General features: G+C 71.6%; 54 protein-coding genes (1 of these 54 running past the window's edge). 34 read left to right on the forward strand and 20 right to left on the reverse strand.

The features are described from left to right. Positions 1–270: 270 nt before the first annotated feature. The gene (gene ileS, locus ACFWXC_RS21795) at positions 271–3,408 is read right to left on the reverse strand and encodes an isoleucine--tRNA ligase (RefSeq protein ID WP_384480984.1); all 3,138 of its coding nucleotides are present in this window, start codon (positions 3,406–3,408) and stop codon (positions 271–273) included. A gap of 590 nt (positions 3,409–3,998) precedes the next feature. Between ileS and ACFWXC_RS21800 the strand changes: the two genes are divergently transcribed. From ACFWXC_RS21800 to ACFWXC_RS21825, 6 genes are all read left to right on the forward strand, one after another. Next, complete coding sequence (locus tag ACFWXC_RS21800) at positions 3,999–4,904, forward strand: TraR/DksA family transcriptional regulator (RefSeq protein WP_384480986.1); 906 nt, start codon at positions 3,999–4,001, stop codon at positions 4,902–4,904. A gap of 67 nt (positions 4,905–4,971) precedes the next feature. Continuing rightward, positions 4,972–5,580, forward strand: a complete 609-nt coding sequence (gene lspA, locus ACFWXC_RS21805) for a signal peptidase II (RefSeq protein ID WP_384480988.1) — start codon at positions 4,972–4,974, stop codon at positions 5,578–5,580. Positions 5,581–5,661: 81 nt separating this feature from the next. Beyond that, a complete protein-coding gene (locus tag ACFWXC_RS21810) occupies positions 5,662–6,606 on the forward strand; it encodes an RluA family pseudouridine synthase (RefSeq protein ID WP_384480990.1) in 945 nt (314 codons plus the stop codon). Further along, on the forward strand, positions 6,603–7,073 hold the full coding sequence (locus ACFWXC_RS21815; RefSeq protein ID WP_384480992.1) for a GNAT family N-acetyltransferase: 471 nt from the start codon (positions 6,603–6,605) through the stop codon (positions 7,071–7,073). Before ACFWXC_RS21810 ends, ACFWXC_RS21815 begins: the two co-directional genes overlap by 4 nt. A 71-nt stretch (positions 7,074–7,144) precedes the next feature. Next, the gene (locus ACFWXC_RS21820) at positions 7,145–8,731 is read left to right on the forward strand and encodes a Na+/H+ antiporter (RefSeq protein WP_384480994.1); all 1,587 of its coding nucleotides are present in this window, start codon (positions 7,145–7,147) and stop codon (positions 8,729–8,731) included. A gap of 122 nt (positions 8,732–8,853) precedes the next feature. After that, on the forward strand, positions 8,854–9,594 hold the full coding sequence (locus ACFWXC_RS21825) for an SDR family NAD(P)-dependent oxidoreductase (protein ID WP_384480995.1): 741 nt from the start codon (positions 8,854–8,856) through the stop codon (positions 9,592–9,594). Positions 9,595–9,609: 15 nt separating this feature from the next. Here ACFWXC_RS21825 and ACFWXC_RS21830 read toward each other — a convergent pair whose 3' ends face one another. Continuing rightward, positions 9,610–10,725 (reverse strand): mechanosensitive ion channel family protein, encoded by a 1,116-nt coding sequence (locus ACFWXC_RS21830; RefSeq protein WP_384481241.1) that lies wholly within the window; start codon positions 10,723–10,725, stop codon positions 9,610–9,612. Positions 10,726–10,827: 102 nt separating this feature from the next. On the opposite strand from ACFWXC_RS21830, the gene ACFWXC_RS21835 reads away from it, so the two are divergent. Beyond that, a complete protein-coding gene (locus ACFWXC_RS21835; protein ID WP_384480997.1) occupies positions 10,828–11,397 on the forward strand; it encodes a dienelactone hydrolase family protein in 570 nt (189 codons plus the stop codon). Positions 11,398–11,404: 7 nt separating this feature from the next. Here ACFWXC_RS21835 and ACFWXC_RS21840 read toward each other — a convergent pair whose 3' ends face one another. From ACFWXC_RS21840 to ACFWXC_RS21855, 4 genes are all read right to left on the reverse strand, one after another. After that, positions 11,405–13,075 (reverse strand): alkaline phosphatase D family protein, encoded by a 1,671-nt coding sequence (locus ACFWXC_RS21840; RefSeq protein WP_384480999.1) that lies wholly within the window; start codon positions 13,073–13,075, stop codon positions 11,405–11,407. Positions 13,076–13,179: 104 nt separating this feature from the next. Next, the gene (locus tag ACFWXC_RS21845; protein ID WP_384481001.1) at positions 13,180–14,022 is read right to left on the reverse strand and encodes a thioredoxin domain-containing protein; all 843 of its coding nucleotides are present in this window, start codon (positions 14,020–14,022) and stop codon (positions 13,180–13,182) included. 100 nt (positions 14,023–14,122) lie between these two features. Beyond that, complete coding sequence (locus ACFWXC_RS21850; RefSeq protein ID WP_384481003.1) at positions 14,123–14,815, reverse strand: hypothetical protein; 693 nt, start codon at positions 14,813–14,815, stop codon at positions 14,123–14,125. A gap of 67 nt (positions 14,816–14,882) precedes the next feature. Beyond that, positions 14,883–16,208 carry a DUF2252 domain-containing protein gene (locus ACFWXC_RS21855; RefSeq protein WP_384481005.1) on the reverse strand — a complete coding sequence of 442 codons (1,326 nt, stop codon included), beginning with the start codon at positions 16,206–16,208 and terminating at the stop codon, positions 14,883–14,885. Positions 16,209–16,441: 233 nt separating this feature from the next. Between ACFWXC_RS21855 and dnaE the strand changes: the two genes are divergently transcribed. Next, complete coding sequence (dnaE, locus tag ACFWXC_RS21860) at positions 16,442–19,981, forward strand: DNA polymerase III subunit alpha (protein ID WP_384481007.1); 3,540 nt, start codon at positions 16,442–16,444, stop codon at positions 19,979–19,981. Positions 19,982–20,119: 138 nt separating this feature from the next. On the opposite strand, the gene ACFWXC_RS21865 is transcribed toward dnaE, so the two are convergent. Further along, positions 20,120–20,296, reverse strand: a complete 177-nt coding sequence (locus ACFWXC_RS21865; RefSeq protein WP_384481009.1) for a hypothetical protein — start codon at positions 20,294–20,296, stop codon at positions 20,120–20,122. 220 nt (positions 20,297–20,516) lie between these two features. Between ACFWXC_RS21865 and ACFWXC_RS21870 the strand changes: the two genes are divergently transcribed. The 4 genes from ACFWXC_RS21870 to ACFWXC_RS21885 all read left to right on the forward strand — a co-directional run bounded on the left by ACFWXC_RS21870 (position 20,517) and on the right by ACFWXC_RS21885 (position 24,436). Beyond that, entirely contained in the window at positions 20,517–21,740 is a 1,224-nt protein-coding gene (locus ACFWXC_RS21870; RefSeq protein WP_384481010.1) for an NYN domain-containing protein, read from the forward strand. Between the two features lie 117 nt (positions 21,741–21,857). Next, positions 21,858–22,832 (forward strand): ABC transporter ATP-binding protein, encoded by a 975-nt coding sequence (locus ACFWXC_RS21875; RefSeq protein WP_384481012.1) that lies wholly within the window; start codon positions 21,858–21,860, stop codon positions 22,830–22,832. A gap of 88 nt (positions 22,833–22,920) precedes the next feature. After that, positions 22,921–23,745, forward strand: coding sequence for an ABC transporter permease (locus ACFWXC_RS21880; protein ID WP_384481014.1), 825 nt, complete (start codon positions 22,921–22,923; stop codon positions 23,743–23,745). Between the two features lie 34 nt (positions 23,746–23,779). Beyond that, entirely contained in the window at positions 23,780–24,436 is a 657-nt protein-coding gene (locus ACFWXC_RS21885; protein WP_384481016.1) for an AAA family ATPase, read from the forward strand. A 253-nt stretch (positions 24,437–24,689) separates the two neighbouring features. Here the strand turns inward: ACFWXC_RS21885 and ybaK are convergent, their stop codons facing one another. The 4 genes from ybaK to ACFWXC_RS21905 all read right to left on the reverse strand — a co-directional run bounded on the left by ybaK (position 24,690) and on the right by ACFWXC_RS21905 (position 28,778). Further along, positions 24,690–25,193, reverse strand: a complete 504-nt coding sequence (gene ybaK, locus ACFWXC_RS21890; protein ID WP_384481018.1) for a Cys-tRNA(Pro) deacylase — start codon at positions 25,191–25,193, stop codon at positions 24,690–24,692. A gap of 15 nt (positions 25,194–25,208) precedes the next feature. After that, positions 25,209–25,949 (reverse strand): LON peptidase substrate-binding domain-containing protein, encoded by a 741-nt coding sequence (locus ACFWXC_RS21895; RefSeq protein ID WP_384481020.1) that lies wholly within the window; start codon positions 25,947–25,949, stop codon positions 25,209–25,211. 11 nt (positions 25,950–25,960) lie between these two features. Next, a complete protein-coding gene (locus ACFWXC_RS21900) occupies positions 25,961–27,013 on the reverse strand; it encodes a hypothetical protein (protein WP_384481022.1) in 1,053 nt (350 codons plus the stop codon). Between the two features lie 193 nt (positions 27,014–27,206). Beyond that, positions 27,207–28,778: an oxidoreductase gene (locus ACFWXC_RS21905; protein ID WP_384481024.1), complete on the reverse strand. Its 1,572-nt coding sequence runs from the start codon at positions 28,776–28,778 to the stop codon at positions 27,207–27,209. A gap of 218 nt (positions 28,779–28,996) precedes the next feature. Between ACFWXC_RS21905 and hisD the strand changes: the two genes are divergently transcribed. From hisD to ACFWXC_RS21955, 10 genes are all read left to right on the forward strand, one after another. After that, complete coding sequence (hisD, locus tag ACFWXC_RS21910) at positions 28,997–30,319, forward strand: histidinol dehydrogenase (RefSeq protein ID WP_384481026.1); 1,323 nt, start codon at positions 28,997–28,999, stop codon at positions 30,317–30,319. After that, positions 30,316–31,425, forward strand: coding sequence for a histidinol-phosphate transaminase (locus ACFWXC_RS21915; protein WP_384481028.1), 1,110 nt, complete (start codon positions 30,316–30,318; stop codon positions 31,423–31,425). The genes hisD and ACFWXC_RS21915 overlap by 4 nt, the downstream gene beginning before the upstream one ends. After that, on the forward strand, positions 31,422–32,015 hold the full coding sequence (gene hisB / locus ACFWXC_RS21920; RefSeq protein WP_365283146.1) for an imidazoleglycerol-phosphate dehydratase HisB: 594 nt from the start codon (positions 31,422–31,424) through the stop codon (positions 32,013–32,015). Before ACFWXC_RS21915 ends, hisB begins: the two co-directional genes overlap by 4 nt. A 3-nt stretch (positions 32,016–32,018) precedes the next feature. After that, positions 32,019–32,183, forward strand: a complete 165-nt coding sequence (locus tag ACFWXC_RS21925) for a hypothetical protein (protein WP_384481030.1) — start codon at positions 32,019–32,021, stop codon at positions 32,181–32,183. After that, positions 32,174–32,824, forward strand: coding sequence for an imidazole glycerol phosphate synthase subunit HisH (gene hisH, locus ACFWXC_RS21930; protein ID WP_384481032.1), 651 nt, complete (start codon positions 32,174–32,176; stop codon positions 32,822–32,824). The genes ACFWXC_RS21925 and hisH overlap by 10 nt, the downstream gene beginning before the upstream one ends. Further along, entirely contained in the window at positions 32,821–33,546 is a 726-nt protein-coding gene (priA, locus tag ACFWXC_RS21935; RefSeq protein WP_384481033.1) for a bifunctional 1-(5-phosphoribosyl)-5-((5-phosphoribosylamino)methylideneamino)imidazole-4-carboxamide isomerase/phosphoribosylanthranilate isomerase PriA, read from the forward strand. The genes hisH and priA overlap by 4 nt, the downstream gene beginning before the upstream one ends. After that, positions 33,543–33,941 carry a RidA family protein gene (locus ACFWXC_RS21940; RefSeq protein WP_384481035.1) on the forward strand — a complete coding sequence of 133 codons (399 nt, stop codon included), beginning with the start codon at positions 33,543–33,545 and terminating at the stop codon, positions 33,939–33,941. Before priA ends, ACFWXC_RS21940 begins: the two co-directional genes overlap by 4 nt. Next, the gene (gene hisF, locus ACFWXC_RS21945) at positions 33,938–34,693 is read left to right on the forward strand and encodes an imidazole glycerol phosphate synthase subunit HisF (protein ID WP_384481037.1); all 756 of its coding nucleotides are present in this window, start codon (positions 33,938–33,940) and stop codon (positions 34,691–34,693) included. Before ACFWXC_RS21940 ends, hisF begins: the two co-directional genes overlap by 4 nt. A 138-nt stretch (positions 34,694–34,831) precedes the next feature. Beyond that, positions 34,832–35,422, forward strand: coding sequence for an ArsR/SmtB family transcription factor (locus tag ACFWXC_RS21950; RefSeq protein WP_384481039.1), 591 nt, complete (start codon positions 34,832–34,834; stop codon positions 35,420–35,422). 16 nt (positions 35,423–35,438) lie between these two features. After that, the gene (locus ACFWXC_RS21955; RefSeq protein WP_384481041.1) at positions 35,439–36,683 is read left to right on the forward strand and encodes an MFS transporter; all 1,245 of its coding nucleotides are present in this window, start codon (positions 35,439–35,441) and stop codon (positions 36,681–36,683) included. 6 nt (positions 36,684–36,689) lie between these two features. Here the strand turns inward: ACFWXC_RS21955 and ACFWXC_RS21960 are convergent, their stop codons facing one another. Next, positions 36,690–37,088, reverse strand: coding sequence for a VOC family protein (locus tag ACFWXC_RS21960; RefSeq protein WP_384481042.1), 399 nt, complete (start codon positions 37,086–37,088; stop codon positions 36,690–36,692). A 9-nt stretch (positions 37,089–37,097) separates the two neighbouring features. Next, positions 37,098–37,733, reverse strand: a complete 636-nt coding sequence (locus ACFWXC_RS21965; RefSeq protein ID WP_384481043.1) for a TIGR03085 family metal-binding protein — start codon at positions 37,731–37,733, stop codon at positions 37,098–37,100. Between the two features lie 82 nt (positions 37,734–37,815). Between ACFWXC_RS21965 and hisI the strand changes: the two genes are divergently transcribed. From hisI to lgt, 11 genes are all read left to right on the forward strand, one after another. Further along, positions 37,816–38,220, forward strand: a complete 405-nt coding sequence (hisI, locus tag ACFWXC_RS21970; RefSeq protein WP_384481044.1) for a phosphoribosyl-AMP cyclohydrolase — start codon at positions 37,816–37,818, stop codon at positions 38,218–38,220. Between the two features lie 11 nt (positions 38,221–38,231). Continuing rightward, positions 38,232–39,719: an anthranilate synthase component I gene (locus ACFWXC_RS21975; protein ID WP_384481046.1), complete on the forward strand. Its 1,488-nt coding sequence runs from the start codon at positions 38,232–38,234 to the stop codon at positions 39,717–39,719. A gap of 51 nt (positions 39,720–39,770) precedes the next feature. Next, the gene (locus ACFWXC_RS21980) at positions 39,771–40,415 is read left to right on the forward strand and encodes a TIGR02234 family membrane protein (protein ID WP_384481047.1); all 645 of its coding nucleotides are present in this window, start codon (positions 39,771–39,773) and stop codon (positions 40,413–40,415) included. Positions 40,416–40,683: 268 nt separating this feature from the next. After that, the gene (locus ACFWXC_RS21985; protein WP_384481049.1) at positions 40,684–40,944 is read left to right on the forward strand and encodes an HGxxPAAW family protein; all 261 of its coding nucleotides are present in this window, start codon (positions 40,684–40,686) and stop codon (positions 40,942–40,944) included. A gap of 77 nt (positions 40,945–41,021) precedes the next feature. Next, positions 41,022–41,468, forward strand: coding sequence for a DUF2752 domain-containing protein (locus ACFWXC_RS21990; RefSeq protein ID WP_384481051.1), 447 nt, complete (start codon positions 41,022–41,024; stop codon positions 41,466–41,468). A 155-nt stretch (positions 41,469–41,623) separates the two neighbouring features. Then, positions 41,624–42,433 (forward strand): indole-3-glycerol phosphate synthase TrpC, encoded by an 810-nt coding sequence (gene trpC, locus ACFWXC_RS21995; protein WP_384481053.1) that lies wholly within the window; start codon positions 41,624–41,626, stop codon positions 42,431–42,433. Between the two features lie 21 nt (positions 42,434–42,454). After that, on the forward strand, positions 42,455–42,622 hold the full coding sequence (gene trpM / locus ACFWXC_RS22000) for a tryptophan biosynthesis modulator TrpM (protein WP_189947481.1): 168 nt from the start codon (positions 42,455–42,457) through the stop codon (positions 42,620–42,622). A 134-nt stretch (positions 42,623–42,756) separates the two neighbouring features. Beyond that, the gene (gene trpB, locus ACFWXC_RS22005; protein ID WP_384481056.1) at positions 42,757–44,040 is read left to right on the forward strand and encodes a tryptophan synthase subunit beta; all 1,284 of its coding nucleotides are present in this window, start codon (positions 42,757–42,759) and stop codon (positions 44,038–44,040) included. After that, complete coding sequence (trpA, locus tag ACFWXC_RS22010) at positions 44,037–44,855, forward strand: tryptophan synthase subunit alpha (RefSeq protein ID WP_384481058.1); 819 nt, start codon at positions 44,037–44,039, stop codon at positions 44,853–44,855. The genes trpB and trpA overlap by 4 nt, the downstream gene beginning before the upstream one ends. Positions 44,856–44,942: 87 nt before the next feature. After that, entirely contained in the window at positions 44,943–45,719 is a 777-nt protein-coding gene (locus tag ACFWXC_RS22015; RefSeq protein ID WP_384481060.1) for a DsbA family protein, read from the forward strand. Positions 45,720–45,810: 91 nt separating this feature from the next. After that, positions 45,811–46,836, forward strand: a complete 1,026-nt coding sequence (gene lgt, locus ACFWXC_RS22020; protein WP_384481062.1) for a prolipoprotein diacylglyceryl transferase — start codon at positions 45,811–45,813, stop codon at positions 46,834–46,836. 334 nt (positions 46,837–47,170) lie between these two features. On the opposite strand, the gene ACFWXC_RS22025 is transcribed toward lgt, so the two are convergent. Genes ACFWXC_RS22025 through ACFWXC_RS22055 form a run of 7 tightly spaced genes read right to left on the reverse strand, consistent with a single transcriptional unit; the run spans position 47,171 to position 55,120 of the window. Next, positions 47,171–47,992, reverse strand: coding sequence for an HpcH/HpaI aldolase/citrate lyase family protein (locus ACFWXC_RS22025; protein WP_384481064.1), 822 nt, complete (start codon positions 47,990–47,992; stop codon positions 47,171–47,173). Next, complete coding sequence (locus ACFWXC_RS22030; RefSeq protein ID WP_384481066.1) at positions 47,989–49,191, reverse strand: CaiB/BaiF CoA transferase family protein; 1,203 nt, start codon at positions 49,189–49,191, stop codon at positions 47,989–47,991. The genes ACFWXC_RS22025 and ACFWXC_RS22030 overlap by 4 nt, the downstream gene beginning before the upstream one ends. Further along, a complete protein-coding gene (gene rbsK, locus ACFWXC_RS22035) occupies positions 49,188–50,081 on the reverse strand; it encodes a ribokinase (RefSeq protein ID WP_384481068.1) in 894 nt (297 codons plus the stop codon). The genes ACFWXC_RS22030 and rbsK overlap by 4 nt, the downstream gene beginning before the upstream one ends. Then, positions 50,078–51,505, reverse strand: coding sequence for an ADP-ribosylglycohydrolase family protein (locus tag ACFWXC_RS22040; RefSeq protein ID WP_384481070.1), 1,428 nt, complete (start codon positions 51,503–51,505; stop codon positions 50,078–50,080). Before ACFWXC_RS22040 ends, rbsK begins: the two co-directional genes overlap by 4 nt. Next, positions 51,493–52,668 (reverse strand): ADP-ribosylglycohydrolase family protein, encoded by a 1,176-nt coding sequence (locus ACFWXC_RS22045; protein ID WP_384481072.1) that lies wholly within the window; start codon positions 52,666–52,668, stop codon positions 51,493–51,495. Before ACFWXC_RS22045 ends, ACFWXC_RS22040 begins: the two co-directional genes overlap by 13 nt. 8 nt (positions 52,669–52,676) lie before the next feature. After that, entirely contained in the window at positions 52,677–53,795 is a 1,119-nt protein-coding gene (locus ACFWXC_RS22050; protein ID WP_384481074.1) for an ADP-ribosylglycohydrolase family protein, read from the reverse strand. Beyond that, on the reverse strand, positions 53,792–55,120 hold the full coding sequence (locus ACFWXC_RS22055; RefSeq protein ID WP_384481076.1) for an ADP-ribosylglycohydrolase family protein: 1,329 nt from the start codon (positions 55,118–55,120) through the stop codon (positions 53,792–53,794). The genes ACFWXC_RS22050 and ACFWXC_RS22055 overlap by 4 nt, the downstream gene beginning before the upstream one ends. Positions 55,121–55,416: 296 nt before the next feature. Between ACFWXC_RS22055 and ACFWXC_RS22060 the strand changes: the two genes are divergently transcribed. After that, positions 55,417–55,992 carry the 5' portion of a VIT1/CCC1 transporter family protein gene (locus ACFWXC_RS22060; RefSeq protein ID WP_384481243.1) on the forward strand. The gene runs 156 nt beyond the window's last position, so only the first 576 of its 732 coding nucleotides appear in the window; the start codon lies at positions 55,417–55,419; its stop codon lies beyond the right edge, outside the window.

Genomic DNA, 55,992 nt, shown 5'->3' on the forward strand with positions numbered 1-55,992 from the left:
GCGGGCGTTTTCCGCCGGTGAGGATTATCATTCCCACCTGGGGGGGGGGCCGCGGAATTTTGGGCGGGGCCCCGCCCTGTTTATGCGCGTTGCGCGGCCTTACCCAGGGAGCGCGGGGAACCACGCACGCTCAGGGTGCCGACCCGCAGGAGCGCGGAGGGGGTTGGAAGGGGCGCGGGGAACCGCGCACAGCACTTGCTCCGACCCGTGCATACGAGAAGGGCCCGATCCCCACCGTGGAGACCGGGCCCTTCTCGCAGGGGGAGGCGCCTACGCCTTCCGCAGCCGGAACGTCAGAGACAGCCCCTCGTCCACGAACGGCTCGCCGAAGGCGCCGTCGGCCTCGCCCTGCGCGAAGTCCGTCGCCAGCACCTCGTCGGCGATCAGCGCCGCGTGCTCCGCGAGCGCCGCGATCACCGCGGGGTCGGTCGACACCCACCGCAGTGCGATCCGGTCGGCCACATCCAGCCCGCTGTTCTTGCGCGCCTCCTGGATCAGCCGGATCGCGTCCCGGGCGAGCCCCGCCTGGCGCAGCTCCTCGGTGATCTCCAGGTCGAGCGCGACGGTCGCACCGGAGTCCGACGCCACCGACCAGCCCTCACGCGGCGTCTCCGTGATGATCACCTCGTCCGGGGCCAGCGTCACGGTCTCGCCGTCGACCTCCACCGACGCCGTGCCCTCGCGCAGCGCCAGCGACAGCGCGGCCGCGTCCGCCGCGGCGACCGCCTTCGCCACGTCCTGCACCCGCTTGCCGAACCGCTTGCCCAGCGCCCGGAAATTGGCCTTGGCCGTGGTGTCCACCAGCGAGCCGCCCACCTCGGACAGCGACGCCAGCGACGAGACGTTCAGCTCGTCGGTGATCTGCGTGTGCAGCTCCGGGGCGAGCGCGTCGAAGCCCACGGCCGCGACCAGCGCCCGGGACAGCGGCTGTCGCGTCTTGACACCCGACTCCGCGCGCGTGGCCCGGCCGAGCTCCACGAGCCGTCGTACCAGAACCATCTGCCGGGACAGCTCCGGGTCGATCGCGGAGAGGTCCGCCTCCGGCCAGGCCGCCAGGTGCACCGACTCCGGGGCGCCCGGGGCGACCGGCACGACGAGGTCCTGCCAGACCCGCTCGGTGATGAACGGGGTCAGCGGGGCCATCAGCTTGGTGACGGTCTCCACGACCTCGTGCAGGGTGCGCAGCGCGGCCTTGTCGCCCTGCCAGAAGCGGCGGCGCGAGCGGCGGACGTACCAGTTGGACAGGTCGTCGACGAACGCGGACAGCAGCTTGCCGGCGCGCTGGGTGTCGTACGCCTCCAGCGCCTGGGTCACCTGGTCGGTGAGCGCGTGCAGTTCGGAGAGCAGCCACCGGTCGAGCAGCGGGCGGTCGGCCGGGGCCGGGTCCGCCGCGCTCGGCGCCCAGTTCGACGTACGGGCGTACAGCGCCTGGAAGGCGACCGTGTTCCAGTAGGTGAGGAGGGTCTTGCGCACGACCTCCTGGATGGTGCCGTGGCCGACCCGGCGGGCCGCCCACGGGGAGCCGCCGGCCGCCATGAACCAGCGCACCGCGTCCGCGCCGTGCTGGTCCATCAACGGGATCGGCTGCAGGATGTTGCCCAGGTGCTTGGACATCTTGCGGCCGTCCTCGGCGAGGATGTGGCCGAGGCACACCACGTTCTCGTACGACGACTTGTCGAAGACCAGCGTGCCGACCGCCATGAGGGTGTAGAACCACCCTCGGGTCTGGTCGATGGCCTCGGAGATGAACTGGGCCGGGTAGCGGCTCTCGAACAGCTCCTTGTTCTTGTACGGGTAGCCCCACTGCGCGAACGGCATCGACCCCGAGTCGTACCAGGCGTCGATGACCTCCGGCACGCGCGTGGCCGTCTTCTGGCACTGCGGGCACGCGAAGGTGACCTCGTCGATGAACGGGCGGTGCGGGTCAAGGGCCGACTGGTCGGTGCCGGTCAGTCCGGTCAGCTCCGCGCGGGAGCCGACGACGGTGAGGTGGTCGTCCTCACAGCGCCAGATCGGCAGCGGAGTGCCCCAGTAGCGGTTGCGGGACAGCGCCCAGTCGATGTTGTTGTTCAGCCAGTCCCCGTAGCGGCCGTGCTTGACGGTCTCCGGGAACCAGTTCGTCTTCTCGTTCTCCTCGAGGAGCCGGTCCTTGATCTGCGTGGTGCGGATGTACCAGGACGGCTGCGCGTAGTAGAGCAGCGCGGTGTGGCAGCGCCAGCAGTGCGGGTAGCTGTGCTCGTACGGCAGGTGCTTGAAGAGGCGGCCGCGCTGCAACAGATCCTCGGTGAGGCGTTCGTCGGCCTTCTTGAAGAAGACGCCGCCGACCAGCGGGACGTCCTCTTCGAAGGTGCCGTCCGGGCGGACCGGGTTCACCACCGGCAGGCCGTAGGCGCGGCAGACCTTGAGGTCTTCCTCACCGAAGGCGGGGGACTGGTGGACCAGACCCGTACCGTCCTCGGTCGTGACGTACTCCGCGTTCACGACGTAATGCGCCGGTTCCGGGAACTCTACGAGCTCGAACGGACGTTGATAGGTCCAGCGCTCCATCTCGGCGCCGGTGAAGGTCTGGCCCGTGGTCTCCCAGCCCTCGCCGAGCGCCTTGGCGAGAAGCGGCTCGGCGACGACGAGCTTCTCCTCGCCGTTCGTCGCGACGACGTAGGTGACTCCCGGGTGCGCGGCGACCGCCGTGTTGGACACCAGGGTCCACGGGGTCGTCGTCCACACCAGGAGCGCGGCCTGGCCGGCGAGCGGACCGGAGGTGAGCGGGAAACGGACGTACACGGAGGGGTCGACGATCGTCTCGTAGCCCTGCGCCAGCTCGTGGTCGGACAGGCCGGTGCCGCAGCGCGGGCACCAGGGGGCGACGCGGTGGTCCTGGACCAGCAGGCCCTTGTCGAAGATCTCCTTGAGCGACCACCAGACCGACTCGATGTACTCGGGGTCCATGGTCACGTACGCGTCGTCGAGGTCGACCCAGTACCCCATGCGGGTCGTCAGCTCGGTGAACGCGTCGGTGTGGCGGAGCACGGACTCACGGCACCTGGCGTTGAACTCGGCGACCCCGTACGCCTCGATGTCGGGCTTGCCGCTGAAGCCCAGCTCCTTCTCGACCGCCAGCTCCACGGGCAGGCCGTGGCAGTCCCAGCCGGCCTTGCGGGCCACGTGGTAGCCGCGCATGGTCCGGAAGCGGGGGAAGACGTCCTTGAAGACGCGCGCCTCGATGTGGTGGGCGCCGGGCATGCCGTTGGCGGTGGGCGGGCCCTCGTAGAACACCCACTCGGGGCGGCCCTCGGACTGCTCCAGGGTCTTGGCGAAGATCTTCTGCTCGCGCCAGAAGTCGAGCACGGCGTGCTCAAGGGCGGGCAGGTCGACCTGTGCGGGCACCTGGCGGTACGTCGGCGCTGTCATCTGCGAGCTTCCTCCAACGGACTTGCTGCCTTCCGTCGGAGGGACGAGAGCCTTGTCCTGCCTACGCCGTGTGCGGCGCGCTCCCGCGGTACCACCCTCCTTGGCTCCCCGGGCGCCGTACGCGCCGGTGAGCCCCCTCATTGGGGTCGCGAAACCGGTTCTACTCGCCCGGGGGCTTTCTTCCGGCGGCTCCGGGGTGATCTTCACGTCGCGCCGGCCCCCGGGCTCCCACCGTCCCCGGGTCGCTCTGGGCTGCGTACGCCGCTACTCGTCCCCATCCACGCTTCTCGCTCCGCCCAGTGTACGGCGCCGCACGGACAGCGGCCGACCCGTTTTCCCGGCAGGGGCGGCGCCGGGCCGTCCACCTGCCGAGATGACCCGAATGGCGCGGTACGCGTGTTCGCATCCTGGGATGTCCGGCTCGGCGGATTACCGCGCGGGGAGCTGGGCACAACGGATGCATACCTGCTGCGTGGGGGGTGCGGGGCAGGCGAATCGGGCGGCGTGCCCCGTTGCCGCGGGACTGAAGTCGATTTATCGTCCCAGCACGATTCGCGTGCAAGATCACAATATGTGAAGGGGCCGCGGCCATGGTGGCGAAGAAGACCGCCGTACAGCAGTCGGCGTCCGGCCGATCCAGGGGCGCGGCTGCCTCCGACGGTGACACCAAGGGGGACGGCGGAAAGCGGGGCACGCGCGCGGGGGAGACGGCCGTGGCGGATAAAAAGGCTGGTGAGAAGGGTTCCGCCGGGAAAACGGCCGCGGAGGAGACGCCGGTGAAGAAGGCGGACGGCAAGAGAGCCGCCGGGACGGAGACGGCCGAGAAGTCGGCCGCCGGGACGAAGGCGGCGGCGAAGAAGGCGACCGCGGCTGCCAAGGGCGCCGCGGGGAAGTCGGAGAACAGCGCGTCCAAGGCCGCGGCGACGAAGACCGCGGCGGCGAAGAGCACGGCCAAGAAGAGCACGGCCAAGAAAGCGGGCGCGGCGCGGGCCGCGAAGCAGACGGGAGCCACGACGGTGGTTGCGAAGAAGACCCCTGGTACGGCCACTGCGGCGGCGGAGACCGCCCTCCCCAAGGCGCGGGTCGCCATGGCGGCTCCGGGCGAACTCGCGGTGCGTCCCGGCGAGGACCCGTGGACGCCGGAGGAGGTCGAGGAGGCGCGCACCGAGCTGATGACCGAGGCGCTGCGGCTGCGCACCGAGCTCGACGCCTCCGGCAGCGCCCTGGCCGGCCTGATGCGGGACTCCGGGGACGGCGCGGGTGACGACCAGGCCGACACCGGCACCAAGAACATCACGCGCGAGCACGAGCTGGCGCTAGCCGCCAACGCGCGCGAGATGCTGGAACAGACCGAGCGGGCCCTGGAGAAGCTTGACGCGGGCACCTACGGACTCTGCGAGAACTGCGGGAACCCCATCGGCAAGGCCCGGATGCAGGCCTTCCCGAGGGCGACCCTGTGCGTCGAGTGCAAGCAGAAGCAGGAACGCCGCTACTGAGCATCGGGGTCGCATGGGGCGTGCCGTAGTCTCGTCCCCAGGCAGGCACCTAGGTTGAGGGACTCACGTGGCAGAGGCGGAGCGCATCATCGGTACGCCGGACACTCCGGACGACGGTGGTGAGGAGACGGCCGCGCCCGGCGTATCCGGCGCGGAGCAGCAGCGGACCGAGGACGAACGGCGGCCCGGGCGTGGACGCCGGATCGCCGTGCTGTTCGCGGTGGCAGCCTTCGCGTACGCCCTCGACCTGGTCAGCAAGACGATCGTGGTCGCGAAGCTGGAGCACCACGCGCCGATCGAGGTCATCGGCGACTGGCTGGAGTTCCACGCGATCCGCAACCCGGGCGCGGCCTTCGGGTTCGGCGGCGCTTTCACGATCATCTTCACGGTGATCGCGGCGGCCGTGATCGTCGTGATCTTCCGCCTGGCCCGCAAGCTCTACAGCTTCCCCTGGGCGGTCGCGCTCGGCCTGCTGCTGGGCGGCGCGCTCGGCAACCTCACCGACCGGATCTTCCGCTCGCCGGGGATCTTCGAGGGCCAGGTCGTCGACTTCATCGCGCCCAAGGGCTTCGCGGTGTTCAATCTGGCCGACTCGGCGATCGTCTGCGGCGGCATCCTGATCGTCCTGCTCTCCTTCCGCGGCCTGGACCCGGACGGCACCGTCCACAAGGACTGACCGGGGCCGGGGGCGACTCCGGAGCGCCGGCCGGACGGGCTTGCGTACGGCGCTGTCGGTGCGGTCCGGCATACTCGACGGGTGAGCACCGTTCCCGAGATCCGAACCCTGCCCGTGCCCGACGGCCTGGAGGGCGAGCGTGTCGACGCCGCCATCTCCCGGATGTTCGGCTTCTCCCGCACCAAGGCGGCCGAGCTGGCCGCGGCGGGCAAGGTCCAGGTCGACGGCGCGGTGGTCGGCAAGTCCGAGCGGGTGAGCGGCGGGTCCTGGCTGGAGGTCGAGATGCCGGGGGCGCCCGCGCCCGTGCAGATCGTCGCGGAGCCCGTCGAGGGCATGGAGATCGTGTACGACGACGATGACGTGGTCGTGATCGTCAAGCCGGTCGGCGTGGCCGCGCACCCCAGCCCCGGCTGGACCGGCCCGACCGTCATCGGCGGCCTCGCGGCCGCCGGCTACCGCATCTCCACCTCCGGCGCCGCCGAGCGCCAGGGCATCGTGCACCGCCTCGACGTCGGCACCTCCGGCCTGATGGTGGTGGCCAAGTCGGAGCGCGCGTACACCTCGCTCAAGCGCCAGTTCAAGGAGCGCACGGTCGACAAGCGCTACCACACGCTCGTCCAGGGCCACCCGGACCCGACCAGCGGCACCATCGACGCCCCCATCGGCCGCCACCCGCAGCACGACTACAAGTGGGCGGTCACGGCCGACGGCAAGCCCTCCGTGACCCACTACGACCTCGTCGAGGCGTTCCGCGCGGCCTCCCTGCTGGACGTGAAGCTGGAGACCGGCCGCACCCACCAGATCCGCGTCCACATGGCCGCTCACCGCCACCCCTGCGTCGGCGACCTCACCTACGGCGCCGACCCGACGCTCGCCAAGCGACTGCACCTGACGCGGCAGTGGCTGCACGCGGTCCGGCTCGGCTTCGAGCACCCCGGCAGCGGTGACTGGGTCGAGTTCGAGAGCGACTACCCGTCCGACCTGAGCACGGCGCTGGACCAGGTCCGCGAGGAGACATACGGATGAGCACGCGCGCGTACGAGGTGCGGGTCGCCGAGGACCCCGCGGACCTTGAGGCGTGCTTCGCCGTACGCAAGCAGGTCTTCGTCGTCGAACAGGGCGTCCCCGAGGACCTGGAGTACGACGAGTACGACACCACGGCCCTGCACGTGCTCGCGATCCGTGAGGACGGCGTACCGCTGGGCACCGGCCGGCTGCTGTACGGCGAGACGGCCGCCGAGAAGACCGACGGCGACCTGTCCCTCGGCTCCCTGGGCCGGCTCGCGGTCTCCCAGGAGGCCCGCGGCCTCGGTATAGGCGTGGCCCTGGTGCGGGCCATCGAGGACGCCGCACGCGCGCGTGGCCTGAGCGCGGTGGACCTGCACGCACAGACGCACGCGCTGGGCTTCTACGAGCGGCTGGGCTACGAGCCCTACGGGCCGCAGTACGAGGAGGCGGGCATCCCGCACCAGGGGATGCGGCGCGCGCTGTAGCGCGGCTGCCTGAGGACCGCATGGCAGGCTTGAGGCCCGCTGTGTGATCGTCGACTCCCGGAGCGCTGGCCGTGGATCAGTTGGCCCTGTTGTTCGTGCTGCTGCTCGGGGCTTTGGTGAGCGTCCCGGTGGGGGACCGGCTGGGGCTGCCGGCGCCCGTGCTGATGACCCTGTTCGGGATCGTCCTCGCGGTGGCCGACTTCGTGCCGAACGTGAACATCCCGCCCGAGCTGATCCTGCCCGGCCTGCTGCCGCCGCTGCTCTACGCCGCCGTACGGCGGACCTCCTGGCGCCAGTTCACGGCCAACAAGCGGCCGATCTTCCTGCTCGCGGTGGCCCTGGTCTTCGTCACCACGGTGTGCGTGGCCGTCGTCGCCAGCGCGATCGTGCCCGGGCTGCCGATCGCCGCCGCCGTCGCGCTGGGCGCGCTGGTCGCCCCGCCCGACCCGGTCGCCGCGACCGCCGTCGCCGGGCAGCTCGGGCTGCCGCGCCGGCTGGTGTCGATCCTGGAGGGCGAGGGCCTCTTCAACGACGTCACGGCCATCGTCCTGTACCACGTGGCGATCGCGGCCGTGGTCAGCGGCACGTTCTCGCCGTGGCGGGCCGGGCTGGACTTCCTGCTCTCCGCCGTGGTCGCGGTCGCGGTGGGGCTGGTGCTCGGGTGGGGCGCGAACAAGCTGATGGACGTGCTCGGCGACGCGACCCTCCAGATCGGCCTGACCCTGCTCGTCCCGTACGTCTCCTACGTCCTCGCCGAGGAACTGCACGGCTCCGGGGTGCTCGCCGTGCTCACCACCGCGCTGTTCATCGCCGAGTACGCCACCGACGCCGACGACGTGATGACCCGGCTCGCCGGATACACCTTCTGGGACATCGTCGACACGCTCGTCACCGGCGTCGCGTTCGGGCTGATCGGCCTGGAACTGCACAACGCGATCCGTACGGCGTCCGGCCGCTGGGGCGAGCTGCTCGGCTGGGCGGCCGCGATCGTGGGCGTGGTCGTCGTGGTCCGGCTGGTGTGGCTGCTGCCGGCGACCTGGCTGACCAAGCGGCTGCACGCCCGCCGGGACTACGACGAGGAGATCCCGACCAGCTGGCGGGAGACCGTCGTGATGTGGTGGTCCGGGATGCGCGGGGTGGCGTCGGTGGCGCTGGCCCTGGCCATTCCACTGAAGACCGACGACGGATCCGCCTTCCCGGACCGGGACGAGATCGTCTTCATCGCGTTCGGCGTGATCATGGCGACGCTGGTGCTCCAGGGGCTGACCCTGCCGTGGCTGGTGAAGCGGCTGGGGGTGCGGGCCGACACCGATCAGGAGAAGGAGTTCGAGAAGGAACTGGCGGTGCGGGCGGCGAAGGCGGCCCGGCGGCGGCTGAAGGAGATCGAGCAGGTCGAGGACCTGCCGGAGGAGGTGACGGAGCAGATGCTGCGGCGGGCCTTCGAGATCGGGTTCCGGATCAGTCCCGAGGTGGTGGAGGACGAGCGGCGGGAGGGGCACGACAAGCGGGCGAGGCGGTTGAAGCGGTTGCGGCGGATCCAGCAGGAGATGCTGAGCGCGGCGCGGCACGAGGTGCTGGCGGCGCGGAGCGAGCCGGGGGCGGATCCGGAGATCGTGGACCGGGTGCTGCGGCATCTGGACGTCCGCAGCCTGCGCTGAGTCCGCTCTCTCCAAGCCGCCGGTGCGTTGCAAGCCTCCGGCGCGTTGCGATCGTCATACAAACGTATGGCTGCTGTGGATAAGCGGAAGCGGGGTCGGTGGTGCGCTCGTAGTCTCGGATCATGGCTCGGAACATTGTGATCAGTGGTGGTGGGACAGGGATCGGGCTCGCCACGGCGCGGGTGTTCGCCGCGGACGGGGATCGGGTGCTGCTGCTCGGGCGGCGCAGGGAGGTGCTGGAGAAGGCCGGGGTGCCGGGTGCGGTGGCGTATGCCGCCGATCTGGCCGAACCGGCGGACGTGCGCGCGGTCGCACGGTACGTCGCCGACGAGATCGGGACCGTGGACGTGCTTGTGCACAGTGCCGGAGGGAACGCGGCGTTCGCGCCCGTCCCGGAGGCCGACGATCAGCTCGATGCCGTCGCCCGCACCTGGACGGACAACTTCGCGCAGAACACGCTGACCGCCGTCCTGCTCACGGAGGCGCTGAAGGACCGGCTCGCCGACCCCGGCGGGCGGGTGCTGTTCCTCAGCTCCATCGCCGCGTACCGGGGCTCGGGGACCGGTTCCTACGCCGCCGCCAAGGCGGCCCTGCATCCGTACGCCCACGATCTGGCCCGGCAGCTGGGGCCGCGCGGGGTCACCGTGAACGTGGTCGCGCCCGGGTACGTCGAGGACACCGAGTTCTTCGGCGGCCCGGTCGAGGAGGAGCGGCGGGCGCGGCTCGTCGCCGAGACGGCGACCGGGCGGGCCGGCATACCGGGTGACGTCGCCGCCACCCTGCACTGGCTGGCGTCCCCGGCCGCCGGGCATGTCACCTCGCAGATCGTCCAGGTCAACGGAGGCGCCGAGCGCGGCCACTGACGGGCACGGGAGCGGTCAGCCGCCGCGGCCGGTGCGGGGCGGCTCGTGCAGACGGCGGGCCGTCGCCGCCCCGTCCTGGGAGGGGATGATCCCGCCCGGCGGCAGGACCGCGTCGGCCGTGTTGACCCGGGGCAGGGCGTAGGGATGCTCGGCGGTCAGCCAGGTGATCATCTGCTCGCGGACGGTCACCCGGACCTTCCAGACGTCGTCCGAGTCCTTGGCGGTCACCAGCGCCCGCACCTGGATGGTGTTCGGCGTGGCGTCGGTGACGACCAGGCTGTAGTCCCGCCCGTCCCAGGCGGGGCAGTCGCGCACGATGTCCCGGAGCCTCTCGCGCATCGGCTCGATCGGCGCCGAGTGGTCGAGATGCCAGTAGACGACCCCGGTCATCTGCGGGGTGCCCCGGGACCAGTTCTCGAAGGGTTTGGAGGTGAAGTACGACACCGGCATGGTGATCCGGCGCTCGTCCCAGGTCCGTACCGTCAGAAAGGTCAGGGTGATCTCCTCGACCGTGCCCCACTCGCCGTCGACCACGACGGTGTCGCCGAGGCGCACCATGTCGCCGAAGGCGATCTGCAGACCCGCGAACATGTTCGCCAGCGTGGACTGGGCGGCGACACCGGCGACGATGCCGAGGATTCCGGCGGAGGCCAGCAGTGAGGCGCCGGCCGCGCGCATCGCCGGGAAGGTCAGCAGCATCGCCGCCACGGCCACCACGCCGACGATCGCCGTCACCACGCGCATGATCAGCGACACCTGGGTGCGCACCCGGCGGACCCGGGCCGCGTCGGTGTTGCCGCGGGCGTAACGGGTGTACGAGGTGTCGACGACGGCCGCCGCGATCCGCACCACCAGCCAGGCGGCCGACCCGATCAGCACCAGGGTCAGCATCTGGCCGACGGCGACCCGGTGCCCCAGGAGCAGCTCGGCCTTGTCGTAGGAGCCTCTGAGCAGGGCCGCGCACAGCACCAGCTGATAGGGGATGCGGGCCCGGCGCAGCAGGCCCCACAGGGGTGTCTCGCTGTGCCGCGCGTCGGCCTTGCGCAGCAGCAGGTCGGTCGCCCAGCCGATCAGCAGGGTGAGGACGACGGCGCCGCCGACCACGATCAGCGGGCGGAGTACGTTCTCCATGTCCATGGGTCGGAACGTAACCAGATCGGCGGGGTCCTGAACATGCCGACCGGTGTCGAGGGTGTCACAAGTGCTGTGGGTGCCGGCTGGCACCATGGGCGCATGAACATCATGCTCTTTCACTCGACCTATGGCCTCAGGCCCGCGGTGCGCGAGGCCGCGGACCGGCTGCGTGCCGCGGGGCACGAGGTGTGGACGCCGGACCTCTTCGAGGGGCGCACGTTCGACACGGTCGAGGAGGGCAGGGAGTTCAACCAGGAGATCGGCAAGGAGGAGTTGCTGAAGCGGGCCGTGCTGGCGGCGGCGCCCTACTCGGAGCGCGGGCTGGTGTTCGCGGGGTTCTCGCTGGGTGCGGCCATCGCGCAGACGCTGGCGCTGGGCGACGAGCGGGCGCGCGGGCTGCTGCTTCTGCACGGCACCTCGGACATCGCGCCGAACGTCGCGGTGGACGGGCTGCCGGTGCAGCTGCACGTGGCCGAGCCGGACGCCTTCGAGCCGGACGACTGGCTGAGCGCCTGGTATCTGCAGATGGGCCGGGCCGGTGCCGATGTGGAGATCTACCGGTACGCGGGCGCCGGGCACCTCTACACCGACCCCGGGCTGCCCGACTACGACGAGGAGGCCGCCGAGGCCACCTGGCGGGTGGCGCTCGGCTTCCTCGACACGCTGTAGGTGACGGCTACACCGGGTCGTAGGTGCGCTCGACCTTCTGGGTGCCGCTGCGGGTGCGGTACGAACGCTCCCAGGACGAGGTCGCGTCGGCCTTCGTCTTGTCGGAGAGGACGTAGTAGTCCATCTGCGCCCGGGCGGTGGTGATGTCCAGGATGCCGTAGCCGTGCCGGTCGGTGTCGACCCAGTGCACATGGCGGTTGGCCAGCTGGATGATCGGCGCGGCGACGGTGGAGACGACGCCCGGGGAGACCTTGAGGAGGTCGTCCAGGTTGTCGGAGGTCACCGAGGTGACCACGAACTCGGTGGCCGCGGAGGCGGAGAGCGGGTAGGTCCCGGCGTCCACCGGCACGTCGTTGGCCCAGGCCATGTGGATGTCGCCGGTCAGGAACACCGTGTTGCCGATCGCGTTGGAGCGCAGGTGGGCCAGGAGCTCGCGGCGGTCGTCGGTGTAGCCGTCCCACTGGTCGGTGTTGAGGGCGAGGCCGTCCTGGGGCAGGCCGAGCAGCTTGGCGAGCGGCTTGAGCAGGTCGGCGGAGAGCGAGCCGATGGCGAACGGCGAGATCATCACGGAGTTGCCGACCAGCCGCCAGGTGGTGTCGGAGGCCTTCAGCCCGGCCTTCAGCCAGTCGAGCTGGGCGCGGCCGGTGATGGTGCGGTCCGGGTCGTCGACCGAGCCGCTGCCCGTGGAGACCTGCTGCGAGCGGAAGGAGCGCAGGTCGAGCAGGGAGAGGTCGGCGAGCTTGCCGAAGCGCAGCCGGCGGTAGGTGGTGCCGGTGATGGCCGGACGGACCGGCATCCACTCGAAGTACGCCTGCTTGGCCGCGGCCTGACGGGCCGTCCAGGTGCCTTCGGTGCCCTCGGTGTGGTTCTCGGCGCCGCCGGACCAGGAGTCGTTGGCGAACTCGTGGTCGTCCCAGATCGCGATGACCGGCGCCTTGGCGTGCAGGGCCTGCAGGTCGGTGTCGGTCTTGTACTTGCCGTGCCGGGTCCGGTAGTCGGCGAGGGTGATGATCTCGTGGGTGGGCGCGTGCTGGCGGACCACGGTGTCACGGGTGCCGTACTCGCCGGTGCCGTACTCGTATATGTAGTCGCCGAGGTGCAGCCAGGCGTCGAGGTCGCCCCGGGCGGCGAGGTGGCGGTACGAGGCGAAGTAGCCGGCCTCCCAGTTGGCGCAGGAGACCACGCCGAAGCGCAGGCCGGAGACGGCGGCGTCGGCCGCCGGTGCGGTGCGGGTGCGCGCCACCGCGGAGTCCGTGCCGCCGGCCGAGAAGCGGAACCAGTAGTCGGTGGCCGGGGCCAGGCCGCGGATGTCGGCCTTGACGGTGTGGTCGGAGGCGGCGGTCGCGGTGGTGGAGCCGCGGGAGACGACGTTGGTCAGCGCCTTGTCGGTGGCGACGATCCAGCTGACCTCGGTGTCGGCGCCGGCGCCGGAGCCGGGGGTCGCGTCGGCGCTCGGCGTCACCCGGGTCCACAGCAGGACGCCGTCGGGCAGCGGGTCGCCGGAAGCGATGCCGTGCAGGAAGGCGGGGGCGTCCGAGGCGGCCCGGGCCGGCAGTGCGGCGGCGAGCGGGGCGGCCAGGACAGCCGTCGCCGCCGCGGCCTTGACGACCGTACGGCGGCGCGGGGAGAGGGAGTTGGCACCCTCGGAAGCCTGAGTTGATCTGTATCGACTGGTCACGTCCGATCAGGTTACTGACCAGTATGAACAAGAGCAGGCGAACCAGTGAAAGTTCGCCTGCTCTTCACCCGGAGGTGGCGCCGTGCCTGTGCGCAGCGCCCGGGTTAGGCCTTGAGGGCCGCGTCCACCAGGGAGGTGAAGTCCGCGACCGTCATCGGCGGGTTGCCGTTGGAGTCGGTCGTGAGCATCTTGCCGTTCATGACGAAGCTCGGGGTGCCCGTCACGCCGTCCTTGTTGGTGTCGAAGGTCTTCGACATGGCCAGCGCCCAGGCGTCGTACTTGCCGGACTTCACGGCGTCCTGGAAGGTCTTGTTGTTCTTCAGCGCCGGGACGGTGTCGGCGACCTCGATGAGGTAGCTGTCGTTCTTGAACTTGTCGGCCGTCTCCTCGGGGTGCCACTTCGTGGAGTACAGCGCGGTCTTGTACTCCAGGAACGCCTCGGGGCTGACGTTCAGCGCGGCGCCCATGGCGCTCATCGCGTTCTTGGAGCCCTCGCCGCGCGAGCCGATCTGGCCCTTGCCGAGGGAGTCGCCGTCGATGAACGTGCCGCCGATGTACTGGATCTTGAACTTGCCGTCGTCGATGTCCTTCTTCACCGTGGAGCCGACGGTCTGCTCGAACTGGGCGCAGATCGGGCAGCGCGGGTCCTCGTAGACCTTGAGGGTCTTCTTGGCGGTGGACTTGCCGATGACGACCGTGGTGCCGTCGGTGCCCGTGGTGTTGGCCGGGGCGACCACCTTGGCGGACTTCTCGTCCTCCCAGTAGCCGGGCTTGTTGGCCTGGACGACGGCGTAACCTATGCCGCCCGCCGCGGCCAGCACGGCCACGACCGAGCAGGCCACGATGACCTGGCGCTTGACCTTGGCCCGCTTGGCCTGCTTCTCGCGCTCGACGCGCAGTCGTTCCCGGGCCGCGTTCTTGGAGGACTGGCTGTTCCGCTTGCTCATGTTGGTGATCTCCATATGGGACGCGCACATGTCGTACGCGGGATACGTGTGGGGGACTCGTCGTGCTCGGACGAGGGGCGTACTCGTGAGGGAGGGGCGCTCAGGCGAAGGGCAGGGCGAGCGCCCGGGAGCACGGCGGTCCACGCCGTCCCAGGGAGTGCACGAGGACCAGGTCGCGGGCGGCGGCCGTCCGCGGCGCCGGGCGCGGCAGCCGTCGTACCGGAGCCAGCCGGACCGTGCCCGCGGCGACCGCGACGAGCAGTGGGCGGAAGGTGGTGGCGGCGATCGCGCGCAGCAGCTGGGTCAGGGCGCGCTCACCGCGGCGCAGCCAGGCGGCGGCCAGCAGGCCGACGCCGACATGCGCGGCGAGCAGCAGCCAGGCCGCGGTCGGGTCGGCGTGGCCGAGCGCCTCGGCGGCCCGGGAGCCGCCGGTCATCTGGGCCAGCGGCGTGCCGACGGCGCCGCCATGGCACAGCACGTCGAAGCCGACCGCGCGCAGCGGGCCGGCGATGGGGCCGCCCGCCCTGCCGTAGCAGGCGTGCTGGCCGGTGGTGAAGACCGTGTCGGCGGCCAGTTCCAGCGGGACCAGCAGGGCCGCGATCCGGCCGAAGCCGCGCTCGCGGCCTGCCAGCGCGTACGCCGTGACGAACACGCCGGCGGCGACCGCGGCCACCGTCGTGAACGGCAGCGGGGCCCGGGACAGCAGCACGTGCGACGCGGTGCTGAGCGTCACGACGAAGGCCGTGAACAGCGCCGCGCGCACGGCTCTGAGCTGGGTCCCGGATATGTCCATAGCGGTGGAGAGTCTGTCACGTACTCATGTAGGGGACCCCTAAAAGAGCCCTGTGAATCCGCGAAGGTTACAGCCCTGGAATGCGGCCGTTGCGGAAGAGGTCGACGAAGATCTGGTGGTCGGCACGCGCGCGTGTGCCGTAGCTGTGCGCGAAGTCGGCCAGCAGGGGCGCGAAGCCCTCCTCGTCGGCCGCGATCGCCGCGTCGATGGCCCGCTCGGTGGAGAACGGCACCAGGGACTCGCCGGACTGGTCGTCGGCCGCCGAGTGCATCGAGGCCGTGGCCCGGCCGAGGTCCGCGACGACCGCCGCGATCTCCTCCGGGTCGTCGATGTCGCTCCAGTCCAGGTCGACCGCGTACGGCGACACCTCGGCGACCAGCTGCCCGGAGCCGTCCAGCTCGGTCCAGCCCAGCCACGGGTCGGCGTGCGCCTGCAGGGCACGCTGGGAGATCACCGTGCGGTGGCCCTCGTGCTGGAAGTAGTCGCGGATCGCCGGGTCCGTGATGTGCCGGGAGACGGCCGGGGTCTGGGCCTGCTTGATGTAGATCACGACGTCGTTCTCCAGGGCGTCCGTGGAGCCCTCCAGGAGGATGTTGTACGACGGCAGGCCGGCCGAGCCGATGCCGATGCCGCGCCGGCCGACGACGTCCTTCACGCGGTAGGAGTCCGGGCGGGACAGGGACGACTCGGGAAGCGTCTCCAGGTAGCCGTCGAAGGCGGCGAGGACCTTGTAGCGGGTGGCGGCGTCCAGCTCGATGGAGCCGCCGCCGGAGGCGAAGCGGCGCTCCCAGTCACGGATCTCCGTCATCGAGTCCAGCAGCTCGAAGCGGGTCAGCGAGCGGGCCGCGCGCAGCGCGCCGAGCAGCGGGCCCTCGGCGCTGTCCAGGGTGAACGGCGGCACCTCGTCGCTCTTGGCGCCGGTCGCCAGCGCGTGGATCCGCTCCCGGTACGCGCCCGCGTACACCTCGACCAGCTCGGTGATCTGCTCGTCGCTGAGCGCCTTCGCGTACCCGATCAGCGCGATGGAGGCGGCGAAGCGCTTCAGGTCCCAGGTGAAGGGGCCGACGTAGGCCTCGTCGAAGTCGTTGACGTTGAAGACCAGGCGGCCGTTGGAGTCCATGTACGTGCCGAAGTTCTCCGCGTGCAGGTCGCCGTGGGTCCACACGCGCGAGGTGCGCTCGTCCAGGAACGGACCGCCGCGCTTCTCGGCGTCCACGTCGTGGTAGAAGAGCGCCGCCGTGCCCCGGTAGAAGGCGAAGGCCGAGGCCGCCATCTTCCGGAACTTCACGCGGAACGCGGCCGGGTCGGCGGCCAGGAGCTCGCCGAAGGCGGTGTCGAAGACGGCGAGGATCTCCTCGCCGCGCTGCTCGCCGTTGAGCTGGGGGACCGACATCGCTGGGTGCCTCCTGGTACGGGTGGTGCGTGACATGTGGTGCGGATCTCTCCTCCGGACCAACGTGCGAAGGTCCGGGGGAGTGCCCGCTTTCTTCGCCTGAAGGTACGCGGGGTGGCGGGCGGATTGTCAGTGCCGAGGCATAGGATTTCGCCGTCCCACCAGACTGTCCGCAGTCGGTCCGCAGTCGGTCGGAAGATCGTCGACGCCTGTTTCCTCTGGAGGCCGAAACCGTGTCAAAGCCGCCTTTCACGCACCTGCACGTCCACACCCAGTACTCGCTGCTGGACGGTGCCGCGCGGCTGAAGGACATGTTCAACGCCTGCAACGAGATGGGCATGACGCACATCGCCATGTCCGACCACGGCAACCTGCACGGGGCGTACGACTTCTTCCACACCGCGCAGAAGGCCGGAGTCACCCCGATCATCGGGATCGAGGCGTACGTCGCGCCCGAGTCCCGGCGCAACAAGCGCAAGATCCAGTGGGGCCAGCCGCACCAGAAGCGGGACGACGTGTCCGGTTCCGGTGGTTACACCCACAAGACGATGTGGGCGGTGAACAGTACCGGCCTGCACAACCTCTTCCGGCTCTCCTCCGACGCCTACGCCGAGGGCTGGCTGCAGAAGTGGCCCCGGATGGACAAGGAGACGATCTCCCAGTGGTCCGAGGGGATCGTCGCCTCCACCGGCTGCCCCTCCGGCGAGCTCCAGACCCGGCTCCGCCTCGGCCAGTACGACGAGGCACTGAAGGCGGCCGCCGACTACCAGGACATCTTCGGCAAGGACCGCTACTTCCTGGAGCTGATGGACCACGGCATCGAGATCGAGCACCGGGTCCGCGACGGCCTCCTGGAGATCGGCAAGAAGCTCGGCATCCCGCCGCTGGTGACGAACGACTCGCACTACACGTACGCGCACGAGGCGACCGCCCACGACGCCCTGCTGTGCATCCAGACCGGCAAGAACCTCTCCGACCCGGACCGCTTCAAGTTCGACGGCACCGGCTACTACCTGAAGTCCACGGACGAGATGTACGCCGTCGACTCCTCGGACGCCTGGCAGCAGGGCTGCGCCAACACCCTCCTGGTCGCCGAGATGGTCGACACCACCGGCATGTTCGAGGCGAAGAACCTCATGCCGAAGTTCGACATCCCGGACGGCTACACCGAGGTCACCTGGTTCAAGGAGGAGGTCCGCCGCGGCATGGAGCGCCGCTTCCCCGGCGGCGTCCCGGACGACCGCCAGAAGCAGGTCGAGTACGAGCTGGACGTCATCATCCAGATGGGGTTCCCGGGCTACTTCCTCGTGGTCGCCGACTTCATCATGTGGGCCAAGAACAACGGCATCGCGGTCGGCCCCGGCCGAGGCTCCGCGGCCGGCTCGATCGTCGCCTACGCCATGGGCATCACCGACCTCGACCCGATCCCGCACGGCCTGATCTTCGAGCGGTTCCTCAACCCCGAGCGCGTCTCCATGCCCGACGTCGACATCGACTTCGACGAGCGCCGGCGCGTCGAGGTGATCAGGTATGTGACGGAGAAGTACGGCGCCGACAAGGTCGCCATGATCGGCACCTACGGCAAGATCAAGGCCAAGAACGCCATCAAGGACTCCGCGCGCGTGCTGGGCTACCCGTACGCGATGGGCGACCGCCTCACCAAGGCGATGCCCGCCGACGTCCTCGGCAAGGGCATCGACCTGGACGGCATCACCAACCCCTCGCACCCGCGGTACAACGAGGCGGGCGAGATCCGCGGGATGTACGAGAACGAGCCGGACGTCAAGAAGGTCATCGACACCGCCAAGGGCGTCGAGGGCCTGGTCCGGCAGATGGGTGTGCACGCGGCCGGCGTGATCATGTCCAGCGAGCCCATCGTCGACCACGCCCCGATCTGGGTGCGGCACACCGACGGCGTGACCATCACGCAGTGGGACTACCCGCAGTGCGAGTCGCTCGGCCTGCTGAAGATGGACTTCCTCGGCCTGCGCAACCTGACGATCATGGACGACGCCGTCAAGATGGTGAAGTCCAACAAGGGCATCGACCTCGACCTGCTGGCCCTGCCGCTCGACGATCCGAAGACCTTCGAACTCCTCCAGCGCGGCGACACCCTCGGTGTCTTCCAGTTCGACGGCGGCCCCATGCGCTCGCTGCTGCGCCTGATGAAGCCCGACAACTTCGAAGACATCTCCGCCGTCTCCGCGCTCTACCGTCCCGGCCCGATGGGCATGGACTCGCACACCAACTACGCGCTGCGCAAGAACAAGCTCCAGGAGATCACCCCGATCCACAAGGAGCTGGAGGAGCCCCTCGAAGAGGTGCTCGCGGTCACCTACGGCCTGATCGTCTACCAGGAGCAGGTGCAGAAGGCCGCCCAGATCATCGCCGGCTACTCGCTCGGCGAGGCCGACATCCTGCGCCGCGTGATGGGCAAGAAGAAGCCCGACGAGCTGGCGAAGAACTTCGTCCTCTTCCAGAAGGGCGCCCGGGACAAGGACTTCAGCGACGAGGCCATCCAGGCCCTGTGGGACGTGCTGGTCCCCTTCGCCGGATACGCGTTCAACAAGGCGCACTCCGCCGCGTACGGCCTGGTCTCGTACTGGACCGCCTACCTGAAGGCGAACCACCCCGCCGAGTACATGGCCGGGCTGCTCACCTCGGTCAAGGACGACAAGGACAAGTCGGCCGTCTACCTCAACGAGTGCCGCCGCATGGGCATCAAGGTGCTCCCGCCGAACGTCAACGAGTCGGTGCACAACTTCGCCGCCCAGGGCGACGACGTGATCCTCTTCGGCCTGGAGGCCGTGCGCAACGTCGGCACGGGCGTCGTCGAGTCGATCATCAAGGCCCGCAAGGCGAAGGGGAAGTTCGCCTCCTTCCCCGACTACCTGGACAAGGTCGACGCCACCGCCTGCAACAAGCGGACCACGGAATCCCTCATCAAGGCGGGCGCCTTCGACGCGCTCGGGCACACCCGCAAGGGCCTCACCGCCCAGTACGAGCCGATGATCGACAACGTGGTGCAGGTCAAGCGCAAGGAGGCCGAGGGCCAGTTCGACCTCTTCGGAGGGATGGGCGAGGAGGACAGCAGCGAGCCCGGGTTCGGCCTCGACGTGGAGTTCACCACCGACGAGTGGGACAAGACCTATCTGCTCGCCCAGGAACGGGAGATGCTCGGTCTGTACGTCTCCGACCACCCGCTCTTCGGCCTGGAGCACGTGCTCTCCGACAAGGCCGACGCGGGCATCGCGCAGCTGACCGGCGGCGAGCACGCCGACGGCGCGGTCGTCACCATCGGCGGGATCATCTCCGGCCTCCAGCGCAAGATGACCAAGCAGGGCAACGCCTGGGCGATCGCCACCGTCGAGGACCTGGCGGGCTCCATCGAGTGCATGTTCTTCCCGGCGACCTACCAGCTGATCTCGACCCAACTCGTCGAGGACGCGGTCGTGTTCGTCAAGGGCCGCCTCGACAAGCGCGAGGACGTGCCCCGCCTGGTGGCGATGGAGCTGGCGATTCCCGACCTGTCCGCCGCGGGCGCCAACGCACCGGTGATCCTCACCATCCCGGCCACCCGGATCACCCCGCCCATGGTCAGCCGCCTCGGCGAGATCCTCAGCCACCACAAGGGCGACAGCGAGGTACGGATCAAGCTCCAGGGCCCGACCAAGACGACCGTACTGCGCCTCGACCGGCACCGGGTCAAGCCGGACCCGGCGCTCTTCGGCGACCTGAAGGTGCTGCTCGGCCCGTCCTGCCTGGCCGGTTAGACGTCGGTCGTATACGCGCCGACGGTCTCGTAATACGCGCTGACGGCCGTACGCGCGCGGAAGGGGCGCACCCGCGAACGGGTGCGCCCCTTCTGTGTGCCTGGGCTTCAACAGCCCTGAGGGACCTGGTGAGTCCGCTCAGTTGTGGCCGAAGCGCTTCTGCTGCTTCCGGGCAACATCTGCGGGGCTGCCCTGGATGTGCGTCACCGGCGAGTCGTGGGACTCCGTCGACGTACGCTGCGCGTGCTCGTGGGTCTGCTCGGCCTGCGGCGTGCGGTTCTGGGAGCCACCCTTGCGGTTCTTGTTCTTGGCCATGGTGATCTGCCTCCTGTGGGGGATCTAGGGGCCGAATTCAGATTCACATAGGCTGACAACGGACGCATTTCGGATAATTACCGTCTGTGACAGGGTTTGTCGGAGAGCAAGGTGCCGAAACGCCACGCCGAAGATCGAGTTCGGGCCGTTAACCCCCGCGCCGTCGGGCAGACTCGAAGGAAGCCCCGAAAGCAAACCTCCCGGAAAGAGGGTGAGTCGCGTGGACCGCTGCATTGTCCTGGTGGACGCCGGGTATCTGCTGGGTGCCGCCGCCAGTCTCCTCGCCGGTGAGCCCTCCCGATCCCGGATCACCGTCGACCACGCCGCGCTCATCCAGGCGCTGCGCGACCGCGCGGAATCCGACACCGAGCGTCCACTGCTGCGCATCTACTGGTTCGACGGCGCCCCCGACCGCGTCCCGCAGCCGGAGCACCGCCGGCTGCGCGTGATGCCCCGGGTGACCGTCCGGCTCGGCGCGCTGACCCGAAGCGACGGCCGCTGGGCGCAGAAGGGCGTGGACGCGGCCATGCACGCCGAGCTGACCGAGCTGGCCCGCAACGGCGCCTGCTCCGACGTGGTGCTGGTGACCGGAGACGGCGATCTGCTGCCGGGCATGATGGCCGCGAAGGAGCACGGGGTCGCCGTGCACCTGTGGGCCGTGCAGGCCGCCGACGGGGACTACAACCAGTCCGAGGACCTGGTCGCCGAGGCCGACGAGCGGCGGGTCCTGGACCGCGCGTGGATCACCCAGGCGGTACGGGCGAAGGAGCTGACCGCGGTCTGTGCGCCGCCGCCGGCGCCGCGGCCGGAGATCGCCGCGATCCTCTCCGCGCCGCTGCCCGATTCGGGACTGTCGGCCGCGGCCGACCCGGGCGCCGAGGAGGCCGAGCGGGCGCCGGTGGCGAGCGCGGCGGAGAACGGGGCGGTCGAGCGGGTGCCGGCGCCCAAGGGGGTGCCCACGCCGAAGGACCTCGCCGCGCTGCGGGCGCCGGGCGGGCAGCCGGTGCAGAATCCGGCGACCACCGCGACCCTGCGATGGTCCTCCGACAAGGGGTGGGTGGACCGGCCGGGGACCGTCGCGGAGCCCGCGGAGGCCACCTCCATGCCGACGCTGGCGCAGCTGACGACCGCGGAGCAGCGGTGGGCCGACCGGGAGGAGGACATCACGACCGTCGGCGGGGATCCCTTCGAGGTCGGGCAGGTGTTCGCACGGCGGTGGATCTCGCGGCTGGGCGACCAGAACCATGTGCAGAAGCTGTCCGGGATGTATCCGCGGATTCCGCATCGGATCGACGGGGAGCTGCTGCGGTACGCCGCCCGGTTCGGGTTGCTGGCCCACAAGGACGACCAGATCGACGAGCACGACCGGTACGCCATTCGGGCGGGGTTCTGGAGAGAGATCGATGTGCCGGCGGGGGCGGCGGAGCATGCACCCGCCGAATGAGTGAGCGCCGGGACGCGAAGCCGACGGCCCCAAAGACGAGTAAACGGGGGCGACCCCGTAGTCTCGTCCCTTGTGAGTACGGGCGTGGGTCGGGCACTTCGGCAGCAGAGTGACGTGGTGTGTGCCGTGCGTGGGCTGACCAAGACCTACGCCGCGGTCAAAGGGCGGCGCGGGACCCCCGCGGTGCCGGAGGTCCGGGCCACCGACCGGGTGGACCTCGATGTCCGCTGCGGTGAGATCTTCGGGCTGCTCGGGCCGAACGGCGCCGGCAAGTCGACCCTCGTACGACAGCTCACCGGGCTGCTGCGGCCCGACACCGGCACCGTCGAGATCCTCGGGCACGACATCGTGCGGCACCCGGAGCGGGCCGCACGGATCCTCGCCTATCTCGGGCAGGAGTCCAGCGCCCTGGACGAGCTGACCGTGTCCCTCGCCGCCGAGACCACCGGGCGGCTGCGCGGCCTGGACGTACGGCGGGCCCGCGCCGAGCGGGACGCCGTGCTCGATGAGCTGGGGCTCGGCCCCCTCGCCGGGCAGGCGATCAAGAAGCTCTCCGGAGGGCAGCGGCGGCTGGCCTGTTTCGCCGCGGCGCTCGTCGGGGAGCGGCCGTTGCTGGTGCTCGACGAGCCGACGACCGGGATGGATCCGGTGGCCCGGCGGGCCGTGTGGGCCGCCGTCGACCGGCGGCGGGCCGAGCACGGCGCGACCGTCGTCCTGGTCACCCACAACGTGATCGAGGCCGAGACGGTCCTCGACCGGGTCGCCGTGCTCGACCAGGGGCGGGTCATCGCCTGTGACACCCCGTCCGGGCTCAAGGAACGGGTCGCCGGCGAGGTCCGGGTCGAACTGGTGTGGCGGGAGCGGGCCCCGCTGGACGTGCCCGAGGTGGCCGTCCTGCGGGAGCGTGCCGTCGAGTCCGGCCGGCGCTGGACGCTGCGGCTCGCACCCGAGGAGGCGCGTGCCGTCGTCGCCACGGTGACCGGCGGGGCCGCCTTCGCCGCCCTGGACGACTTCACCCTCGCCACGCCCAGCCTGGAGGACGTCTATCTGGCGCTGGGCGGCGCCGCACGGCAGGGGCTGGTGAAGGCATGAGCGTGAACGCCGGGGCGACCGGGCCCGTACGGGAAGGCGCGGCGGCCGTACGTGCCGTGGATGCCGTTGGGAAGAGGAGCTGCGCGACGTGAGTGTCGTACCCGCGGAGGTTCTGCCGGGCGGTGTCCTGGCCCTGGAGGAGACGGTGCCGCGCCCGGCGGTCGAGCTGGGCCCGCGTGCGCGTCTGTGGCCGTCGCTGGTGGCCGTCTACCGGGCGCAGCTGTCCCGTGCCCGGGTGGCGCGGATTCCGCTGCTGTTCGTCGCGACCTTCCAGTCCGTCGGCATCATGATCATGATGCGGGGGGTGGTGGACAGCCGCGGCGAGGCCCAGTCGGTGGTGGCGGGGTCGTCGGTGGTGGTCGTCGCCTATGTGGCCCTGAACCTGCTGGCGCAGTACTTCGGGCAGCTGCGGGCGAGCGGCGGCCTCGACCACTACGCCACGCTGCCGGTGCCGCCGGCCTCCGTGGTGCTCGGGGCGGCCGCGGCGTACGCCTCCTTCACGGTGCCGGGGACGCTGGTGACGGCCGTCTTCGGGTGTGTGCTGTTCGGGCTGCCGCTGAGCAACCTGTGGGTTCTCCTCGCCGTGATCCCGCTGGCGGGGGCGGCCCTGTCCGGGCTCGGCGCCGCCTGCGGGCTGCTCGCGTCACGGCCCGAACTCGCCACGCTGCTCGGGCAGCTGGGCATGTCGGCGGCGCTGCTGCTCGGGGTGCTGCCGCCGGACCGGATGCCGGGGATCATTCGGCTCGCGCGCGACCTGCTGCCGTCGACGTACGGCGTGGAGGCCTACGCCCGGACCTTCGGGGCACAGCCCGACTGGGCCGTGGTCCTCGCTGACCTGGGCGTGTGTGCCGGCGTGGGGGTCGTCTCGCTGGCCGTCGCCACCTGGGCGTACCGGCGGGCCGCCGTCCGGTGACGCGCCGCACAGACCGGCCTGGCACGATGTCAGGGTGACCGCACCGTTGACGCCGCCTCCGCCGCCGCACGACCAGTCCTCGCACCAGGCCTGGCAGGCGCCGCCGCCTGCCGGGACGGCCGAGGCAGAGTACGGACAGGACGGTCCCGGGATGAAGACCGAACTGCGGCAGGCCGCGGTGATCGTTCTCGCGGTGGCGGTGAGCGGGGTGCTGCTCGGGCTGCTGTGGCTGTGGCTGGCGCCGCATGTGCCGCTGGTGGGGGACGAGTCCACCAAGGGCTGGGCGGTCTACCTCAAGGACACCGAGGGGGAGCAGGCGGCGGGGGTGGACGGCACGTTCACGTTGCTGGCCCTGGCGTTCGGGGCGGTGAGCGCGGCGGTGGTGTTCCTGTGGCAGCGGCGCGGGGGTGTGCCGCTGGTGGTGGCGCTGGGCATCGGGGGAGTGCTCGGGTCGCTGCTGGCGTGGCGGCTGGGGGTGTGGCTGGGGCCGGAGCAGGACGTGATCGCGCATGCGAAGGCCGTGGGCAAGGGGGTGACGTTCTCGGCGCCGCTGAAGCTGGGGGCGAAGGGGGCGTTGCTGGCGTGGTCGCTGTCGGCGTTGCTGGTGCATCTGGGACTGATGGCGCTGTTCGGCCCACGGGACCCGGAGCCGCCCTACGAGCACGGACCGTACGCGGCTCCGCCGGCGTAGCGTCTCGTACCGCCGCTCCTGCCCGCCGGGCGGCGTGGCAGGAGCGGGTGGTCGGCAGGGTCAGGGGCGCGGGGAACTGCGCGACCGGCCGCGCACGGCCCGCGGTCGGCAGCTCACCGCACCCCCGCCCGTACTCCCTATGCCGGACGGCGACCGTGGTTCGCGTGACCCTTCTTCGTGCGCCACTTCCGTTTCCGTGTCTTCTTCGACATGTCTCCCGTAATTAACCGAGAAAGGGAGCTCCGTCGAGAGGTCACGCACGCCCGATGGGCGCCAGGGTCGCGTTCGTCAGGTCGGCCAGGGACGTCGGGGACAGTTCGACCTCCAGGCCGCGGCGGCCCGCCGAGACGCAGATCGTGGGGTGGGACGACGCCGACGCGTCCAGGACCGTGGGGAGCTTCTTGCGCTGGCCCAGCGGGGAGATGCCGCCGCGGACGTAGCCCGTCGTGCGTTCGGCCAGGGCCGGGTCGGCCATCGCCGCGCGTTTGCCGCCGACCGCCGTCGCCAGGGCCTTCAGGTCCAGACTCCCCGCCACCGGCACCACCGCGACCGTGAGCGCACCGTCCACGTCCGCGACCAGGGTCTTGAAGACCCGGTCGGGGGACACGCCCATCGCCTCCGCCGCCTCCTCGCCGTAGGACGGGTGGGAGGGGTCGTGGTCGTAGGAGTGGACGGTGAAGTCCACGCCCGCCGCGGTCAGGGCCACCGTCGCCGGCGTGCCTCCGGGCTGCTGCTTCTTGTTCGGCTTCTTCGGCATGGCAGGGACCCCGGCTCAGTTCAGACTCGTCGGCGCCCGCGTCAGCTCCGCCGCGGGCAGTGACGGCAGGTTACGGATGATCGCCGTCTCGGAGCGAAGCAGTTTCAGCTCGTCGCGGAGCCGGGAGGCGGTGTCGGGAGCCTGGAGCAGCCGCTGCTTGGTGGGGATGTCGTGCATCATCGCCGCCGCGACCAGGTAGGAGACCACGGACGGTTCGTCGGGAAGCTCGACGCCCGTCGACAGCGAGCGCTCCCGCGCCCCCGCCAGCCGCTTCTGGTACTGACGGAAGGCCCGCAGCACCCCCTCCGCCAGCGCGCCCGCCTCGTCGCCCGGTTCCTCCGGCAGCTCCTCCAGCTCGGCCGTCAGGAACGGCCCCGAGGTGTCGACGGAGAGCAGCCGCACCCGGCTGGTCCCGGTCGCCAGCACCTCGAACGTGCCGTTCGCCCGCTCCCGGATCGTCGCCGCGTCCGCCACACAGCCCACCCGGTGGAAGGACTTGAGGGGGTCGGGCCCGAAGCCGGCCGCCGGACCCCGATCGGGCTGGGCCGTCGGGTCCGGCATGCCCGGCGCGCTCGGTGCCACCTCGTGGCCGTCGCGGATCGCCACGACGGCGAACCGGCGCGGTTCCTCCTCGGGGGTCTTCAGGAGATCGCGCATCATGGCGCGATAGCGCTCCTCGAAGATGTTGAGCGGCAGCACGAGCCCCGGGAACAGCACCGAGTTCAGCGGGAAGAGGGGAAGACGGACGGTGGTCACGGCGCCACAGCCTAGTGGTCATCGGCGGGGACGTGTCCGCCGTGCTCGGCCCGTGGGCGCCCCGCGCTCTGCTGCGAGGGGATCGGTCCGGTCTCGGGGAGGGGTTCCGTGCCGGCCAGCAGGTGCGCGCGGAGCCGTACGAAATGGCCCAGCGGGTCGTCGGACAGGCGGTCCCAGGGGAACGAGGTGACGTACGGGCCGATCAGCTGCAGCTGGGTGCGGGCGGCCTCCCAGCGTTCCAGCCGGACCAGGAGATACATCAGCTTGTTGCGGACCTCGGCCGGCCAGGGGTCGGCCGCCGGGAACCGGGCGGAGAGCGCGATCGCCCGGTCGGCCGCCGCGTCCAGGCGGGCGCGCGGTACCACCGGGCCGCAGCCGTCGGTGAGATAGGCGAAGGCCGCCCGGGCCGGGAGGGCCTGTACGAGGGAGTCGGCCGGGGCGTCCTGGGCGGCCAGGTCGGCGAAGTCGAAGCACTCGCTGTGCGAGCCGTGCCAGTACGTGCCCAGATAGCGCACGGCCGCCACATGGCAGCCGTGGTGGTGCGGGGCGCGGCGGACCGCCGCCTCCCACAGCTCCTCGAAGTACTTGTGTCCGGCGTTGGAGCCGCGTGCGTGGTCCAGCGCCACCCGCCACGGCACCGGGTCGCGGTCGTCGCCGCGAGCGGCGGCCGTGATCAGCGGACTCACCGCGCGTAGCAACTCGGTCCGGGCCGGGGAGGGCCAGGCCTGGTCCACCGCCAGCTGGGCGCGCAGCAGGAGCAGGTCCGGGTCGTGAGGGGCGGCCGTGGACCAGTCGTCCAGCCACTCGGCCCGGGAACGGGCGAACAGGGCGAGCCGGTGCACGTACCGGTCCCGTACCTCCCACTCGGCCGCGGCCCTGGTGCCGGCCAGCAGCCGTGCGGCGGGCTGGTACTCGCCCCGGCCGGCCGCGACCAGCACGGGGGAGAGCCGCTCGTCGGGCGCGTCGAGGAAGACCTCGTCGTCGGCCGGCAGCGGGCCGAGGGCGGGGCGCGGGGCGGTCCTTGCGGTCCGTGCGGAACGGAACAGCGCACGCAGCGAAGCCATGGTGTCGCCATTGAAAGTCCGCAGATCGGGCGCGCGCCAGACCACCAGGCCAACTCCGTGAAAGTTGTATGGTTCCAGGTCAAGGGAAGGTAAAAGGTGAGAGGTGCTCACCTGTTGAGTACCTGTCAGTTCCGCTTCCGATCGGTGCCCGTCGGTGCCCGTGTCGGTACCCGTCAGGCGCGGCGGGCCGCGCCTACCCGCGCCTCAGCAGCCGCGTGGCCCCCGCCGCCACCGTCGTCGCCAGGATCCAGCCCAGCAGGATCATCACGGCGGCCGCCCACTGCCAGCCGCCGCTGAGGCGCCACTGGCCGGCCTGGCCCAGGTCGATCACCGGCAGCAGCAGATCGAGGACGAACAGCGCCGGGTCCCAGACCGGATGCCCGCCGGACCCCATCGGCGGGTGCGGGGCGTGGGCGAAGGCGAGCGTGCCCGCCGCCCACAGCACGGTCATCCACACCGCCGCCCGGCCCGGCCGGTAGCCGTAGGCCACCGTCAGGTCCTGCACGTACCCCCAGAACTTGGCCGCGACCGGCAGCGTCTCGCGCCGCCGGCGCTGCTTGGCGAGCTGCACCTCGCGCGCGTCCTCGTCCTCGCCGGCGGCCCGCAGCACGGTCGCGAGCCGCTCGTACGGCTCCGGGTTGTACTCGGCGGTCGCCGCCGCCACCCACTCCAGGCGCCGGGTCAGCGGGAACGGACCCTGCGGAACCAGGTTCTCGTAGACGAAGCCGCCCATGTGCAGCCGCCCGGGGCCCGGCCAGCCGGCCGCCCCGTCCACCAGGTTCACGGTCCGGGCGCCCGACAGCACCACCCGGCCACGCTGCGGCTCCTCCCCGAGGAACCGCAGCTCCGGCGCCTGCACCCGGCGCAGCGACAGCTCCTGGTCGTCCGTGAAGGTGAACCGCGCCCGCTCCAGGTCGACGGCGTCCCCGAACCGCCCGTCGTCCAGCCGGATCCCGCCCTGGCACTCGAACCGCTGGATCCGGGTCCCGTGTGCCGGGGTCGTGCCGCTCTGCCAGGGGCCGCCCACCCCGGCCGGGGTCAGGTACAGGGTGCGGCCGACGGTCAGCTGGGGCGCGTTCAGCGCGAACCGCCCGTGGGGATTGCGCAGCCGGGCCCCGCGCAGGCTCAGCGAGACGCCCACCTTGGCGCTGCGCAGGCTCAGCTCCCCGTACGACTCCAGGAGGTCCGCCTGCAGATCCTGCCCGACGGTCATGCCGTCCGCCGCGATCGACCGCCCGCTGCGGTCCCGGTAGACCACCGCCTGGTTCAACAGCAGATCGGTGCCGATGTGCGCGTCGGTCAGCCGGACCCCGGCGAGGAAACGGCAGCGCGGCAGATGGAGGTCACCCTCCGTGCGCACCCGGGCCGCCTCCAGGCGCGGCACCGCGCAGTCGACCAGCCGCACGGTGGTGAAGTGCGCCTCCGGCAGCAGCACCTCGTCGTCGAACCGGCAGCCGCGCAGCTCCACGTACGGGGTGACGGCGCCGCCCGCCAGGTCCAGGGCGCCGGTGATCCGCAGGCCGGCCAGCTTCAGCGCGGCCACCCGGCCCGCGAGCGCCGGCGGCCCGTCGAGCAGCAGCCAGCAGACGATCCGCGCCCGCACGGTCCGCTCGGGCCCCCAGGGATGGCCGCCGTGCGGATCGTCCACCTGCGCGTCACCGCTGCTCAGGTCGTACACACTGCCGTTGCGGAAGGCCTGCCACATCCCGGCCTCGGCCGCGGTCAGATCGTCCGGCAGTTCCCCGTCCCGGACCCCCTCGGTCACGGCTCTTCCTTCTTCCTCAGCTACTCGCCAGTCAGGTGTTCGCCCAGCGGTGATGCCCGCTCCGTCACCTCTCGAACACAAGAAGTGAGGGTGATCTTCCGGGTTCCGGCCAGGCTATGTACCGGCCGTCGGCTCACGTTCTGTATCAGCCATTGATACGCGCGAACGGGCCCCGAGTGCCGTCTGAGAGAATTGAGCCTGTGCTCCAACATTTCCCTATGGCTCGTATCGATCTGCGCGGCGATGCCCTCCCCGAGGGACTCGCCCTGCGCGACCTGCTGCCCCGAGCCGACTTCGACGTCTCGGCCGCCCTGGAGAAGGTGCGTCCGATCTGCGAGGCCGTGCATCATCGGGGCGACGCGGCGCTGATCGACTTCGCCGAGAAGTTCGACGGGGTCACCCTGAAGCAGGTGCGGGTGCCTGCCGAGGCCCTGGCCAAGGCGCTGGAGGAGCTGGACCCGGCCGTGCGCGCGGCCCTGGAGGAGTCCGTCCGGCGCGCCCGTCTGGTCCACCGCGAGCAGCGCCGTACGAGCCACACCACCCAGGTCGTGCCGGGCGGGTCCGTGACCGAGAAGTGGGTGCCCGTGGAGCGCGTCGGGCTGTACGCGCCCGGCGGACGGTCGGTCTACCCGTCCTCGGTGGTCATGAACGTGGTGCCCGCGCAGGAGGCCGGCGTCGAGTCCATCGCGCTCGCCTCCCCGCCGCAGGCCGAGTTCGAGGGCCTGCCGCACCCGACGATCCTGGCCGCCTGCGCCCTGCTCGGCGTCGACGAGGTGTACGCGGCCGGCGGTGCCTCCGCCGTCGCGATGTTCGCGTACGGCACCGAGTCCTGCCCGCCCGTCACCATGGTCACCGGCCCCGGCAACATCTGGGTCGCCGCCGCCAAGCGCTACTTCACCGGCCGGATCGGCATCGACGCCGAGGCCGGCCCCACCGAGATCGCGGTCCTCGCGGACGCCACCGCCGACCCGGTGCACGTCGCCGCCGACCTGATCAGCCAGGCCGAGCACGACCCGCTGGCCGCCGCCGTCCTGGTCACCGACTCCGTCGAGCTCGCGGACGCGGTGGCCAAGGAGCTGGAGCCGCAGGTCACGGCCACCAAGCACGTCGACGACCGGATCGTCCCGGCGCTTAAGGGCAGGCAGTCCGCGATCGTCCTGGTCGACGGCGTCGAGGAGGGCCTGCGGGTCGTCGACGCGTACGGCGCCGAACACCTGGAGATCCAGACCGCGGACGCCGCGGCGGTGGCCGACCGGGTCCGCAACGCGGGCGCGATCTTCGTCGGCCCCTGGGCGCCGGTCTCCCTCGGCGACTACGCCGCCGGGTCCAACCACGTGCTGCCCACCGGCGGCTGCGCCTGCCACTCCTCCGGGCTGTCCGTGCAGTCCTTCCTGCGTGGCATCCACATCGTCGACTACACCGAAGACGCGCTGGCCGAGGTCGCGCACCACGTGGTCACGCTGGCGGAGGCGGAGGACCTGCCGGCACACGGCGCGGCGATCAAGGCGAGGTTCGGGTGGAAGGTACCGGCGAGCAAGTGAACTTCGGAATCGACGATCTCCCCGTACGGGACGAGCTGCGCGGCAAGTCCCCCTACGGCGCGCCCCAGCTGGACGTCGCCGTACGGCTGAACACCAACGAGAACCCCTACCCGCTGCCCGAGCCGCTGGTCGAGCGGATCGCCGAGCGGGTGCGCGAGGCCGCCCGGGACCTGAACCGCTACCCCGACCGGGACGCCGTCCAGCTCCGCACCGAGCTGGCCAGGTACCTGACGAAGACCGGCAACCACCCGCTCACCATCGAGAACGTCTGGGCGGCCAACGGCTCCAACGAGGTCATCCAGCAGCTGCTGCAGACCTTCGGCGGACCGGGCCGTACCGCACTCGGCTTCGAGCCGTCGTACTCGATGCACTCGCTGATCGCGCGCGGCACCGGCACGGGCTGGATCTCCGGTCCGCGCGAGGCCGACTTCACCATCGACACCGAGGCCGCCACCCGCGCGATCGCCGAGCACCGGCCCGACGTCGTGTTCGTCACGACCCCCAACAACCCCACGGGCAACGCGGTGCCGGCCGAGACCGTCCTCGCGCTGTACGACGCGGCCCAGGCGGCCCGGCCGTCCATGGTGATCGTCGACGAGGCGTACATCGAGTTCAGCCACGGCGCCTCGCTGCTGCCGCTGCTCGAAGGTCGGCCGAATCTCGTCGTCTCCCGGACCATGTCGAAGGCGTTCGGCGCGGCCGGCCTGCGCCTCGGCTATCTCGCCGCGCACCCCGCGGTGGTGGACGCCGTACAGCTCGTCCGGCTGCCGTACCACCTGTCGGCGATCACCCAGGCGACCGCGCTGGCCGCCCTGGAGCACACCGACACCCTGCTGAAGTACGTCGAGCAGCTGAAGACCGAGCGGGACCGGCTGGTCGCCGAGATGCGCGCGCTCGGCCTGGAGGTCACCGAGTCCGACGCGAACTTCGTGCAGTTCGGGCGGTTCGAGGACCCCCACCGGGCCTGGCAGGGGATCCTCGACCGCGGGGTCCTGGTCCGCGACAACGGCGTGCCCGGCTTCCTGCGGGTGTCCGCCGGAACCCCCGAAGAGAACGACGCGTTCCTCGACGCGGTACGTGAAGTCAAGAAGGAGCTGGACGCATGACCCGCGTAGGGCGCGTGGAGCGCACCACCAAGGAGACCTCGGTCCTCGTCGAGATCGACCTCGACGGCACCGGGAAGACCGACATCGCCACCGGCGTCGGCTTCTACGACCACATGCTCGACCAGCTCGGCCGGCACGGTCTGTTCGACCTCACCGTGAAGACCGACGGCGATCTCCACATCGACTCGCACCACACCATCGAGGACACCGCCCTCGCCCTCGGCGCCGCCTTCAAGCAGGCGCTCGGCGACAAGGTCGGCATCTACCGCTTCGGCAACTGCACGGTCCCGCTGGACGAGTCCCTCGCCCAGGTCACGGTGGACCTGTCCGGCCGCCCGTACCTCGTGCACACGGAGCCGGAGCACATGGCCCCGATGATCGGCGAGTACGACACCACCATGACCCGGCACATCCTGGAGTCCTTCGTGGCCCAGGCCCAGGTCGCCCTGCATGTGCACGTGCCCTATGGGCGCAACGCACACCACATCGTGGAATGCCAGTTCAAGGCGCTCGCCAGGGCGCTGCGCTACGCCTCCGAGCGCGACCCGCGCGCGGCCGGCATCCTCCCCTCGACGAAGGGCGCTCTGTAAGCCATGAACGGGCTCAACACCCTGCTGATCGTCGTCGGCCTCTTCCTGGTCGGCGGAATCATCTCCTTCGTCAAGCAGAAGATGCCCACCAGCCTGATCGTGCTGCTCTCGATAGGAGCCGCGATGTGCCTGGTGGCGGGCATCATGAGGCTGGAGGTGTGGAATTGAGCGGATCCGCGAAAAAGGTCGTTGTCTTCGACTACGGCTTCGGGAACGTCCGCTCCGCCGAGCGGGCGCTCGCCCGCGCCGGGGCCGACGTCGAGATAACCCGTGACTTCGACAAGGCGATGAACGCGGACGGGCTGCTGGTGCCCGGCGTCGGCGCCTTCGCCGCCTGCATGGAGGGCCTGCGCGGGGCCCGCGGGGACTGGATCATCGGCCGGCGGCTGTCCGGCGGACGGCCGGTGATGGGCATCTGCGTCGGCATGCAGATCCTGTTCGCGCGCGGCATCGAGCACGGCGTGGAGACCGAGGGGCTCGACGAGTGGCCCGGCTCGGTCGAGCCGCTCCAGGCCGAGATCGTGCCCCACATGGGCTGGAACACCGTGGACGCACCGGCCGGCTCCGAGCTGTTCGCGGGCCTGGACACCGACGCCCGCTTCTACTTCGTGCACTCCTACGCCGTCCAGGACTGGTCGCTGGAGACGCACAACGCCTCGCTGCGGGCCCCGCTCGTGACCTGGTCGACGCACGGCAAGCCGTTCGTGGCGGCCGTGGAGAACGGCGCCCTGTGGGCCACCCAGTTCCACCCCGAGAAGTCCGGCGACGCCGGCGCCCAGCTCCTCACCAACTGGATCGGAACACTGTGAGCAAGCTCGAACTCCTCCCCGCCGTCGACGTCCGCGACGGCCAGGCCGTCCGCCTCGTGCACGGCGAGTCGGGAACCGAGACCTCCTACGGCTCCCCGCTGGAGGCCGCCCTCGCCTGGCAGCGGTCGGGCGCCGAGTGGCTGCACCTGGTCGACCTGGACGCCGCGTTCGGCACCGGCGACAACCGCGAGCTGATCGCCGAGGTCGCCGGGGCGATGGACATCAAGGTGGAGCTCTCCGGCGGTATCCGGGACGACGCCTCGCTGGCGGCCGCGCTGGCCACCGGCTGCCGCCGGGTGAACCTCGGCACGGCCGCCCTGGAGAGCCCGGAGTGGGTCGCCAAGGTCATCGCCGAGCACCGTGACCAGATCGCGGTGGGCCTGGACGTCAAGGGCACGACCCTGCGCGGCCGCGGCTGGACCCGCGACGGCGGTGACCTCTACGAGACGCTGGCCCGCCTCGACCAGGAGGGCTGCGCACGCTACGTCGTCACCGACATCGCCAAGGACGGCACCCTCCAGGGCCCGAACCTGGAGCTCCTGAAGAACGTCTGCGCGGCGACGGACCGGCCGGTCGTGGCCTCCGGCGGCGTGTCGTCGCTGGACGACCTCCGCGCGCTGGCCGAGCTGGTACCCCTCGGTGTCGAGGGCGCCATCGTCGGGAAGGCCCTCTACGCCAAGGCGTTCACCTTGGAAGAAGCACTGGAGGCAGTGTCCCCGTGAGTGAGCTGCGACGTGTCACGACGGGCGCGCCCTGGGAGGACGCCTTCGGGTACTCCCGCGCGGTGGAACTGCCCAACGGCCTGGTGCTGGTCTCCGGCTGCACCTCCATAGTGGACGGCGAGATCGCCGGGGGCGGCCCCTACGAGCAGACGGTCAACTCCTTCAACGTCGCGTTCGCGGCGCTGGGGCAGCTGGGCCTCGGCCGTGACGATGTGGTGCGGACACGTATGTACGTCACCCACGCCCGGGACGTGGACGATGTCGGACGCGCCCACAAGGAGCTGTTCGACTCCGTCCGGCCCGCCGCGTCGATGATCATCGTCTCCGGCTTCGTGGACCCCAGCCTGGTCGTCGAGGTCGAGGTGGAGGCGTACCGAGGGGAGGCCACGGCATGACCCTGGCGGTCCGAGTCATCCCCTGCCTGGACGTGGACAACGGCCGGGTCGTCAAGGGCGTCAACTTCCAGAACCTGCGGGACGCGGGCGACCCGGTCGAGATGGCCAAGGTGTACGACACGGAGGGCGCCGACGAGCTGACCTTCCTGGACATCACGGCGTCCTCCGGAGACCGCGAGACCACCTACGACGTGGTGCGCCGCACCGCCGAGCAGGTCTTCATCCCGCTGACCGTCGGCGGCGGGGTGCGCACGGCCGAGGACGTCGACAAGCTGCTGCGGGCGGGCGCCGACAAGGTGGGCGTCAACACGGCCGCGATCGCCCGCCCGGACCTGATCCGGGAGATCGCGGAACGCTTCGGCCGCCAGGTCCTGGTCCTGTCGGTGGACGCCCGCCGCACCCCCGCAGGCACCTTCGAGGTCACCACCCACGGCGGCCGCCGCGGCACCGGCATCGACGCGGTCGAGTGGGCGCACCGGGCCGCCGAGCTGGGCGCGGGGGAGATCCTGCTCAACTCGATGGACGCGGACGGCACCAAGGACGGCTACGACCTGGAGATGATCGCGGCGGTCCGCAAGCACGTCACCATCCCGGTCATCGCCTCCGGCGGCGCGGGCCGGCTGGCCGACTTCGCCCCGGCCGTCGGAGCGGGTGCGGACGCCGTCCTCGCCGCCTCCGTCTTCCACTTCGGCGACCTGCGGATCGGCGAGGTGAAGCAGGCGCTGCGCGAGGCGGGACATCCCGTGCGGTGACGCTGCGCTGAGGCCTTGGCCCCGGTGCCCTCGACGGGCGCCGGGGCCTTTTGCCGTCCTGATGCATCCCTAGATACGAAAGAGAAGTTGCGCAATATATATTGCGCAACTTCTCTTTCGTATCTAGGGTCGGTGGACATGACAGGCAGGGAGAGGGATCGCAGGATCACGGACCTGGGCACGCTCAAGGCGCTTGCGCATCCGCTGCGGATGAGGCTGGCGCGTGCCCTGAACGTTGCGCGGGTCGCCACCGCGTCGCAGCTCGCCGAACAGGTCGACGAGGCTGTCTCGCTGGTCAGCTATCACCTGCGCAAGCTGGCCGAGCACGGTCTCATCGAGGAGGCGGAGCCACAGAGCGCGGACGGCAGGGAGCGGTGGTGGCAGCCCGCCTCCGACGGCGTGAGCATCCGCGACGAGGACTTCCGCGACGCCCCGGAGAAGGCGGCCGCCCTCACCGCCGCCAGCAGGCTCTTCTTCGAACAGCGTGCCGACATGTACCGCCGCTTCCTCGACGAGCGTGCCCACTGGGGCGAGCCCTGGAACGCCGCGGCCCAGTCCTCCGAGTCGAGCATGCGCCTGACGGCGGACGAACTCACCGCACTCAACAAGGAGATGCTCGCCGTCCTGCGCAAGTACGAGGAGCAGGGCCGGGCCGCCGACGCCGCAGGTGACACCGCGGGCCGCGAGAACGTCGCGGTGCACACGTACGGCTTCCCCTTCCGCGTCTGAGAGGACCGCCCGCCCCGTGACCGCCACCGTCGTCCCCTCGGCCACCACCCCCACCGGCCGGCCCGCCCACCGCGACCCCAACGTGCTGCGCTGGCTCGGCGCCTACACCTCCTCCATGGTCGGCGACAGCGTCTACTACATCGCCCTGTCCTGGGCCGCCGTCCAGGGCGGTTCACCCGCGCAGGCCGGGGCCGTGATGGCCGTCAGCGCGCTGCCCAGGGCCGTGCTGATGCTGTTCGGCGGGGTGATCGCCGACCGGTTCGGGCCGCGCCGGGTCGTCATCGCCAGCGACGCGGTGCGCTGCGCGGCCGTCCTCGCCGTGGCCGCACTGCTCTTCCTGACCAGCCCCGGCCTGTGGCCGCTTGCCGCGCTCGCCCTGGTCTTCGGCACCGTCGACGCCGTGTTCATGCCCGCCGTGGGTGCGCTGCCCGCGCGCGTCACGAGCCGCGACCAGCTCGCGCGCGTGCAGGGCCTGCGCGGCCTCGCCCTACGCGTCGCCTCCATCCTCGGCGCCCCGCTCGGCGGTCTCGGTGTGGCACTCGGCGGCGCCGCGGCCGCCTTCGGCCTCGCAGGCCTGCTCATCGCCGTATCGGTGCCCCTGCTGATGTCCCTGCGGGTCAGGGAACTCCCGGTCGGTGACCGCACGGCCGCCACCCCCTGGCAGGACCTGCGGGCCGGCCTCGCCTACGTCCGCCGCCATCGCGTCCTGGCCCCGCTGATGCTGGCCATCGCCCTCGGCGACCTGGGTTTCGTCAGCCCCCTCAACGTCGGGCTCACCCTGCTCGCCGACCGGCGCGGCTGGGGTGCCGCCGGGGTCGGCTGGGTGGTCGCCGGGTTCGGGGCGGGCGCCGGGGCCGCCTCACTCCTGCTGACCGTCCGGGGCCGGCTGCCGCGTGCCGGGCTGGTCGCCGGGTACACCATCCTCGCCGGATCGGTCGCGATCGGCGCCCTCGCCTTCGTGCCCGGCCTCGCCGGTGCCGTCGGTGTGGCCCTGCTGATCGGTCTGCTCGCCGGCCTCAGCGGCGCGATGTGCTCCGCGCTGCTGCAGACCCAGGCCGACCCCGCCTACCTCGGCCGGGTCACCGCCGTCTCCAGCCTGATCAGCCTGGGCCTGACCCCGCTGAGCATGCCCTTCGCGGCCGCCGGCATCGGCGCCTTCGGACCCGGCCCGGTGTACGTCGTCAGCGCCGTCGTCTGCGGGCTCGGCGGGGTCGTCGCGCTGGCCGTGCCGGGGCTGCGGCGGGCCGAGCTGCCCCGCTGAGGTGCCTCAGCCCTTCGGCTGGGTCAGCTGGATCAGGTTGCCGACCGTGTCGTCGAGGACGGCCGCGATCACCGGGCCCTGTTCCTGCGGTTCGTGCGTGAACCGGACACCGAGCAGCCGCAGCCGCCCGTACTCCGCGTCGATGTCGTCCACCGAGAAGACGATCGCCGGGAGCCCGGCGTCGTACACCGCCCTGCGGTACGGCTCGGCGATGGGGCCCTGGCCGGGCTCCAGCAGCAGCTGGAGATCCTGCTGGGCGCCCTCGGGCGCGCCGACCGTGACGAACAGGGTGCCGCCGCCCAGGTCGAGACTGGCGCGGGTCTCGAAGCCGAGGACGTCCGTGTAGAAGGCGTGCGCCTTCGTGACGTCGTCGACGTACACACTGGTCATCGCGACCTTGATCATGGATGGCTCCTAGATGCCCAGCTGCTTGGACTCGTGCAGCTTGGCGATCGCGTTCTCGTCGCCGTCCACCTCGACCTTCGCCGCGTTCTGCCGGCCGAAGGCGAACATCAGCAGCTCGGAGGGTTCGCCGGTCACCGTCACCACCGGGGCGCCGCGATGGGCGACGGCCGTCTGGCCGTCCGGACGGCGCAGCACCAGGCCCGTCGGCACCCCCCTGCCCAGCAGCCGGGCGGTGCGCTCCAGACGGGACCACAGGGCGTCCTGGAAGACGGGGTCCAGCTCGCGCCGCGCCCAGTCCGGCTGGGCGCGGCGGACGTCCTCCGTGTGGACGTAGAACTCCACCGTGTTGGCCGCCTCGTCGACCTGCTTCAGCTGGAACGGCGAGAACCGCGGCGGGCCGGTACGGATCAGCTGGATCAGCTCCTCGTACGGCTTCGCGGCGAACTCGGCCGTCACCTTCTCCAGGCGTGGCGCGAGCTGCTTGATCAACGCGCCCCCGGCCGCGTCCGGCCGGCGCTCGCGCACCACCACGTGCGCGGCCAGATCCCGGGTCACCCAGCCCTCGCAGAGGGTCGGCGCCTCGGGACCGGCGGTCTCCAAGAGGTCGGCGAGCAGAAGCCGTTCACGCTTGGCGAAGGTCGACATGGAGCAAGCCTACGACCCCACGCACGGTCCGGACAGTGGACACGGTCCGTGACTGTCGGTGCCGCGCGGCACAATGGCACCCATGACCAGTACGACCGGTACGCCCCCGCCCAGCGGCCTCGCCCCGGAGATCGCCGCCCGCCTCAAACGCAGCGCCGACGGCCTCCTCCCCGCCATCGCCCAGCAGTACGACACGGGCGAGGTACTGATGCTCGGCTGGATGGACGACGAGGCGCTTCACCGCACCCTCACCACCGGCCGCTGCACCTACTGGTCGCGCAGCCGCCAGGAGTACTGGGTCAAGGGCGACACCTCCGGCCACTTCCAGTGGGTCAGGTCCGTCGCCCTCGACTGCGACGCCGACACCGTGCTGGTCAAGGTCGACCAGGTGGGCGCCGCCTGCCACACCGGCGACCGCACCTGCTTCGACGCCGACGTGCTCCTCAAGGACGGCGCCGATTCCGGCGTCCCGGCCTCCGATCAGTAAGGTCTGCCGCCATGGACCTCGAGACCTTCCGCAAGCTGGCGACCGACCGGCGTGTCATCCCGGTCACCCGCAAGCTCCTCGCCGACGGCGACACCCCGGTCGCGCTCTACCGCAAGCTCGCCGCCGAGCGCCCCGGCACCTTCCTGCTGGAGTCCGCCGAGAACGGCCGCACGGCATACCAATGGTCTCGCTACTCCTTCGTGGGCGTCCGCTCCTCGGCCACTCTCACCACCCGTGACGGCCAGGCCCACTGGCTCGGCGTCCCGCCGGTCGGCGTGCCCGTCGACGGCGACCCGCTGGCCGCCCTGCGCGCCACCATCGAGGCTCTGCACACCCCGCGCGCGGAGGATCTGCCCCCGTTCACCGGCGGTATGGTCGGCTATCTGGGCTACGACATCGTGCGCCGCCTGGAGAAGATCGGCCCGGGGGAGCGGGACGACCTCCAGCTGCCCGAGCTGACCATGCTCCTCACCAGCGACCTCGCGGTGATGGACCACTGGGAGGGCTCGGTCCTGCTGATCGCCAACGCGATCAACCACAACGACCTCGACACCGGTGTCGACGAGGCCTACGCCGACGCGATCGCCCGTCTCGACGCCATGGAGGCCGACCTCTCCCGCCCGGTCGCCCAGCCCCCGGCCGCCCTGCCCCCCTCCGAACTCCCCGAGTACACGGCCCTGTGGGGCGGTCCCGACTTCCAGGTCGCGGTCGAGGACATCAAGGAGCGCATCCGCGCGGGCGAGGCCTTCCAGGTCGTCCCCTCGCAGCGCTTCGAGACCCCGTGCACGGCGAGCGCCCTGGACGTCTACCGGGTCCTGCGGGCCACCAACCCGTCCCCGTACATGTACCTCCTCCGCTTCGAGGGCTTCGACGTCGTCGGGTCGTCCCCGGAGGCCCTGGTCAAGGTCGAGGACGGGCGGGCCATGGTCCACCCCATCGCCGGCACCCGGCCGCGCGGGGCCACCCCGCGGGAGGACCAGGACCTCGCCGACGAGCTGATGGCCGACCCCAAGGAGCGCGCCGAGCACCTGATGCTCGTCGACCTCGGGCGCAACGACCTGGGCCGGGTCTGCGAACCGGGCTCCGTCGAGGTCGTCGACTTCATGTCCGTCGAGCGGTACTCGCACGTCATGCACATCGTCTCGACGGTCACCGGAAAGGTCTCCGAGGGCCGCACCGCCTTCGACGTCCTCACCGCCTGCTTCCCGGCCGGCACCCTCTCCGGCGCCCCCAAGCCCCGGGCGATGCAGATCATCGACGAACTGGAGCCGTCCAGAAGGGGGTTGTACGGCGGCTGCGTCGGCTACCTCGACTTCGCCGGCGACTCCGACACCGCCATCGCCATCCGTACCGCCCTGCTGCGGGACGGCACGGCGTACGTCCAGGCGGGCGCGGGCATCGTCGCCGACTCGAACCCGGTCGCCGAGGACCAGGAGTGCCGCAACAAGGCGGCGGCGGTGCTGCGCGCGGTGCACACGGCCAACAGACTGGGCAAGTAGGGCGCTTCTCACCCAACCCCGGGTGACCGTTCGCCCGGGGTTCAAGCCATAGTGGAGTACGTGACTGCTGCTCCTCACCCCCGTTCCCAAGACGCCGCGCACGCCGGGTCCGGCCGCCGCAGCCTCGCCGTCGCGCTGTTGTTCGGTGCGCTCGGCGCGGCCGTGGCCCTGCTGTCCAGCCGGCAGCGCTGGGCGGAGGGCACCGCGACGGTGGCCGGCGGCGCCTTCCCGCTGACCGCGAAGGGCAGCGACGTCACGGGCGTCCCCGCGGCCCTCGCCATAGTGGGCCTCGCCGCGCTCGTCGCCGTCTTCGCCGTCCGCCGGGCCGGCCGCTTCCTGGTCTCCGGGCTCCTCGCGCTCTCCGGCGCCGGCATCGTCGCCGCCGCCCTGGCGGGCGCCTCCGACGGCTCCGCACTGGACGAGAAGGCCGCCGAGGCCAGCGGCGACACCTCCGCCACGGTCGCCGCGCTCAGCCACACCGGCTGGCCGTACGTCGCCGCGGCCGGCGGTGCGCTCATCCTGGTCGCCGGGCTGCTCGCGCTGCGCTACGGCCGCCTCTGGCCCGCCATGTCCGGCCGCTACGAGCGCGGCACGGGTGCGGAGCGGCCGCGCCGCGCGCCGAAGCCGGTCGACCCGGACCGGCCCGAGGACATCTGGAAGGCCCTGGACCGGGGCGAGGACCCTACGGGAGCGTGAGCGCTCCGCTGGGGGGCGCCGCGATGAGTTGTTCGGTCGTCTGCGGCGCGGTTGTGGCTGGTCGCGCCCACGCGGTGGCAGCCGCACATCGAACACGGCCCCGCGCCCCTTATGGGGCGCTGTACCCGATGTGGCGAATCAGACGCCACCCCCGCTCACGGCAGGCGTGTGCGTACGGGACAATGGAGGACGAGCGTCCGGAACGGACCCGTACGAGCGCGGCCACGGACGGCACGTACGACACGCACCAGCTAACGAGGAGCAAGTCATGGCGGGCAGCAGCCACGGTCACACCCCGGCCGCCTGGACCGGCGTCACCATCGCCTTCATCGGTTTCTGCGTCGCGGGCGCCTTCATGGTCATGGCCCAGCCGGTGGGCTTCTGGGCCGGCATGGTGATCGTGGTCCTCGGTGGCGTCGTCGGCATGATCATGCGGGCCATGGGCCTCGGTATGCCGAAGCAGACCGCCCTGGTGACGCGCACGGCCCCGGCCGCCGCCCCCCGCGAGCCGGTCGCCGCCGAGAGCTGATCCCCAGCGCTTCCCGAGGGGCGTCCCGAGAACATCGGGACGCCCCTCGCGCGCGTGCGGCGACCGTACGGGGCACAATGCGAGGCGTGAACGCCGACACTCCCCGCGCAGCCGCCCCGGCCCCGCCCTCCCTGCGAGGACGGCTGGCCGTGCCCGCGGGGGTACTGGCCGCCGCCGTCGGGGCCTTCGCCTACGTCGGCACGGTCGACCCCAACCAGCCCGGCCACTACCCGGTCTGCCCCCTCTACCGGCTCACCGGCCTGTACTGCCCCGGCTGCGGCGGCCTGCGCAGCGCGCACGCCTTCGTCCACGGCGACTTCCTGGCCGCGCTGCGGGACAACGCGGCGGGCGTGGCCGCCTATCTGGCCTTCGCCGTGGTGTGGACCGTCTGGGTGGCGCGCGCGGTACGCGGCCGCCCCGCCCGGATCGAGCTCAGGCCGGTGCCCATGTGGACCCTGGGCGCCTTGGTGCTGGTTTTCACCGTTGTCCGGAACCTGCCCTTCGTCGGCTGGTTGCATCCTTGATCAACTGGCGAACGCCCAGGTAGAGAGGACCGCCGTCGGCCGGATGCGAGGTCGGCGCCTTCCTGCGGATACCATCGATGTGACCATGGGTTTTGACCCGCGTGGGTTTTGACTCGCTCGGAAGAATCGTCCGGAACCGGAAGGGGACCGCTCGCGTGAGTGTGCTCGACGAGATCATCGACGGAGTCCGTGCCGACCTCGCGGAGCGGCAGGCGCGCGTCAGCCTCGACGAGCTCAAGGAGCGCGCGGCGAAGGCGCCCGCCGCCAAGGACGGCGTGGCCGCCCTGCGCGGCGAAGGCGTCAAGGTGATCTGCGAGGTCAAGCGCTCCAGCCCGTCCAAGGGCGCGCTGGCCGCGATCGCCGACCCGGCCGGGCTCGCCGCGGACTACGAGGCGGGCGGCGCGGCCGTCATCTCGGTCCTGACCGAGCAGCGCCGCTTCGGCGGCTCGCTGGCCGACCTGGAGGCGGTCCGGGCCCGCGTGGACATCCCGGTCCTGCGCAAGGACTTCATCGTCACGTCGTACCAGCTGTGGGAGGCCCGGGCGTACGGCGCCGACCTCGCGCTGCTGATCGTCGCCGCCCTCGAGCAGCCGGCCCTGGAGTCGCTGATCGAGCGTGCCGTCTCCATCGGCCTCACCCCGCTCGTCGAGGTGCACGACGAGGACGAGGTCGAGCGCGCGGTGGACGCGGGCGCCAAGGTGATCGGTGTCAACGCGCGCAACCTGAAGACCCTGGAGGTCGACCGCTCCACCTTCGAGCGGGTCGCCCCGGAGATCCCCGACACCGTCGTCAAGGTCGCCGAGTCCGGTGTCCGCGGCCCGCACGACCTGATCGCCTACGCCAACGCGGGCGCCGACGCGGTCCTGGTCGGCGAGTCCCTGGTGACCGGCCGCGATCCCAAGTCGGCGGTGGCCGACCTGGTGGCGGCGGGCGAACATCCGGCACTGCGCCACGGCCGCCCTTGATCACCCGGTAGGCTGACGCCGATGACTCTCACCGTGACGACCGTGGACCGGTACGCCCGCCTCGCGCGCGGCTGCCGCCCGAGGGGCTGCCGAGCCCCGGCGCGCAGGGTGCATGGCCGCCGGGTCCGCTACGTCATCGGTGATGAGCCCGGTCAGGTGAACGGACGTCGATGGCAGCGCGCCCTTTAGGGGCGCGGGGCTGTATCTGATGTTGCGACTCCGTCGCGCGAACGCGATCAGCCACTGACGGCGGTCAGTCGACAGACAACCCCACGCCCCACGGCGAATAGTGTCGTTCCACACACTCACCGTGAGGTTTCCGCATGCCCAGCGACTACTTCTTCCCCGCCCCAGAAGGCCAGGTGCCCTCCCCGGAGGGCTACTTCGGCGCCTTCGGCGGCAAATTCATCCCCGAGGCCCTCGTAGCCGCCGTGGACGAGGTCGCCGTCGAGTACGACAAGGCCAAGCACGACCCCGAGTTCGCCCGCGAGCTCGACGACCTGCTCGTCAACTACACCGGCCGCCCCAGCTCCCTCACCGAGGTCCCCCGCTTCGCGGAACACGCAGGTGGCGCCCGGATCTTCCTCAAGCGCGAGGACCTCAACCACACCGGCTCCCACAAGATCAACAACGTGCTCGGCCAGGCCCTGCTCACCAGGCGCATGGGCAAGACCCGGGTGATCGCGGAGACCGGCGCCGGCCAGCACGGCGTGGCGACGGCCACCGCCTGTGCGCTGTTCGGCCTCGACTGCACCATCTACATGGGCGAGATCGACACCCAGCGCCAAGCCCTCAACGTGGCCCGGATGCGCATGCTCGGCGCCGAGGTCATCTCCGTGAAGTCCGGCAGCCGCACCCTGAAGGACGCCATCAACGAGGCGTTCCGCGACTGGGTGGCGAACGTCGACCACACCCACTACCTCTTCGGTACGGTCGCCGGCCCGCACCCCTTCCCGGCCATGGTCCGCGACTTCCACCGGGTCATCGGCGTCGAGGCCCGCCGCCAGATCCTGGAGCGGGCCGGCCGGCTCCCCGACGCGGCGATCGCCTGTGTCGGCGGCGGCTCCAACGCCATCGGCCTCTTCCACGCCTTCATCCCCGACGAGGGCGTTCGCCTCATCGGCTGCGAGCCCGCGGGGCACGGCATCGAGACCGGCGAGCACGCGGCCACCCTCACCGCCGGCGAGCCCGGCATCCTGCACGGCTCCCGGTCCTACGTCCTCCAGGACGAGGAGGGCCAGATCACCGAGCCGTACTCGATCTCGGCCGGTCTCGACTACCCGGGGATCGGCCCGGAGCACTCCTACCTCAAGGACTCCGGCCGCGGCGAGTACCGCGCGGTCACCGACGACGCGGCCATGCAGGCCCTGCGCCTGCTGTCCCGCACCGAGGGCATCATCCCGGCCATCGAGAGCGCCCACGCTCTCGCCGGCGCCCTGGAGGTCGGCAGGGAACTCGGCAAGGACGGGCTGATCGTCATCAACCTGTCCGGGCGCGGCGACAAGGACATGGACACCGCCGCGCGCTACTTCGGGCTGTACGACACCGACGCCGAGGTCGCCGCCGACGCCACCGCCACCGCCGAGATCGAGGGGGACGCCAAGTGAGCGGGAACATTCAGCTGCTGTCCGACACCCTCGCGGGTGCCAAGGCCGAGGGCCGGTCCGCGCTCATCGCCTACCTCCCGGCCGGGTTCCCGACCGTGGCCGGCGGCGTCGAGGCCATCAAGGCCGTCCTGGACGGCGGCGCGGACGTCGTCGAGGTCGGGCTGCCGCACAGCGACCCGGTGCTCGACGGTCCGGTCATCCAGACCGCCGACGACATCGCCCTGCGCGGCGGCGTCAAGATCGCGGATGTCATGCGCACGGTCAAGGAGGCCTACGCGGCCACCGGCAAGCCGATCCTCGTCATGACGTACTGGAACCCCATCGACCGCTACGGCGTCGAGCGCTTCACCGCCGAGCTGGCCGAGGCGGGCGGCGCGGGCTGCATCCTGCCCGACCTGCCCGTCCAGGAGTCGGCCCTGTGGAGGGAGCACGCCGAGAAGCACGACCTCGCGACCGTCTTCGTGGTGGCGCCGAGCAGCAAGGACGAGCGGCTCGCGCAGATCACGGCGGCCGGCAGCGGCTTCGTCTACGCGGCCTCCCTGATGGGCGTCACGGGCACCCGGGAATCGGTCGGCGCACAGGCCCAGGACCTGGTGGAACGCACCCGGGCCACCGGCAGCGGGCTGCCCGTCTGCGTCGGCCTCGGTGTCTCCAACGCGGCCCAGGCCGCCGAGGTCGCCGGCTTCGCCGACGGTGTGATCGTCGGCTCGGCCTTCGTGAAGCGGATGCTGGACGCGCCGGACGACGCGGCCGGCGTGGCGGCCGTCCGGGAACTCGCCGCTGACCTGGCGAAGGGCGTGCGCGGCCAGGCGTAACGGAACAGCACACCACACTCGATCACTCGAACGGGTGGTCCTGGGACCGGGGAGGCGCGGTGCGCCTCCCCGGTTCGTTCTGGTGGTGTGAGCGAGAAGAATCGTGACGGAAAGCGGACGGCCCGCGAGCGGATCGCAGCCGACCGCGAGAAGCAGCAGTCCGCGGAGAAGCGACGGCGCGCGCTGATCGTGGGCGCGAGCGTCGTCTGCGTCCTGGGCCTGGCGGCGGTGATCGGCGTGGTCGCGGCGAACGCGGGCAAGGACAAGGGCGGCGAGAGTTCGGGCCCGGTCGTGGCGCCCTCGGGCGCGCAGGGCAAGGACGGCCTTGCGATCCCGGTCGGCAAGGACGACGCCAAGGCGACGCTCACCATCTGGGAGGACTTCCGCTGCCCGGCCTGCCAGGCCTTCGAGACGGCGTACCGCCCGACACTCCACGAGCTGGCCGACTCCGGCAAGCTCAGAATCGAGTATCACCTGGTCACGCTGATCGACGGCAACCTCGGCGGCAGCGGCTCCCGGAACGCGGCCAACGCGGCGGCCTGCGCCCAGGACGCCGGGAAGTTCCGCGACTTCCACGACGTGCTGTACGAGAACCAGCCGAAGGAAACCGACGACGCCTTCTCGAGCAACGACAAGCTGATCGAGCTGGCCGGCAAGGTTCAGGGCCTGGATACGCCGACGTTCCAGAAATGCGTCAAGGACGGCAAGCACAACGCCTGGGTCGTGAAGTCCAACGAGGCCTTCGAGGCGGCCAAGTTCGGCGGCACCCCGACCGTTCTGCTCGACGGCAAGAACATCTACCAGGACCAGACCATGACCCCGGCCAAGCTGAAGCAGCTCGTGGAGGACGCCGACAAGGGGTGAGCGGGGTAAGCATTTCTCACGCCCCTGTTATGGAGCCGTAGCCGGGCTGGTTGCCGTCGGCCCGGTCCGGCACGGTAGCGTCGACCCTGCCATGGAATATCTTGCCTACATTCCCAGCCCTTCGCGCGGAGTGATCCATCTCGGTCCCATTCCGCTGCGCGGCTACGCCTTCTGCATCATCATCGGTGTCTTCGTAGCCGTCTGGCTCGGAAACAGGCGCTGGATCGCCCGGGGCGGGCGGGCCGGCACGGTGGCCGACATCGCCGTCTGGGCCGTGCCGTTCGGCCTGGTCGGCGGGCGTCTGTACCACGTGATCACGGACTACGAGCTGTACTTCAGCGAGGGCCGTGACTGGGTCGACGCGTTCAAGGTGTGGCAGGGCGGCCTCGGCATCTGGGGTGCGATCGCGGTCGGCGCGCTGGGCGCGTGGATCGGCTGCCGGCGCCGGGGCATCCCGCTGCCGGCCTACGCCGACGCCATCGCCCCCGGCATCGCCTTCGCCCAGGCGATCGGCCGCTGGGGCAACTGGTTCAACCAGGAGCTGTACGGCCGCGAGACGCATCTGCCGTGGGCCCTGCACATCACGTCCTCCGAGGGCGGCCGGGTCCCCGGCTACTACCACCCGACCTTCCTCTACGAGTCGCTGTGGTGCATCGGCGTCGGTTTCCTCGTCATCTGGGCCGACCGCCGCTTCAAGCTGGGACACGGGCGGGCGTTCGCGCTGTACGTCGCCGCGTACTGCGTGGGCCGCGGCTGGATCGAGTACATGCGCGTCGACGACGCCCATCACATTCTCGGCCTGCGGCTCAACGACTGGACCGCGATGATCGTGTTCCTGCTCGCGGTGCTGTACATCGTGCTCTCCGCGAAGAAGCGGCCGGGCCGGGAGGCGGTGGTCGAGCCGGGCGTCTCCGACGGGGAGACCGACGGTACGGGCGACGCCGCCGAGGCTGCTGAAGCAACGGAGGCTTCCGAGGCGGAGGCTCCCAAGGCGGAGGCTTCCGAGGACGAGGCCGAAGCCGAGCACGAGGCTGAAGCCGAAGCCGAGGATGAAGCCGAAGCCGAGGATGAGGCCAAAGCCAAGGACGAGGCCGGGTCGGCGACCAAGAAGAGCTGACCTGCCGCGATACGACGAAGAGGGCGCCCGGGACGGAACCGGGCGCCCTCTTCGCGTACCAGCCGACGGGTCCCGGCGAGTCCGGCACCGCCGGACACCGCCGCGGGGGTGCTCGCCGTTGCGGCGGAAGAAGTTCGCCGGCGAGGAAATCCACCGGCGAAGGACCGGCGAAGGGCCGGAGAAGGGATCGCCGGCGGAAGGAACTCACCGGGGTAGGGGCCGACGGGGATCAGCGGCTGGGAGCCGGGAGATGTCAGCGGTGGCTCGGCAGGTGGGTCTGCGGGGTGTCGATGTCAGCGGTGGTTCGGCAGGTGGGTTTTGCGGGGTGTCGATGTCAGCGGCGGTTCAGGAGGGAGAGGGTTCTGCGGGCTGTTGCCACTACCGCCGCGTCGATGAAGCTGCCGTCCGGGAGGGCCTGGGCGCCCTGTTCCGTGGTGGCCGCCTTGAGGATCTTCTCGGCCTGTTCCAGTTCGGCCTGCGTGGGGAGGTAGGCCCGTTCGATGATCGGGAGCTGGCGGGGGTGGATGGCGGCGCGGCCCAGGAAGCCCAGGGCGCGGCCGTGGGCGCAGGAGGTGGCGAGGCCCTTGAGGTCGCGAGTGTCGGGGTGGACCGACTGGGGCGGTGGGGCGAGGCCCGCGGCCCGGGCGGCGACCACGATCCGCGAACGGGACCAGTCGAGGCCGATGTCGTCGCATACGCCCAGGTCGGCCTGTAGGTCCGCCTCCCCGAGCGAGATCCCCCGCAGGGCGGGGTGGGCGGTGGCGATGGCGTAGGCGTGCTCGATGCCGAGGGCCGATTCCAGGAGGGCGTAGAGGGGGAGGGCGGTGGTCCGGGCCGCGACGTGGTGGATGTCGTCGGGGCCGGTCACCTTGGGGAGCCGCAGGCCGGCCAGGCCGGGCCGGCCGAGCAGGGCCTGGAGGTCGGCCGCGGCCCAGGGGGTGTCCAGGCTGTTGATCCGGACGTGCACCGGCACCGGCTGCGGGTGGCCCAGGAGGTCGGCGGTGGCGGCGCGGGCGCAGTCCTTGCGGTCGGGGGCGACGGCGTCCTCGAGGTCGATCACCACCACGTCCGCGCCGGAGACCAGCGCCTTGGCGACGACATGCGGCCGGTCACCGGGGACGTACAGCCAGGTCAGCGGGAAGGGGGCGGTGGTCATACGGCGCCCTCCTCGCGCAGGGCCAGCAGCTGGGCCGGGGTCAGGCCCAGTTCGGTGAGGACCTCGTCGGTGTCGGCGCCGTGCGGACGGCCGGTCCAGCGGATCGCGCCGGGGGTGGAGGAGAGCCGGAAGAGGACGTTCTGCATGCGCAGCGGGCCCAGTTCGGGGTCGGGGACGGTGGTGACCGTGTCCAGCGCCAGGTACTGCGGGTCGTCCAGCACGTCCCGTACGTCCTGGATGGGGGCGACCGCCGCCTCCGCCTTCTCGAACTCGGCCAGCACCTCGGCGCGGGAGCGGGTGGCGATCCAGTCGCCGACGGCCGCGTCGAGGACGTCGGAGTGCGCGGCCCGGTCGGCGCCGGTCGCGAACCACGGCTCGTCGATCAGCTCAGGGCGCCCGACCAGCCGCAGTACGCGTTCCGCGATCGACTGGGCCGAGGTGGAGACGGCGACCCAGGTCCCGTCCGCCGTGCGGTAGGTGTTGCGCGGGGCGTTGTTGGCGGAGCGGTTGCCGGTGCGTGCCTGGACGTAGCCGAGCTGGTCGTACCAGGTGGGCTGGGGGCCGAGGACGGTGAGGATCGGCTCGATGATCGCCATGTCGACGACCTGGCCCTCGCCGGTGCGGTCCCGGGCGGCGAGCGCGGTCATCACGGCGTACGCGGTCGCCAGCGCCGCGATGGAGTCGGCGAGCCCGAACGGCGGCAGCGTGGGCGGGGCGTCCGGTTCGCCGGTGATCGCCGCGAAGCCGCTCATCGCCTCGGCGAGGGTGCCGAAGCCGGGCCGGTGGGCGTAGGGGCCGAACTGGCCGAAGGCGGTGACCCGGGTCAGGATCAGCCGGGGGTTGGCGGCGGAGAGTTCCTCCCAGCCGAGGTCCCACTTCTCCAGGGTGCCGGGCCGGAAGTTCTCCACGATCACGTCGGCGGTGGCGGCGAGCCGGAGCAGCGTGGCGCGGCCGCCGGGCTTGGACAGGTCGAGGGTGATGGTGCGCTTGTTGCGGCCGAGCAGCTTCCACCACAGGCCGACGCCCTGCTTGGCCGGGCCGTGCCCCCGGGAGGGGTCGGGTTTGGTGGGGTGCTCGACCTTGACGACCTCGGCGCCGAAGTCACCGAGCAGGGTGGCGGCGAGGGGGCCGGCGAAGAGGGTGGCGAGGTCGAGGACGCGCAGACCGGCGAGGGGCTGGGGCTGTGTTGTCGTACTCATGCGGTGTACTGGGCCTCGATCTCCTGACGGTACGGCATGGACGTCGACGCCCCCTCCCGCTGCACGGCGAGCGCGGCCGCGGCCGCCGCCCAGGACAGGGCCTCCCGGATCGGTTTCTCCTCGGCGAGGGCGACCGCGAGGGCGCCGACGAAGGTGTCGCCCGCGCCCGTCGAGTCGACGGCGGTCACCCGGGGCGCCGGGATGACGAGGGGCGCGGCGTCACGGGTGAGGTAGAGGCAGCCGGCGGCGCCCAGGGTGACCACGACCTGTGGCACCAGGCCGAGCAGGGCGGCGGCCGCGTCGCGCGGGTCGGCGCGGTCGGTGAGGACGGCGGCCTCGCGCTCGTTGGGCACCAACAGGTCGATGTTGTCGAGGAGTTCGGAGGGCAGGGATCGGGTGGGGGACGGGGTGAGGATGGTCCGGACGCCGTGCCGTCGGGCTGCCTGCGCACCGGCGACGACCGCGGGCAGCGGGATCTCCAGCTGGAGCAGGAGGGTGTCGGCGGAGGCGATGACGCCCTCGTCGCCGGGGGCGAGATGGTCGACGGTGCCGTTCGCGCCGGGGATCACCACGATCGCGTTGCCGCCCTCGTCGTCCACGACGATGTGCGCGGTGCCGGAGGCGCACTCGATCGTGCGCAGCGAGTCGGTGTCCACGCCGGAGTGTTCGAGGGTCTCCCGCATCCGGGCGCCGTAGGCGTCGTGGCCGACCGCGCCGATCATCGAGACGGTGGCGCCGGCGCGGGCGGCGGCGATCGCCTGGTTGGCGCCCTTGCCGCCGGGGATCGTACGGAACTCCCGTCCCGTCACGGTCTCGCCGAGCTGCGGGGCCTTCTCGACGTACGCGACGAGGTCCATGTTCGTGCTGCCGAGTACGGCGATGTGGGTCATGGGCGGGTCGCCTCCAGGTGGGTGAGGTGGGCGAGGGTGTCGAAGCCGGTGCCGTCGAAGCCGGCGACGGAGGTGGCGAGTCGGTTCTTGAGCGGGGTCGTCCAGCGGTCGGGGAGGGCGTCGGGGTCGCCGGCGAGCAGCCCGGCGACGGAGCCGGCCGTCGCGCCGTTCGAGTCGGTGTCCCAGCCGCCGCTCACCGCACGGCAGACCGAGCCGGTGAAGTCGCCGTCCGCGTGGGTGAGGGCGGCGGCGATCAGCGCGGTGTTGGGGATGGCGTGCACCCAGTGGTGGGTGGGGGAGTGGGTGCGGTGGAGTTCCGCCACGACCGTCTCGAAGTCCTCGTGGGTCTCGGCCAGCCGGATCGCCTGGTCGATCGCCTGGGCCAGGCGGGACCGGGGCGGGATCACCGTGCGGCCGGAGCGCAGGCAGGCGTGGACGTCGTGGGTTCCGCCGGCGGCGGTGGCGATGGTGGCCGCCGTGAACATCGCCGCGTAGACGCCGTTGGCCGTGTGGGTGAGGGCGGCGTCGCGGTGGGCCTGCTCGGCCGCGGCGGCCGGGTCGCCGGGGTTGGTCCAGCCGTGCACGTCGGCGCGGATCAGGGCGCCGATCCACTCGCGGAAGGGATTGCGGTGGCGGGCGGTGTGCGGGGGTTCGACGCCGGTGAGGAGGTTGCGGTAGGCGATGCGCTCGGCGGTGAAGGTACGGCCGGCGGGGAGCTCGTCGAGCCAGAGGGCGGCTACGTCGCTGGTGGTGAAGCCGCGGGTGTGGCGCTGGAGCAGGAGGAGGTTGAGGAGGGGGTAGTTGAGGTCGTCGTCCTCGGGCATGCCGTCGATGTTCTCGACGAGGGAGGTGCCGGCGGAGCGGCGGTTCCAGGGGTGGGCGGCGAGGAGGTCGTCGGGGACGCCGTGGGCGGTGAAGTAGTGGTTCAGGGGCCAGTTGCCGGTGGCCTGGGCGAGTTCGCGGATGGCGTGAAGGGGGAGCTTCTCGACGGGTTTGCCGAGCAGACAGCCGACGGCTCGGCCTAGCCAGGCGGCGTGGTAGGCGCGGGGGGTGGGCAGCGCCCCGTAAGGGGCGCGGGGAACTGCGCGATCAGCCACATCGCACCCGCAGTCGCACGACGGCCTGCACCGCCCTCCCCGGTGGGCGTTCGGCCACTCCGGACACAACGCCTTGATCGCTGCCAGATCCGTCGGCTCGTTCAACCTGCTCGGCAGGTCCGCGAGTTCGTCGAGGAGGTCCTCCGCCAGCTGGCGGAGGTAGCGGGACACCCGGTCCGGTGACGCGCCCGCCCGGTCCGGCGCGTCCGCGCCCCCCGCCGCCTTCCAGCGCGCCGCGACCGCGCCGGGCTCCCGGCCGTCCTGCCGGGCCTGGCGGATCTCATGGCCCAGCAGATCCTCCGGCTGGACCCAGGTCAGGCGGAGCATCCCGCGCCCCCGAGGCGAGCGATGGACTCCTCGTGGGCCCGCCGGAGGCCCGTGTCGCGGGTGAAGATCTCCCTGGTCACGGCGGTCAGCGTGCGCGGCGGCTCCCAGAGGTCGAGGCGGCTCGCCTCGGCGACCCGCTTCGACCACTCCTCCGGCACGGCGGAGCCCATCGCACCGGCGATCGCGCCCGCCATCGTCGCGATCGAGTCGCAGTCCCGGCCGTAGTTGACGGAACCGAGGACGGCGTGGCGGTAGTCGCCGTCGGCCACCAGCAACATGCCGAGTGCGACGGGGAGTTCCTCGATCGCGTGCAGGCGGGAGGGGCGGCGGGCGCCGAGGGAGGGAGCGCGGTAGTCGGGGCCGACCGTGTCGTAGGGGGTGACCGCCTCCCGGAGGGGGGTGAGGGCCGACTCGAAGTCGGTGTGGTGCGCGGCCACTTCACAGACGGCTTCGATCGCCGTTCGCGTGCCGTCCTTCGCCAGGGACAGGCACGCGGTGACGACCGAGTCCGGCGTGGCGCCCGGCGTGGCCGCCGCCGCCACCGCCGCCGCGAAGACGCCCGCCGCCTCCCTGCCGTACGACGACTGGTGGGCGCCGGCGACGTCCAGGGCCTCGGCGTACGCGGCCCGCGGGTTCGCCGCGTTGACCAGGCCGACCGGGGCCATGTACATCGCCGCACCGCAGTTGACGATGTTGCCGGTGCCGGCCTCGCGGGGGTCGACATGGCCGTAGTGCAGGCGGGCGGCCAGCCACTTCTCGGCGAGGAAGACCCGCTGGAGGGGGATGGTCTCGGTCTCCAGCTCCGGGATCCAGCGGGGGTTGGTCATCAGGTCGGGGACCAGGTGGTCGGCGATCGCGTACGCGTCGAGGTGGTCGCGGACGCGGTCGTACACCCGTACCAGCGCATGGGTCATCAAGGTGTCGTCGGTGACGTGCCCGTCGCCCTTGTGGTACGGGGCGAGGGGGCGGGCGGTGCGCCAGGCGTCGCCGTTCCAGGGGCCGACGATGCCGTGCACGCGGCCGCCGTGGCGTTCGAGGATCTGGTCGGGGGAGTAGCCCTCGACCGGACCGCCGAGGGCGTCGCCGACGGCGGCTCCGACGAGCGCTCCGGTGATCCGCTCGTCGAGCGAAGCTCCGGCGCTTTCTTCTCCTTTGGGCGTCATGCACCGAATCATCCACCTGGACGGGCCGGTTGTGTGGCTTCCAGGAGTTCGGCGAGTTCCACGAGGTCGGTGCCGGTGAGGCGGGGGAGGGCGCAGCCGGAGAGGGAGCGGCAGGCGTCCCGCCAGGACGGTGGGATCGAGTCGCCGCCGCCGAGGGCGCCGGTGAGCGCGCCGGCCAGGGCGGGGGCCGAGTCGGCGACCCGGGAGAGACAGGCGGCGGCGGGCACGGCCTCGGCGATCCGGCCGCGTGCGGCGGTGGCGAGGGCGAGGGCGACCGGGACGGTTTCGGCGGCGGCGATGCCGTAGCTGTAGACGTGGTCGACGATTTGGTGTTCGAGGAGGGGGACGAGGGCGAACGCGGTGTCGGCCGTGGCGGTGAGGGTCAGGGCGTGGCGGGCGTTGCGGCCGATCTCGGTGGCCTCGGGGAGTTCGGCGAGCGCGGCGGCCACGCAGGTCTCCACCTCGGCGCCGACGAGGGCGAGGGCGAGGGCCGCCGCCATGGCGCGGGCGCCGTGCACTCCGTCGCCGTCCTGGGTGTAGCGGGCGTCGAACTCGGCGAGGTCGGCGGCGCGTTGGGGGTCGCCGGGGTGGGCGACGGCGAGCGCGCAGGCGCGGACGCAGGCGGCGTCGTCGAAGTAGTGCGGGTTGTCGTGGCCGGTGGCGGGCGGGCGCAGGCCGGTGGCGAGGTTGCCGAGGCCGGCGCGGACGGAGATACGGGCGCGCAGGGGGAGGACGGCCGACTCGATCTCGGGGGCGCGCTCCGCGGCGGCGGCGACCTCGGAGGCGACGGCGGTCCAGGTGAGGTCGATGGCGGCGCGGGTACGGAGCTCACGGCTGAGGTCGGCGAGGGCGGTGTCGTCGCCGGCGCGCAGGACGGCTTCCGCGGCGAAGGCGGCCCACTCGGCGTCGTCGGAGGGGCCGAGGCGGAGGGGCTCGGGGGGCTGGTTGAGGGCGATGGGGACGGGGAGGGTGGTGGTCGCGTTCTGTTCGGCGAAGGTGTCGAGTTCTCGGGTGAGACGGCGGGTCCACTCCGGCATGCGGGCGGCGCGGTGGCGCGCGGCGGGCCAGCCGGCGGCGTCGCCTGCGGCGAGGCCGAGCAGGAGCCCCTCGATACGACGCCGGTTCACCGCAGCCCCCCGCAGCAGCCGCCCTCCAGAGGGCTCCGCCCCCTGACCCCCCAATCCCTCGCCCACCCACCACCCGACTCGGTCGGCAGAGAGGCAGAGGCAGAGGGACAGGGCTCGGCGGGTTGAAAGGCGGGCGTGGAGGGGTGTGGCTCTGTCGGCAGGGAAGCGGGCGTGGAGGGGTGCGGCTCGGTGGGTCGGTGGGTTGGTGTGGAGGGGTGTGGCTCGTTCGCTAGCGGTGCCGGTGTTGAAGGGCGTGGTTTGTTCGGTAGCCGTGTCGTAGGTCGTGACTCGGTTGGCTGGGGGGTCGGCGGCGTGGGGTGGGGCTTTGCCGCGCCCGTCAGGAGTTCTGCCACCTCCAGTACGTGTTGGCCCGCCATCGACGGGAGGCAGCTGCCGCGGGCCGGGCCGATGGCCGTCGCCCACTCCGTCGGGATCGCCGTCTCTCCCTGGGTCGCTCCCGCCAGCGCGCCGGCCACCGCCGCTGTCGTGTCCGCGTCGCGGCCCATGTTGACGGCTGTCAGCACCGCGTCCCGGAAGTCGCCGTCCGCCGCCGCGTACGCGCCGAAGGCCAGGGCCACCGCCTCCGGGGCCAGGTCGGTCCACGGGTAGCCGCCGATGACGACCGCGGAGCGGACCGCCCGTTCGCCCCGGTGGGCCACCGAGACGGCTCGGCGCAGGGAGCGGGCCGTCCAGGAGTCGTCCGGGACCACCGCCAGCGCGGCCGCGACCACCGCCGTCGGAGGTGCTCCCGCCATCGCCGCCGCCACGCCCGCCGCCACCGCCTGGCCGCCGTAGATGCCCTCGCCCTCGTGGCTCACCGAACCGTCGATCGCGACCAGCCGGGCCGCCTCGGCCGGCCGGCCCGCCGCGAAGACGCCGAAGGGCGCCGCCCGCATGGCCAGGCCGTCGCTCCAGGCGTGCCGGTGCTGGGCGGAGATGGGGGCGGCGAGGCCCCGGCGGAGGTTCTCCAGGGTGCCGCGTTCGCTGAAGCCGGCGCCCTTGAAGGGACCCTCGGCGCGGTCGGCGATCCACTCGTGCCAGGCCGCCTCGACATGGGCCGGGGTGAGTGCCGAGCCGTGGCGGGCGAGCAGGAGGCCGGAGAAGATCGCGTACTCGGTGTCGTCCGTGCCGGCCGGGGTGTCGGTGACGTACCCCGTGATGCGGCCCCAGCGGGCGCGGATCTCGGAGGGCTTCATGTTCTCCGCCGGCGCCCCGAGCGCGTCGCCCACGGCCAGGCCCAGCAGCGCGCCCCGCGCCCGGTCGTGCAGGGGGGAGGCGCGCTCTTCGGGGGCGGGGACCGACGGGGTGCAGACGATCGATGACATGGGCGGGCCTCTCCGGGAGGGGTCGCGCGCCGGGGCGCGGAACCGTTTGCGGATGTGTCCCACCAACGGCGGTTGACCGCAGCCTGTAAGGCCTCCACATCACCCGGTCGACATATGTGCACTGCCTCGCACAAGTGAGCGTAGAAGGGTAAAGCCGCAGGTTAGCCGAGCCTCTCCTTGCTGGCGGAGGGGAATGCCGGAGCGTAGTGTCGATGTTGTCGAAAGATGGAATGAGTCCAGAATTAGCTTTGCCTCAGCTTACTTGGGGCATGGTCGAGACCTTTTGGGGGACCCGCATGGCCGTCATCGAGACCCGGGCGACGCTGCACGAGGCGCACCGCGACAACCACACCCACCGGGATGTGAACGGAGGGTGGCTGCGGCCCGCGGTCTTCGGTGCCATGGACGGGCTCGTCTCCAACCTCGCCCTGATCACCGGTGTCGCCGGCGGGGCCGTCAGTCACCAGACCATCGTCATCACCGGGCTCGCGGGCCTCGCCGCCGGCGCCTTCTCCATGGCCGCCGGCGAGTACACCTCCGTCGCCTCGCAGCGCGAGCTGGTCGAGGCCGAGCTGGACGTGGAGCGCGGGGAGCTGCGCAGGCATCCGCAGGACGAGGAGGCCGAGCTGGCCGCGCTGTACGAGGCGAGAGGGGTCGATGCGCCGCTCGCACGGGAGGTCGCCCGGCAGCTGTCCGCCGATCCCGAGCAGGCGCTGGAGATACATGCCCGCGAGGAGCTGGGCATCGACCCCGGTGACCTGCCCTCGCCGCTGGTCGCCGCCGTGTCGTCCTTCGGCTCGTTCGCGCTGGGCGCACTGCTGCCCGTACTGCCGTTTCTGCTCGGCGCCACCGTGCTCTGGCCCGCTCTGCTG

It is taken from the genome of Streptomyces sp. NPDC058683, assembly GCF_042716195.1.
Lineage (GTDB): Bacteria > Actinomycetota > Actinomycetes > Streptomycetales > Streptomycetaceae > Streptomyces.

What these genes read in the sequence shown, in the direction of transcription:
- ACFWXC_RS21800 (WP_384480986.1), top strand. Translation starts at nt 3,999, where the DNA reads ATGGTGGCGAAGAAGACCGCCGTACAGCAGTCGGCGTCCGGCCGATCC.
- ACFWXC_RS21815 (WP_384480992.1), top strand. Translation starts at nt 6,603, where the DNA reads ATGAGCACGCGCGCGTACGAGGTGCGGGTCGCCGAGGACCCCGCGGAC.
- ACFWXC_RS21825 (WP_384480995.1), top strand. Translation starts at nt 8,854, where the DNA reads ATGGCTCGGAACATTGTGATCAGTGGTGGTGGGACAGGGATCGGGCTC.
- hisI (WP_384481044.1), top strand. Translation starts at nt 37,816, where the DNA reads ATGACCAGTACGACCGGTACGCCCCCGCCCAGCGGCCTCGCCCCGGAG.
- trpB (WP_384481056.1), top strand. Translation starts at nt 42,757, where the DNA reads ATGCCCAGCGACTACTTCTTCCCCGCCCCAGAAGGCCAGGTGCCCTCC.
- ACFWXC_RS21990 (WP_384481051.1), top strand. Translation starts at nt 41,022, where the DNA reads ATGCGAGGCGTGAACGCCGACACTCCCCGCGCAGCCGCCCCGGCCCCG.
- rbsK (WP_384481068.1), bottom strand. Translation starts at nt 50,081, where the DNA reads ATGACCCACATCGCCGTACTCGGCAGCACGAACATGGACCTCGTCGCG.
- ACFWXC_RS21900 (WP_384481022.1), bottom strand. Translation starts at nt 27,013, where the DNA reads ATGGCTTCGCTGCGTGCGCTGTTCCGTTCCGCACGGACCGCAAGGACC.
- lgt (WP_384481062.1), top strand. Translation starts at nt 45,811, where the DNA reads ATGGAATATCTTGCCTACATTCCCAGCCCTTCGCGCGGAGTGATCCAT.
- hisD (WP_384481026.1), top strand. Translation starts at nt 28,997, where the DNA reads ATGGCTCGTATCGATCTGCGCGGCGATGCCCTCCCCGAGGGACTCGCC.
- ybaK (WP_384481018.1), bottom strand. Translation starts at nt 25,193, where the DNA reads ATGCCGAAGAAGCCGAACAAGAAGCAGCAGCCCGGAGGCACGCCGGCG.
- ACFWXC_RS21925 (WP_384481030.1), top strand. Translation starts at nt 32,019, where the DNA reads ATGAACGGGCTCAACACCCTGCTGATCGTCGTCGGCCTCTTCCTGGTC.
- ACFWXC_RS21965 (WP_384481043.1), bottom strand. Translation starts at nt 37,733, where the DNA reads ATGTCGACCTTCGCCAAGCGTGAACGGCTTCTGCTCGCCGACCTCTTG.
- ACFWXC_RS21960 (WP_384481042.1), bottom strand. Translation starts at nt 37,088, where the DNA reads ATGATCAAGGTCGCGATGACCAGTGTGTACGTCGACGACGTCACGAAG.
- ACFWXC_RS22045 (WP_384481072.1), bottom strand. Translation starts at nt 52,668, where the DNA reads ATGACGCCCAAAGGAGAAGAAAGCGCCGGAGCTTCGCTCGACGAGCGG.
- hisB (WP_365283146.1), top strand. Translation starts at nt 31,422, where the DNA reads ATGACCCGCGTAGGGCGCGTGGAGCGCACCACCAAGGAGACCTCGGTC.
- ACFWXC_RS22030 (WP_384481066.1), bottom strand. Translation starts at nt 49,191, where the DNA reads ATGAGTACGACAACACAGCCCCAGCCCCTCGCCGGTCTGCGCGTCCTC.
- ACFWXC_RS21950 (WP_384481039.1), top strand. Translation starts at nt 34,832, where the DNA reads ATGACAGGCAGGGAGAGGGATCGCAGGATCACGGACCTGGGCACGCTC.
- ACFWXC_RS22040 (WP_384481070.1), bottom strand. Translation starts at nt 51,505, where the DNA reads ATGCTCCGCCTGACCTGGGTCCAGCCGGAGGATCTGCTGGGCCATGAG.
- ACFWXC_RS21850 (WP_384481003.1), bottom strand. Translation starts at nt 14,815, where the DNA reads ATGGACATATCCGGGACCCAGCTCAGAGCCGTGCGCGCGGCGCTGTTC.
- ACFWXC_RS21975 (WP_384481046.1), top strand. Translation starts at nt 38,232, where the DNA reads ATGGACCTCGAGACCTTCCGCAAGCTGGCGACCGACCGGCGTGTCATC.
- ACFWXC_RS21830 (WP_384481241.1), bottom strand. Translation starts at nt 10,725, where the DNA reads ATGGAGAACGTACTCCGCCCGCTGATCGTGGTCGGCGGCGCCGTCGTC.
- ACFWXC_RS21845 (WP_384481001.1), bottom strand. Translation starts at nt 14,022, where the DNA reads ATGAGCAAGCGGAACAGCCAGTCCTCCAAGAACGCGGCCCGGGAACGA.
- ACFWXC_RS21855 (WP_384481005.1), bottom strand. Translation starts at nt 16,208, where the DNA reads ATGTCGGTCCCCCAGCTCAACGGCGAGCAGCGCGGCGAGGAGATCCTC.
- ACFWXC_RS22025 (WP_384481064.1), bottom strand. Translation starts at nt 47,992, where the DNA reads ATGACCACCGCCCCCTTCCCGCTGACCTGGCTGTACGTCCCCGGTGAC.
- ACFWXC_RS21865 (WP_384481009.1), bottom strand. Translation starts at nt 20,296, where the DNA reads ATGGCCAAGAACAAGAACCGCAAGGGTGGCTCCCAGAACCGCACGCCG.
- ileS (WP_384480984.1), bottom strand. Translation starts at nt 3,408, where the DNA reads ATGACAGCGCCGACGTACCGCCAGGTGCCCGCACAGGTCGACCTGCCC.
- ACFWXC_RS21835 (WP_384480997.1), top strand. Translation starts at nt 10,828, where the DNA reads ATGAACATCATGCTCTTTCACTCGACCTATGGCCTCAGGCCCGCGGTG.
- ACFWXC_RS21985 (WP_384481049.1), top strand. Translation starts at nt 40,684, where the DNA reads ATGGCGGGCAGCAGCCACGGTCACACCCCGGCCGCCTGGACCGGCGTC.
- ACFWXC_RS22055 (WP_384481076.1), bottom strand. Translation starts at nt 55,120, where the DNA reads ATGTCATCGATCGTCTGCACCCCGTCGGTCCCCGCCCCCGAAGAGCGC.
- trpM (WP_189947481.1), top strand. Translation starts at nt 42,455, where the DNA reads ATGACTCTCACCGTGACGACCGTGGACCGGTACGCCCGCCTCGCGCGC.
- hisF (WP_384481037.1), top strand. Translation starts at nt 33,938, where the DNA reads ATGACCCTGGCGGTCCGAGTCATCCCCTGCCTGGACGTGGACAACGGC.